We start from the raw sequence: 57671 nt of genomic DNA, 5'->3' as shown, positions 1-57671 counted from the left end.
CTATTGCATTAGCTTAAGAATCTTTCTGCTTCTAAAGCCGCCATGCACCCAGTTCCTGCAGAGGTAATGGCTTGCCTGTAATGCTTGTCTTGAACATCCCCAGCAGCAAAAACCCCAGGAATAGATGTTTGTGTTGTCCCCTTATTTGTTAGGATATAGCCCGACTCATCAATATTCACTTGTCCAGCAAGAAAATCCGTATTTGGCTTATGCCCAATTGCAAAAAACACTCCAGCTGCTTCCCGAGTCTCCACTTGCTCAGTAACGTTGTTTTTAATATCTACAGCTCGAACTAAAGAGTCTCCAGAAATTCTTATAATCTCACTATTCCATAAAAAAGTAATCTTATCATTTGCCCTAGCCTTATTCTCCATAGCTTTGGACGCTCTTAAAGAATCCCTTCTGTGAACAACGTAAACCTGCTTCCCATAGCGAGTCAAAAATAAAGCCTCTTCCAATGCTGAATCCCCTCCCCCAACAACAAATAAATCTTTATTCTTAAAAATAGGAGAAGCTCCATCACACACTGCACATGCTGTGACTCCTTTTTGCCAAAATTCGTCATCTCCAGCTCCAGGAATATCCAAGCGCTTTGCTGAAGCCCCCGTGGCTATAATGCAGGCATCACATGTATAAATCTCTTCATTAGAATATAAGACAAAAGGCCTCTTACTAAAATCTACAGAGGTAATATCCTTAGAAAGAACCTCTGTTCCATAACGCACCGCTTGAGCTTTCATTTTTTCCATTAATACAGGGCCTAAAATACCTTCTGGAAATCCAGGAAAATTTTCAACTTCTGTTGTGGTCATCAGCTGCCCACCTGCCGTCCCCGAAAAAAAACCCTCGAAAAGGCGAGGTTGGAGTAAAGCTCTTGCAGCATATACTGCTGCAGTATAGCCCGCCGGGCCTGAACCAATAATAATCACTGGAGAATGAGACATTTGTTGCTACCTTTTCATGTTTTGAAAAATAAAAGAGCTAGAATAAATAATTTTTTTTTATGCAACAAATAGAATAAAAAGTCCTGCATAAGCGAAGCCTTGCCTTTTTTAAGGTTTATATTTACACTGTCTTTTTTGACTTTGTAGTTTTTAGGAGAATAACATTAAATGCCGAAACAAGCTGAATATACTTGGAGCTCTAAAAAAATTCTGGATAACATTGAATGCTTGGCGGAAGATGTTGCCGAATTCAAAGACCTACTTTACACAGCGCATGGAATTACCTCGAGCGAAGATGAATCCAATAATGACGTACAGCCCGGCGCTATCCTAAAAGGCACAGTGGTAGATATCAATAAAGACTTTGTTGTTGTTGATGTGGGACTAAAATCTGAAGGGGTAATCCCCATGGCAGAATTTATAAACTCGTCAGAAGGCTTGGCCCTTGGAGCTGAAGTTGAGGTTTATTTAGATCAAGCTGAAGACGATGAGGGTAAGATTGTTTTATCTAGAGAAAAAGCTACAAGACAACGTCAGTGGGAGTATATTTTAGCCCATTGTGAAGAAGGATCTATCGTTAAAGGCCAAATCACACGCAAAGTCAAAGGTGGTCTCATTGTTGATATTGGAATGGAAGCATTCCTTCCTGGTTCACAAATTGATAATAAAAAAATTAAAAATCTTGATGATTATGTCGGAAAAGTTTGTGAATTCAAAATATTAAAAATTAATGTTGAAAGAAGAAATGTTGTGGTTTCTAGACGAGAGTTGCTAGAAGCTGAAAGAATTTCGAAAAAAGCAGAGCTTATTGAGCAAATCACAATTGGAGAACTGCGCAAAGGTATTGTCAAGAATATTACTGATTTCGGAGTCTTTTTAGATCTTGATGGTATCGATGGTCTTCTTCACATCACAGATATGACATGGAAGCGTATTCGACATCCCTCAGAAATGGTTGAGCTTAATCAGGAACTAGAAGTTGTAATCCTTTCTGTAGATAAAGAAAAAGGTCGTGTAGCTTTAGGGTTAAAACAAAAAGAACACAATCCTTGGGAAGATATTGAGAAAAAATATCCTCCAGGAAAGCGTGTGTCTGGGAAAATTGTTAAACTTCTTCCCTATGGAGCATTTATTGAAATTGAAGAAGGGATTGAAGGACTTATTCATATTTCAGAGATGTCTTGGGTGAAAAATGTCGTCGATCCTAGTGAGATTGTAAACAAGGGCGATGAAGTTGAGGCTATCGTATTGTCTATTCAAAAGGATGAAGGAAAGATTTCCTTGGGATTGAAACAAACAGAGCACAATCCTTGGGACAACATTGAGGAAAAATATCCTATCGGCCTTCATGTAAAAGCTGAAATTCGAAACCTGACAAACTACGGAGCTTTTGTTGAGCTAGAGCCAGGGATTGAAGGGCTTATCCATATCTCTGATATGAGTTGGATAAAAAAAGTGTCTCACCCTTCTGAGTTATTCAAAAAAGGCGATGTAGTTGAAGCTGTTATTCTTTCTGTAGATAAAGAAAGCAAAAAGATCACTCTTGGGGTGAAGCAGTTAAGTGCAAATCCTTGGGATGAAATTGAAGCGATGTTCCCTGCTGGTAGCGATATCTCTGGTGTGGTTACAAAAATTACAGCTTTTGGAGCTTTCGTTGAATTACAAAATGGAATCGAAGGATTAATTCACGTTTCAGAACTCTCAGAAAAACCTTTTGCAAAAGTCGAGGATATTATCTCAATAGGAGATACTGTACATGCAAAAGTAATTAAATTAGACCCTGATCATAAAAAGGTGTCTCTTTCGGTAAAGGAATATTTGGTCAATCAAAGTCTCAAAGATGAAGAGAACTCAAGCGAGCTAGATTCTGATTCATATACTCCTGCAGAAAAGAAAAGGAAAGGAAAATAGAAGATTAAAATTTTATAGAGGGTATTTCATTATACTCTCTCTATTTCCTTACTTATAAAAGGTGTGTAATGAACAAAGATCTTATAGCTATTTTTGACTACATGGAAAAAGAAAAGGGTATTCAACGCACAACAATTATCAGTGCTATTGAATCAGCTCTTAAAATAGCAGCCAAAAAAACTTTAAGGGATGACGCTAATATTTCTGTAAATATTAATCCTAGAACAGGTGATATTGAAGTTTTCTGTGAAAAAGAAATTGTTGATTTCTGCAACAATCCTAGCAAAGAAATTCCTTTAGATAAAGCTCGGGAATTTGATCCAGACTGTGAAATCGGACAGTATATGGATGTTCCTTTTGTTTCTGAGAATTTTGGAAGAATTGCTGCACATACAGCACGACAAATTATCGGTCAGAAACTACGCTACGCAGAAAGAGACGTTATTTATGAAGAATATCGCCATCGAGTAAACGAGATTCTTTCTGGGGTAGTTAAGCGTTTTGTTAAAGGCTCTAATTTAATCATAGATCTCGGAAAAGTTGAGGCTATCTTACCGGCACGTTTTTACCCCAAAACAGAAAAACACAAGATTGGTGATAAAATTTATGCCTTACTTTATGAGGTTCAAGAGCTAGATAATGGTGGGGCTGAGGTTATTCTCTCAAGAAGTCATCCAGAGTTTGTCAAGCAACTATTCTTACAAGAGGTTCCTGAATTAGAGGAAGGAGTTGTAAGCATTGTAAAAATTGCTCGAGAACCAGGTTACCGCACAAAGTTAGCTGTAAGCTCTTCGGATTTCAAAACAGATCCTGTAGGAGCCTTTGTAGGTATGCGAGGAGCTCGAGTAAAAAACATTATTCGAGAATTAAATGACGAGAAAATAGATATCGTTAATTATTCTAGTACGCCTACAGAGCTATTACAAAATCTTCTCTATCCTATAGAGATTCAAAAAATCGCTATTTTAGAAGATGACAAAGTCATTGCGATTGTGGTGAATGATGCAGATTATGCAACAGTTATAGGAAAGCGTGGAATTAATGCGCGTTTAATTAGCCAAATTTTAGACTATGAGCTCGAAGTTCAACGTATGAGCGAGTACAATAAATTGCTGGAAATTCAACGTCTTCAACTCGCAGAATTTGATAGTCCCCAATTAGATCAGCCTCTTCAAGAAATAGAAGGAATTAGCAAGTTAGTCATTCAAAACTTAGAGCATGCAGGATACGATACAATTAGGAAGGTATTATTAGCGAGCGCTAGCGATCTTTCCTCAGTCCCTGGGATTGGTTTAGAGCTTGCTTATAAAATCCTAGAGCAAGTCAGCAAATATGGAGAAGGTAAAGTTGACGAAAAACCTGAAACTGAAAATTAAAAACGCTCAGCTAACAAAAGCTGCTGGTTTAGACAAATTAAAACAGAAACTCGCTCAAGCAGGATCTTCAGAAACAAAGTCTTCTGTAGAAAAATCTTCAACTAAAGAAAAAAGCTCGTCTTCGGCTAGTTCTACAACAGAGGAGCTTCGGTTTTCGCCAACTGCAGAGCAAGCACCTCGTCGTATTCGAGCAAAAAATCGTTCTTCTTTTCTGTCTGCGGATGAAGAGGTATCACCTTCTCCTCAACAACCTCTTCCTAACTCTTCTGCTATAGAAGATGCTCCAGAACCTGCTGTAATAAATGAAGTTATAGAGGAAACTCCTCTTCCTTCCGGTATTTCTGACGAAGCTATAGAAATTGAAGTAAAGGAGAATACCCTCCCCTCACAGCAGGCTCCTAAGGTTCCGAGTGAAGAGCCTAAAAGCGTCGTTATGATTAAGTCCAAGTTTGGACCTACAGGGAAGCATGTCAATCATCTATTAGCAAAAACCTTTAAAGCTCCTTCTAAAGAAAGCAAAGCTCCCTCTAAAAAAGAGTTTGCAACAACAAGTAGTCCTGGCAATCAAAAAATAGCGAAATCTGATTCTGGGCAAAATCGAGACGACAAGCCTACACAACAACAGGCAAATCGTTCGGGACCTTTTCCCCGTAGGGATACAGGGAAAAAAGCTCTTTCAGATTTTAAGGATCGTGCGAGAAAAGAAGAAGGTGTCAAAGCCTTTACAGGTAGGGATCGTTATGGTCTGAATGAAGGAGGAGAAGAAGATCGTTGGAGAAAAAAACGTCCACAGAAAACAAAGAAACATTACGACGAACATACAATCCAGCGTCCTACACATATCAAGGTCCCCTTACCAATTACCATAAAGGATCTTGCTGCGGAAATGAAGTTAAAAGCTTCTGAGCTTGTCCAGAGACTCTTTATTCATGGGATGACCTATGTTGTCAATGATGTTTTAGACAATGAAACTACGGTGCAGTTTATTGGCCTTGAATTTGGTTGTACCATAGATATTGACTCTTCAGAGCAAGACAAGTTATTCCTAACTTGCAATACGGTAAAAGAAGAAATCGAAGCCACAGCTCCTGAAAAACTTATAATTCGCTCGCCTATTGTTGCCTTTATGGGGCATGTTGACCATGGGAAGACAACCATAATTGACATGCTAAGGAAAAGCAATGTTGCAGCTATCGAAGCTGGTGCTATTACTCAGCATATGGGGGCTTTCCGTTGCACTACAGCGCAAGGAAACATTACTATTTTAGACACTCCAGGTCACGAAGCGTTCTCAGCAATGCGTGCTCGAGGAGCAGAAGTTTGTGATATTGTTGTACTTGTAGTTGCAGGAGATGAAGGAATTAAAGAGCAAACTTTAGAAGCTGTAGAACATGCAAAAGCTGCGAATATCGCTATTGTTGTTGCTATCAATAAATGTGATAAGCCAAATTTCAATGCTGAGACTGTTTACAGACAACTTTCTGAAATTAACCTGCTTCCTGAAGCTTGGGGAGGCTCTATTGTTACAGTTAACACTTCAGCAAAAACTGGAGAGGGGCTTTCGGAACTTGTAGAAATGCTAGCATTGCAAGCTGAAGTCTTGGAATTAAAAGCAGATCCTAGTGCAAGGGCTCGAGGTCTTGTAATTGAGTCCAAACTACATAAGGGCTTAGGAAATATTGCCACCGTATTAGTTCAGAATGGGACTTTACGCCTTGGAGAATCTTTTGTTCTTAATGACTGCTACGGTAAAGTCAAGACCATGCATGATGAGCATAATAATCTCATGACAGAGGCAAGTCCTTCTACTCCTGTATTGATTACGGGCCTATCTAATATGCCTAAAGCAGGAGATCCTTTCCTTGTTGTGAAAAACGAGAAGACAGCTAAGGAGATTATTGAGGCAAGGCTAGCAGGTCAACAGCGTATCTCATTGCTACAAAAGAAACGTCCGAATTTTGATTCAGTATTACAGAATAAGAAGACGCTCAAGCTTATTCTTAAGGGTGATGTGCAGGGATCTATTGAGGCTCTTGCAAATTCGATTTCTAAAATTAAATCGGAAAAAGTAAATGTGGAGATTCTTTCTCATGGTGTTGGAGAAATTTCAGAATCAGACATTCGCCTTGCAGCAGCATCAAAAGCAACAATTATTGGTTTCCATATAGGAATAGAGAGTCATGCCGAACCTTTAATTAAGAGTTTAGGGGTTAAAACTCATCTCTTTACGATTATTTACCATGCTGTAGATGCTGTTAGAGAAATGATGACAGCACTTTTGGATCCTATTGCTGAAGAAAAAGACGTTGGATCTGCAGAAATTAAAGCAATCTTTAAGTCTTCTCAACTTGGGATTATTTATGGATGTTTTGTTAATGAGGGCGTAATTATTAGAAACAACAAGTTTCGAATCGTACGAAATAACGAAGTCCTTTGGAAAGGTTCTCTTTCTTCATTAAAACGAGCTAAAGAAGATGTGAAGGAAGTTAGAAAAGGTTTTGAATGTGGTTTAATTTTAGATAACTACCAACAAGCTCTTGTAGGTGACATCCTACAGTGCTATGAGATCATCTATCACCCGCAAAAATTATAGTTTGCGTATTATGAGTGGGAACAGACGGATTCAAAAGGTAAATTCCCTTTTAAGGGAAGCAATTGCAGAAGTTATTCTTAAGGATGTTCAGCACCCTAAGATTTCTAATCATTGGATTACGGTAACACGAGTATCGTTATCTAAAGATTTGCGCTTTGCCCAAGTTTACGTTTCTATTATGCCACAAGAAAAAGTCACAATACAAGAAACCCTCGAAGCATTGAAAGTTTCTGCTGGGTTTATTGCTTGTAGAACATCTAAGAAAGTCGTTCTTAAATATTTCCCTGAACTTAATTTTCATCTTGAAGATATATTTTCTCCTCAAGACCATATAGAAAGCCTACTTTGGAAAATCTGGAAAGAGTGTTGAGTGTAACGACATTCGAATAAATTATGAATGATTAAAGAATAGCTATGGAACTTGCAACGGAACTCAAAGAGGGCATTCTTCTTATAGATAAACCTCAAGGAAGAACTTCCTTTAGTCTGATTCGAGCTCTTACGAAGTTACTGGGAGAAAAAAAGGTCGGTCATGCTGGAACTTTAGACCCCTTTGCTACAGGGGTAATGGTAATTTTAGTAGGGAGACGTTTTACACGTTTATCTGATGTTCTTTTATTTGAAGATAAGGAATATGAAGCAGTAGCGCATTTAGGAACAACTACAGACTCATTTGATTGTGATGGGAAGATCGTCGGGAGATCAAAAAAGGTCCCCTCTCTAGAAGAAATCCTTATTGCTGCAAGTTACTTCCAAGGAGAAATCCAACAGATCCCTCCCATGTTTTCCGCTAAGAAGGTCCAGGGAAAAAAGCTTTATGAGTATGCTAGAAAAGGGCTTTCTATAGAGAGAAAAAGCGCTACGGTTCAAGTAAACCTGCAGATCACTAAGTATGAATACCCCCTCCTACATTTTATTGTTCAGTGTAGTAAAGGGACCTATATTCGTAGCATTGCTCATGAGCTTGGCAACATGTTAGGGTGTGGGGCGTATCTTGAGCAACTTCGTCGCTTACGTAGTGGGAACTTTTTTATAAATCAGTGTTTTGATGGTAGTCTTTTAGATCTTCCAGATTTTGATGTTCTTCCCTACTTCAGAGACGCACATGGAAATCTCCTATAAGCTCGCCTCCTCTGTCCCTATTGATTCCCTTACTGTTGGTTTTTTTGATGGGTGTCACTTGGGGCATCAAAAGCTTTTGTCCATATTGACATCCTATCCTGGCTCTTCAGGAGTGATTACCTTTGATCCTCATCCTCAAGCAGTTCTAAGTAAATCTCCCAAGCTCATTACGGAAACTCCAGAACGCTTAGAGCTGCTCCAAAAGTTCCCTATAGATTTCTTAGGGATTCTTCCTTTTTCTTTAGAGTTTGCATCTCTATCAGCAGAAGAGTTTCTTTCCGAGCTTCATTCTCAACTGCATTGTAAGCGTTTAATTTTAGGCCCTGACTCTCGCTTAGGAAAAGGTGGCTTAGGAAATATAAAAACCTTACAACCTTTAGGGAAAAGCTTAGGGATAGAGATCGTTCAAGCCCCTTCTTTTTACTTCAATAATGAGGTCATCTCAAGCCAAAAGATTCGCAAAATGCTGTCTCATGGGGACTTAGAGACTGCTCATCTTTATCTTGGGCGTCCCTATGCAATTTGCGGCACTGTAACAGCAGGAAATGGCATTGGCTCGAGGTTAGGATTTGCAACCTTGAATGTGATCAAAGAAGAATGTTTGCTTCCTTATGGGGTATATGCTTGTGAAGTGAAGCATAAACATCAAACATACTTTGCTGTGATGAACTTAGGTGAAGCTCCGACGGTCCATCGGGACTCCTTATGCTTAGAGGCGCATCTCTTTAACTTTTCTGGGAACCTTTATGGAGAAAGAATTACTTTCTTTCCAAAAAAGTTCCTTAGGGAAGAAAAAAAATTTGCTTCTAAGGAGGAACTCATATGCGCGATAAAGCACGATGTCCTTCAGGCCAAGACTCTCTTTCACCTATCTTCTTAATTATGTAAAAAGAGAAGAATATCTCCATCTTTCACTACATAATCTCTCCCTTCAGCTCGTAGTTTCCCAGCTTCTCGTACTCCATTTCTCCCTTGATACGCGATGATATCTTCCAAGGTGACTACCTCCGCGCGAATAAACCCTTTCTGAATATCAGAGTGGATTTCTCCTGCTGCCTCTACAGCTGTTGCGCCATTAGGGATTGTCCATGCACGGGTTTCCTGAGGGCCTGTAGTAAAATAGGAAATCAATTCTAATGTACTGTAGGCAGCGCTGACAAGCTTCTGTAAACACGATGATTCCAATCCCAAGCTCAATAGAAATTCCTGACGTTCTTCAACAGGAAGGGAGACAATCTCTTCCTCTATCTGTACGCAGATAGGCACTACCTGGGCGTTTTCCTTAGATGCGATTTCTCTTACCGCAGAAACATAGGCGTTGTCCATTTCTGGAAGGGCATCCTCACCAACATTTGCTACATAAAGCATTGGCTTCATAGTAAGAAAAGGGTAAGGCTTCAAGAGAGCTCGATCTTCAGGGGTCATCTCTAAAGAACGTACTGGCTCCCCTTTTTCTAAATGCACGAGAAGTCTATCTAACAAAGGTAAAACGGCTCCGATATCTTTTTTCCCTTTTGACAGTTTCTCTAGCTTTCCATAAATACTTTGCGCTGAAGCAAAATCTGCAAGGACAAGCTCAAGGTTAATTACTGCAATATCCTCAGCAGGATCTACCTTACCAGAAACATGGGTCACATTAGAGTCCTCAAAACAACGCACTACATGAGCGATAGCATGGGTCTCTCGAATATGAGAAAGAAAGCGGTTCCCCAACCCTGCTCCAGAAGAAGCCCCCATGACTAAACCCGCGATATCTATAAACTTCATATCTGCATAAAGGATCTTCTTGCTCTGGCTCATTTCAGCTAAGATCTCTAAACGCTTGTCAAGAACAGGAACAATACCTACATTAGGATCTATGGTACAAAAAGGATAGTTACAGGAAGCTACCTGCGCCCCTGTTAACGCATTAAATAACCCAGACTTCCCTACGTTAGGAAGGCCAACAATTCCACACTCTGTATGACTCATATATTATATCGAAAAAAATAGATTCTGATGTTACAGCTTTACGTCAAACTTTAGCTAAGTTGAGAAAACTATAACGTATCTAAAAATTCCTGACAAAGCTTCTCCCTAGCGAAGAAAACTAGAGAAGCAAAAGATAGTCTATTTTACCTTGTGTCGAAGACTGTCCAAACCCCTTAATTTTAAGCACTCTAGGCTTCGCTCTTGAGAAAAACCCTGGTATACGGTAAGTTGCAAGTAATTCCCAATGTAATCCTTTCGATACAATTTTGGCAGTGGCATGGGTGAAAAGACAGAAAAGGCAACGCCAAAGCGACTCAGAGACGCTAGGAAGAAAGGCCAGGTAGCAAAATCTCAAGATTTCCCCTCTGCCATCACCTTTATTGTGTCAATGTCTATGGCGTTCTATCTATCTTCCTTCTTTTACCAACACCTAGGAGGGTTTCTCGTCTCAACATTAACACAAGCCCCTATAAATCATGATCCTAGACTCGCTCTATATTACCTGAAAAACTGTCTTACATTAATCCTAGCAGCTTCTCTTCCGCTGCTGGTTTCTGTGGGGATTATTGGTCTTATTGTAGGGTTTCTTATTGTTGGTCCTGTGTTCTCTACAGAAGTATTCAAGCCCGATATAAAAAAGTTCAATCCTATTGAAAACATTAAGCAAAAATTTAAAGTCAAAACTTTAATAGAATTATTAAAATCTGTCTTTAAAATTTTTGGTGCTGCGCTGATCTTGTATGTGGTTTTGAAAAATCGGGTTCCCTTAATTATAGAGACTGCAGGTGTAGCTCCTATAGTGACAGCGCAGATTTTTAAACAGATCTTTTATAAAGCAGTTACGTCTATTGGCATTTTTTTTGTTGTTGTTGCGGTTTTGGATTTGGTCTATCAACGTCATAACTTTTCTAAAGAGCTAAAAATGGAAAAGTTTGAGGTCAAACAGGAATTTAAAGATACTGAAGGAAACCCAGAAATTAAGGGACGCCGCCGTCAAATCGCACAAGAAATTGCCTATGAAGATCCTTCTTCGCAAATCAAACATGCTAGCACGGTTGTCTCTAATCCTAAGGATATTGCCGTAGCTATTGGCTATATGCCAGAGAAATATAAAGCCCCCTGGATTATCGCTATGGGGATCAATTTAAGGGCAAAAAGAATCCTTGCAGAAGCCGAAAAGTATGGAATTCCTATTATGAGAAATGTCCCCTTGGCGCATCAGCTTTGGGACGAAGGAAAAGAATTGAAGTTTATTCCAGAGTCCACATATGAAGCTATTGGGGAAATTCTTCTATATATTACCTCTCTGCAAGCTCAAAACCCTAATATGAAAAATATTAACCCATCTGATGACTAATGAATAAGCTACTCAATTTTGTAAGTAGAACCTTTGGTGGAGAAGCCGCCCTTAACATGATCAACAGGTCTAGCGACCTACTCCTAGCGATTTGGATGATGGGCGTAGTCTTAATGATCATCTTACCGCTACCTCCAGCACTTGTTGACCTTATGATCACAATCAACTTGGCGATTTCCGTCTTTCTGTTGATGGTAGCTCTTTATATCCCTAGTGCCCTGCAGTTGTCAGTATTCCCTTCTCTACTTTTGATCACCACGATGTTTCGTTTAGGAATTAACATTTCCTCCTCAAGACAAATTCTCCTTAAAGCTTATGCCGGACATGTCATCCAAGCCTTCGGAGACTTCGTCGTTGGAGGAAATTATATCGTCGGATTCATTATCTTTCTGATCATTACGATCATTCAGTTTATTGTGGTTACCAAAGGTGCTGAAAGGGTTGCTGAGGTCGCTGCGAGATTCCGATTAGATGCGATGCCTGGTAAGCAGATGGCGATCGATGCAGACCTACGTGCCGGTATGATTGATGCGACCCAAGCTAGGGATAAACGTGCACAAATCCAAAAGGAAAGTGAGCTCTACGGAGCTATGGATGGTGCGATGAAGTTCATTAAGGGAGACGTGATCGCTGGGATCGTTATCTCCTTAATTAACATCGTCGGAGGCTTGGCCATTGGGGTCACCATGCACGGTATGGATCTCGCTCAAGCTGCCCATGTCTACACCCTCCTCTCTATTGGAGATGGTTTGGTTTCTCAGATCCCCTCTCTTTTAGTCTCTCTTACAGCTGGTATTGTCACTACCCGAGTATCTAGCGATAAAGATTCTAACTTAGGTCGTGAAATCTCTGCACAGTTAGTTAAAGAACCTCGTGCATTGCTCTTAGCAGGCTTTGCAACACTCGGAGTGGGCTTCTTTAAAGGTTTCCCTCTTTGGTCATTTTCTGTTCTTGCTTTGATCTTTTTAGTATTGGGAGTGTTGCTACTTACAAAGAAAAACGCTGCAAAAAAAATGGCAGGGGGAGGTGGGAGCTCTTCAACAACCGTAGGGGCTGCTAGTGAAGGCTCTGCATCTACTGATAGCCCCGATGATTATGCCTTAACTTTACCTGTAATTTTAGAACTAGGGAAAGATCTTTCCAAGTTAATCCACCATAGAAACAAAGCCGGACAAACTTTTATCGATGATATGATCCCAAAGATGCGCCAAGCCCTCTATCAAGATATTGGTATTCGCTATCCTGGGATTCATGTCCGCACGGACTCTCCTTCTCTTGAGGGTCATGACTATATGATTCTTCTCAATGAAGTTCCTTATGTTCGTGGGAAAATTCCTCCAAATCATGTACTAACCAATGAAGTCGAAGAAAACCTCAGCCGTTATAACTTACCATTTATTACCTATAAAAATGCTGCGGGTCTTCCTTCTGCTTGGGTAAGTGAGGATGCTAAGGCCATCTTAGATAAAGCTGCGATAAAATACTGGTCTCCCCTTGAAGTAATTATCCTTCATCTTTCCTATTTCTTTCATAAAAATTCCCAAGAGTTTCTTGGCATTCAAGAAGTTCGTTCCATGGTTGAGTTTATGGAGCGCTCCTTCCCTGATCTTGTAAAAGAAGTTACCCGACTGATTCCACTCCAAAAACTTACAGAGATTTTCAAACGTCTCGTTCAAGAGCAGATCTCTATTAAAGACCTTCGTACAATTCTAGAATCCCTAAGTGAATGGGCTCAGACTGAAAAAGATACTGTCCTGCTTACAGAATATGTTCGTTCTTCCTTAAAGCTTTACATTAGCTTTAAGTTTTCACAAGGGCAGTCTGCAATCTCCGTTTACCTTTTAGATCCAGAAATTGAAGAGATGATTCGTGGAGCAATTAAACAAACATCTGCAGGATCTTACCTTGCCTTAGATCCTGATTCTGTTAATCTGATCTTAAAATCTATGCGTAATACGATCACGCCAACCCCTCCTGGAGGGCAACCCCCAGTACTCTTGACAGCAATAGACGTCAGACGTTATGTACGAAAATTAATAGAAACTGAATTTCCAGATATTGCGGTAATTTCTTATCAAGAAGTTCTTCCAGAAATCCGTATACAACCTTTAGGAAGAATTCAGATTTTCTAAATCTTTAGTGCTGTAAAAGCTGGAGGAATATGGCAGCTGGAGGGACAGGAGGCTTAGGAGGCTCTAAAGCTGTAGATCTTTCTGCAGTTCAAGCTGCTCAAGCAAAAGCTGATGCAGCCGAAGTTATAGCATCACAAGAAAGCTCAGAAATGAGTTTCGTTAGGGATGTCCCTGATTCCTCGAATCCTGCTGCAGCGACTCGCACTAAAAAAAAAGAAGAAACCTTTAAATCTCTAGAATCACGAAGAAAAGGCGAAGCTAAGACAGATAAAAAAACAGAAACTGGGGATAAATCAGGCCAAGACCTTGCAGATAAGTATACTCAAGGAAACTCCGAAGTCTCCGGATCTGACTTAAGAGGAATTCGAGATCAATTATCTGATAATTCCTCTAGTGAAGATGTTTTAAATCTTTTAGCAAGTAAATTTAACGATCCTGCTTTACAAGCCCTTGCGTTAGATTATTTGGTTCAAACAACTCCTTCTTCCAGTGCAGATTTAAAAGAAGCCCTTGTTCAAGCGCGAAATACTCTCCTACAACAACACGGAACAAAAGTCTCTGGAGGTAGAAATGTTTTATTCGCTTCTCAACAATATGGGGAAGCTTTAGGCGTACCTCCATCAAGCTTAAGAGACATTTATAATGTAGTCACAACAACAAATCTAAACTGCCATCAATTACTTGATTTACTGAAAGGTCAGTATTCTCATGAAGAAATGGGTAAGGTAAGCTCTTTCTTATTAAATGGGATGTCTGCTGATCTTAAATCCGAAGGACCTTCTGTAGAGCCTCCTAAGCTTCAACTTTTGATGTCAGAAATTCGAAATTTACAAGCTATCCTAACCTCGTATGAATTCTTTGACTCTAGAGCTCCAACAATACTCGACAGCTTAAAAACTGAAGGCCATACTATTTCTCCTAATGTCAATTCTCGATCTCTTGCCGACGCCTTTCAAGGAATGATCAACGATAAATTCCCCTCATCATCAAAAATGGAAAGAAGTCTCCAAGAACTTGTAGGGAACGAAACTGAAGTACAAACTGCAGTAATGAATCTTTTTGTCACTGCTTTGAACAACACCTCAGCTAGACTCTATGCTTCTGCTAGCAAGCGTCAAGATTTAAAAATGATGATGTTAAACACTTTGGACTCTATCAACCGTGACAATGAAGATTACCCCAAAGCTACGGATTTCCCAAAACCTTATCCCTGGTCATAACCTATGCAAAGCCAGTTCGAGCAACTTTTAGAATCTCTGGGAACCTTGCTACATTCTAGTTTGACTCCAGATAAAAACCATGCATGTTTAATTCGCTTTAGCGAAACTGAAGTTCCAGTGCAATTAGAAGAAGACGGAACCTCGGGAGATATTGCCATAGTAACTATCCTAGGATCCCTTCCCGAAAACACCTTTAGGGAAAGGATATTTAAAGCAGCCTTATCTGTAAATGCCTCCCCCCTTTCAGGGATCAAAGGAATCTTAGGCTATGGTGAAGTTACCAAACAATTATATCTCTCTGACACCTTAAGCATGAATTACCTCAATGGAGAGAAGCTCTTCCGCTATCTGACCTTCTTCTCCCGCCATGCCTATATCTGGATGCAAGCTTTACAATCCGGGAAACTCCCAGACTTACATGTTTTAGGACTTTATCACATCTCATAAGCTCTATTGAAACTCTTCCATTCCATAGAAACATCCCCAGCAGCTTCCTCATGGAAACTCCTAGGGACCACTCCAAAACACGGCATTTGCGTTCCTTTATTTTCTCTTCATACAAAAAATAGCTGCGGCATCGGAGAATACCTAGACCTTCTTCCTCTTATCTCTTGGTGTGCCTCTTCAGGTTTCCATATCCTTCAGCTCCTTCCTCTAAACGATACAGGAGAAGATAGCAGCCCATACAATAGCATCTCCTCAATCGCTTTAAATCCCCTATTTCTTTCTCTAACAGCACTCCCCGAAGTCCACTCTCTCCCTAAGTCTAAGGAAAAACTTCAAGCCATGCATAAACTCTGTGCCTTACCTCATGTTCCCTATCCTAAAGTAAAACAGGCAAAATGGGAGTTTCTTAGGGAATATTATACCCAAATAGGAAAAGCCTCTAGTGCTGACAATCCAGAGTTCCATAAGTTTATAGATAAAGAGTCCTCCTGGCTCTCTCCCTATGCACTGTTTCGAGCAATCAAACACCATATGAATGGGACTCCAAGCACAACATGGCCCATCTCATTGACAGATCAAAAACAGTTTCCTCAATTAGCAAAAACCTTTTCCTCTGAGATACATTTTTTTTCTTATCTACAGTTTCTCTGTTACCAACAACTCTCCCAGGTACGTACCTTTGCTGATCAACACCAAGTCTTTCTTATGGGAGATCTTCCTATTTTAATCAGTAAGGATAGCTGCGATGTGTGGTATGCTAAGGAGTATTTCTCTTCATCAGGATCTGTAGGTGCCCCTCCAGATTTTTACAACGCCGAAGGGCAAAACTGGCAGCTGCCTATCTACAACATAGAAAATCTTAAAAAAGATAACTATATCTGGTGGAAGGAGCGCTTACGCTACGCAGAAAACTTTTATTCTCTATACCGTCTTGATCATATTGTAGGATTCTTTCGCTTATGGGTATGGGACTCTCAAGGAAACGGGAAGTTCTTCCCAGAATCTCCTAAAGAATACCTAAAGCAGGGAACCGAAATCCTCTCTTCTTTACTTCAAGATTCCTCCATGCTCCCTATTGGTGAGGATCTTGGAGATGTCCCTAAAGATATCAAAAAGAGGCTAAAAACTTTGGGAATTTGTGGAACACGCATTCCTAGATGGGAGAAGTACTGGGAATCTGGAGAAGGATTTATTCCCTTTGATAAGTATTGTCCTCTATCCATGACTTCCTTATCCACGCATGATTCCGATACCTTAGCACTGTGGTGGAATAACTCCCCCTCAGAAGCAAAAGAGTTTGCCTCGTTCTTAAATCTCCCCTATTCTTCCAAACTAACTGTAGAAACTCAAAAAACAATTTTAAATCTGTCTCACCAAACTGCTTCAATTTTTCATATCAACCTACTCAATGACTACTTGGCTCTCTGTCCAGAGCTAATCTCAAAGCAGCTATACCAAGAAAGAATTAACGTCCCAGGAACTCTATCCCATACTAACTGGATATATAGAGTACGCCCATCTATAGAAGAGCTTTCCTCTCACGAACGTTTTAATCACTATATAAAAGAAATACTTCCATAAGCTTCAGAGAAAATATCTAGTTTTTTCTAAAAGTTTTTATCAAAAATGTATTACTAAAATTTTTTACACAAAACCACTTTTCCATATATCGTGAAAGATCTAATATAGATTCCTCTTAATGTACTTTTATTTTCGTGATAACAACGAAATTCATAGGAAAAACATGTCAAGAAAGTGTCCACTTACAGGAAAAAGACCTCGTTGCGGTAATAGCTACACAATCCGAGGTATTGCTAAAAAGAAAAAAGGAATTGGATTAAAAACCACAGGAAAAACCAAGCGACGTTTTTATCCTAACATGGTAACTAAGCGTTTGTGGTCCACGGAAGAAAAGAGATTTTTAAAAATGAAAATTTCTGCTTCAGCACTTCGTTTAATTGATAAGCTAGGTCTTGAAACTGCTATTTTACGAGCTAAGAGTAAAGGTCTCTAGTCTTCTTCCTTTATTTTCCTAAAAAGAGGAATATTTATGTCTTTATTAAGGCGCCATGTTTCTCTTTTGCGAGCTCAGGGCCAGCTTGTTGATGTTTATGCTCCTGTAGATCCCCATTTAGAATTGGCAGAGATTCATCGTCGTGTTATCGAAAGCCAGGGGCCGGCCCTTCTTTTTCATCATGTTGTTGGTTCTAAATTTCCTGTAGTCACGAATCTTTTTGGGACGCGCCATAGAGTAGATACATTATTTTCTCGTGTTCCTGATACACTATTTTCACAAATTGCCCAGCTATTTTCCTCTCCCCTTAAAATAAAGACGCTATGGGAAGCTCGTGGCCTTCTCAAACGAGGGCTTTCTTTAGGGCTACGTAAATCCCGATGGCGACGGTTTCCTTTTCTTTCTTCCTCTTCTGTAAACCTTCATGAGCTTCCGATGCTCACAAGTTGGCCTGAAGATGGCGGAGCTTTTCTTACTCTTCCCCTAGTATATACAGAATCTTTAGAGAGTTCCTCTCCTAACTTGGGGATGTATCGCATGCAAAGGTTTGACCATCAAACTTTAGGGCTACATTTTCAGATTCAAAAAGGGGGAGGGATGCATTTCTATGAAGCTGAAAAGATCCAGAGAAATCTTCCCGTTACGGTATTTCTATCTGGAAATCCTTTTTTGATTCTATCTGCGATTGCTCCTCTTCCTGAAAATCTCTCGGAGATCTTATTTTGTACCTTCCTACAGAACTCCAAGCTCTTGTATAAAAAATGCCCTCCTCACCCACATCCTCTTCTCCTTGACACAGAGTTTATCCTTACGGGAGAGGCTATTGCAGGTGAACGTCGTCCCGAAGGGCCATTTGGAGACCACTATGGATTTTATAGTCTACAACACGACTTTCCCATATTTCGCTGCCATAAGATCTACCATAGGAAAGATGCTATCTACCCCGCAACAGTTGTAGGTAAGCCCTATCAAGAAGATTTCTATCTTGGAGAGAAACTTCAAGAGTACCTTTCTCCCCTATTTCCTTTAGTGATGCCAGGAGTACGTGCACTGAAAAGCTATGGAGAAGCAGGATTCCATGCTCTTACTGCAGCAGTAGTGAAAGAACGCTATTGGAAAGAATCTCTTGTTTCTGCTTTGAGAATCTTAGGAGAGGGACAGCTTTCCTTAACAAAGTATCTTATGCTTACAGACCAAGATGTAAATTTATCTAGGTTTTCAGAGGTTTTAGAGGCGATCTTAGAAAGGCTCCTTCCCCAGCGTGATCTGATTCTATTTTCAGAAACCGCAAATGACACCCTAGACTACTCAGGGCCAAGATTAAATCAAGGCTCTAAGGTGATCCTTATGGGAATAGGCCCAAAGAAGCGAACGCTTCCCCATATTTATCAAGGTTCAAGACTTCCTAGAGTATGTGATATAGGAGTATTCTGCCGGGGATGTTTGGTACTAGAGCTCCCAAGCGATAGAGATGTTGAGAGTCTTCTTCATCATCCTTCTCTCAGCTCTTGGCCTTTGGTAGTTCTTACGAATAACCTTCAAAGATCCCTTCGTAGTGAAAAAGACTTTCTCTGGTCCACATTTATCCATAGTGCCCCTGCAACAGATATGCACATCTACCACCAGGGAAGAGATGCTTTTCGTCCACAATATCTCTTTCCAATTATTTTAGATGCTCGAGCCAAGACCTCTCATCCTAGAGAGGTAGAAGCTAACGAAGAAATCTCTAAAAGAGTTTCTAAACGTTGGAGGGAGTTTTTCCCTAAATCATTTTAGATTAAAAAGATATTCTTTAAAAAGACTTGATAAATTAAATAATTTTCATAAACACTGCAGATCCCTGAGTGAATTAAAAACGGGGGTTTCCATGAAAAAAAAACAAGCAACCTTACGTATTATTTTCGTTGTTGTTACTACTGTCTTTTTGGGAGTACTTGCAAAAACAACGAAAGAAGAAACTTATAATACTTTCTTAAAGTCAGAAGAACCTGTGATTTTTTCAAAGCAAGCTCACGAAGATGTACGGCAAGTTCTATGCGATGCTATAGACCATGCTGATAAAGAAATCTCCCTTCGTATTTACAATCTCCAAGAACCTTCCATCATTGCGAGCCTCGCAAAGCAAGCAGAAAATCACCTTCCTCTCACTATCGACTATCAAATGTTTAAAGCTAGAGAAGCGTTTCCTAAGACGAGTAATGTTACTCTTACAGAGCATCCCAGGGAAGGCCGTAAACTTATGCATCAAAAAGCCCTCGCTATAGATAAAAAATATGCCTGGATAGGATCTGCAAATTATACTTTTGACTCTTTAATTTTAGATAGCAACCTAATCATTGGCATAAAGAGCTCTGAACTTTGCGACCATATCAGCGCAAACACCTCAGGGTCCTTCGTGATAAATAAACAACCTTTAGAATACTTTGTCCTTCCTAAAGATGGCAGTAAGGCTTTATTTTCTGTCCTGCAAATCCTTAACAAAGCAGAAAAAACTATCTGCGTAGGAATGTTTGCCCTTACCCATCCAGGAATTCTTCAAGCGCTCCATGATGCTATGCAACGTGGCGTTGCTGTAGAGGTTATCATTGATAAAGGCTTTAGAACTCCTCTACAAGGGCAGCTAGAAAAACTCCAGCTGAAAAACTTTCCTTTTTCAATCAAGACTACTCCTCATAAGCTACACCATAAATTTGGAATTATTGACAGGAAAATTCTGATTACTGGATCTACAAACTGGTCTGAAGCAGGGTTTGGCTTGAATGATGAAAGCTTAATTATCCTTCATAAGCTGACAAAAACCCAAAACCAGAAGCTCGATAAAATTTGGGGAGATTTACTGAAATCTTCTCAAAGGTATCCTCAAACAGGAAAAGATCTCCATCAAAACGAAGAAAAAAAAGCAGCATAAAACTGCTCTCTATTCATCATCTTTTTTCTGGAAGAGAGAAAAAGTCATTTCTAAGACACCTTTGTTTCTAGCAATCACCCAAGCTTCTGCAGCTGCAGCAATGGCTTGGGAGGCTGCTGTTCCCAGGTGAATTTTTTTCTTTCCTGTAATCTTCACTTTAGAACAATGCTCAGAATCTTCCTCTTTTCTTTTGCGAGGGTCCCTATCTTTATCTTTTTTATGATGGTCTTTATCTCCACGCAATTTACGGAAATCTAACTGCACATTGCGAAGCTGAGAAAGAAACACCTTTACTTGCTTTTGATTTAACAATTTAAATCGATGGCGATTTTTTTTATTTTCCTTCTCCTGTTCTCCAATAGCGATAAGCGCCATGCGTATTGCCTCGTTCTTGGCGATCTCCGCAGAGATTTTCATAGATAAGGGAAAATAGCTATTCTCTTGATGCGGATCTTTTCCTGTACCCTGACAAGGAAAAGATCCATAAGGATCAAAACAAAGTATTTTCATAGCGTTCATTAACTCCCAATATCCGTAGAGGTCTTGCCACTTTCCTCCTCTTCAGAAAACATCTCTATGAAGAAATCCTCGTCTCTTTTCCCTTGATCTGAAGCACTCCCCCCATCATCATGAACGCTAGAAGCTTCAGGTTTCCCTTGAACCACAAATCGTGATGCAGATCCCCCATATGGCTGAGGAGGACGCAAGATAATTGGAGGCTCTACAGCGACGTTTCTGTACTGATAAATCAAAGGATCTGGAGGACCTCCAGGTCCTTTATAATGCTCTAAAAGATGCTTATATTCCTGCGTACTTCTAGGCAAAGGAGCTAGCGCAGAAAACCCACTAAAAGAATCAAATTGATACGAAGAGCTCACGGCATCATTACCTAAAGCACCTCCGATTCCACTCTCCACAGCTCTCGGAATACCCTCACGAGGGATCGAGGTTAAGTTCTTGCTGCTGCTTTCTGGTAAATGAAATTCTGTAGAAGAAGGTTCTGAGTCTTTAGGAAACCAAGAAGAATCCCTAGCTATGGGAAAGCGGTATCCTCCTTCAGAAGATTGCGAAGGGGTAAAAGGTATATCCATAGATGCCTTCTGAGAGCCTCCTGATGAAGAAAATGTTCTATGAGATTCTAAACTTCCAAAAAATGAGGTTTTCTTTGCTTTACTTGATGAAGGGTGCGCAATAGTCCCAGAAATCTTCGGTGGAGGAAATCTTGTAGAGGGACTCGACCATGAAGAACTTGTTTCTGGAACATAAACTTCTCCATATTGCGACTTCATCAATAAACCCGCCATAGCTCTGGCGAGCATCTCCTGATCCTCTTGAAGCTGCTTTTGGCTCTCTTTTTTTTCTTGAGCCTTAGCGTTATCCTCAATCACTCCAGAAGAAGATACTCCCATGGCCATCCCAGGCTTATTTTCAACCACATCCGTATCTACAGATTGTGCAGAGAAATCCCCTTTAGAAGACAGCGGAGTTGCTAAGGTCTCCATAGAAGTACTCGCTAAAGCATTTTCTAAATCTGCAAGGTCGATCATCCCTTCATTTGTGGTTAGAGCTGCCCTACGCACAAGGGAGGAAGTCTCTATATTAGGATCCAGAAGTGTACTTATTGCCTCTCCCCCTAAACGCGCAACAGAACACAAATTCGAAGATTCTTCAAAAGAAGCAGCTTTCTGAAAGGAACCAAAAGAAGCTGTAGAGGAAACCTCCGATGCACTAAGATTGCCTTCTAAAAGCAAGGGAGTCCTCAAATCTGAAGATTTTAAGCTATCAAAAGATAACATGGACACATCTGAAGAGCTCTCTCCCATACTCACGGCATCCAAATAAAACCTCTGCATCTCTGGAGAAACTCGGTTTTTCTTAGGCATCATAGAAATTTCCGTAGGGATCATAGAAACTCCCTCTCCACGAGCTTCAGCATTACGCGCAGAGACACGAGAAGCCCGAGAACCAAATCCTTTTAAAAAGCCCTGCACCCCTGCTTTAACTCTAGAAAATGGGCCCTTTAAACGAGACTTAGGAGATGAGGAAGACTTCCTCTGCGTCTCACGGTACTTCGCCTCATTGATATTAGTCTCTGTTCCATAAGAAGCCGCGGCTCCTGATTGGACAAGACCTTCCTGTTTTTCTGCAGCCGTAGAAGTAGACTCCGACGTAAGGGAAGATTTTCTCCCCACTGAAGATTCTCCCGTAGTTCTTCTAAAAAGCGAAGGATCTATGTTCCCAGATCCTGGAGAGACATTGCCACTTCCAGAAACAGACATAAAGTTCTCCAAAAAATAAAAAGAAAAACACTTAACTTTTTATTTAATTTTAAAAACAAAAAATAATTAATTCAAAAAAAACGACTTAAGACAAAAGAAAAACAAAAACCTAAAACGCAAATAAATAAATAAAAAAAAACGCAGAGAGACAAACTCTCTGCGTAAAAAAACCAGAAATAGGAGAAAAGAGGAGGCGGGGAGGTGCAAGAAATGTGCACAGCTTTAAGCTAGGAGGACCTCAAGGGTCCGGCTGCTTTCATAAGAAGATTGTAGAGATCTCCATATGAAAGCAGCACCTAACTCTCAAAATTCACCCAGGCCACCTCGAAAAACCCCATTGTCGGGATAGGTCCCGCTCTGCTTGTTTTTTTATTAAAACCGTTTCTTTTTGAGCTTATAAACGTATTGAATACTTGCCAAAATTATTTTTATCGACAGAGGCAAAACCATCTTGGTAATTAAAAATCAGGATCTTTCCTGTATCGTGAATCTGATCCTCTAAGAGAGAATGTACAAGTTCATCATACTCTTTAGCTCGCATTCTCAATATCTTCTCTTCCTTAGAAATGAGAAACTTACCCTTTTTCGCTTTTTTCTTTTCTACGTTTTTCTTTAAGACTTCTACTGATTTCTTCTGGATCACTTTTGCCAAAGCTTTCCCGTTTCTCTTTCTCTTTGATTTAGTTAAGCTCATGAAAAACTAGAAATTATTAATTTATAAAATTAACTATTTTAATAATAACCCCAAACCATTTTAAGATAAAAACAAAAACAAAGATTAAAAAAATAAAAACACCTGAAATCATTTACACTGTGGAAGCTAGATAAAGGAATCCCTTCGGAATCTTCTTAAGAATAAATCCGAAAACAAGTAAAAGGTTTATAATCTCAGAAGATTGCTTTCAGCTTTAAGCTAAGGATTTCGAAGATGTTTCCTCCCCCAGCTCTCCTGATCTTATTGTTGTGTTTTTTAAGCTTTCTCTTTCTCCCTCAATATCTTCCAGAATTTCTTCCTCTATTTTTTACTCCCTATATTGTAAGACTGTTTTGGGGAATTTCTAAGAAGCAAGTACTTATATGGGCATTCTTTGTAGGACTATTTTGTGATATTAGCTCCTCATATATATTTGGGATTCATACATTACTCTATGTAAGCTCAGCAGCATGTACCTATGGGCTTAAGCGGTTTTTCCTTAAAGATAAATTCTTTTCCTTACCTCTAGTAAGTGCGATATTTTCCTTTGTATTTTCTTCTCTCGCCTACCCTTCCCTGGCAATCTTTACTCATAGATACTGTTGGGATGCCTCTTTAATTCTTCTCGATATAAGGCACGCTATTCTTATTGATTTTCCTTACAGCACACTAATATACTTGCTACCTTTTCTAATCTCTTTGGGAAGTTGCAAAATAAAAAAACTTAGAGGTTTATCATGCTATTAAAAGGTTTACCTACAGCAGAAAAAATTCTCTCTCAATTAAAAAAAGAAATTTCAGAGTCTGCTTCAAAACCAGGACTAGCAGTGATTCTTATTGGCAACGATCCTGCTTCAGAGGTCTATGTAGGAATGAAAGTAAGAAAAGCTTTAGAACTAGGCATGATTTCTAAAGCACATTATCTCCCTTCAGACTCTACTCTTTCCTCTGTTTTAAAATTAATAGATCGCCTTAACCAAGATCCAACTATCCATGGAATTTTGGTTCAACTTCCTCTTCCTAAACACCTAGATAGCACAGTCATTACACAAGCAATTTCTCCAGAAAAAGACGTCGACGGCTTACATCCTATAAATATAGGAAAGCTCCTCCTTGGCATAACAGATGGATTTGTCCCCTGCACTCCTGCAGGAATTCTTGAACTTCTTAACTTTTATGACATTTCTCTATCCGGGAAGCACGTCGCAATTGTCGGTAGAAGCAATATTGTTGGGAAACCTCTAGCAGCACTCATTATGCAAAAACATCCCCTAGCAAATGCTACAGTTACTATTTTACATAGCCATTCTCAGAATCTTCAGGAAATCCTTAAGAAAGCTGATGTGATTGTTGCTGCATTAGGGGTACCTCTGTTTATCAAAGATACCATGGTATCTTCACACGCTGTCGTTATAGATGTCGGAACTACAAGAATCCCCACAACTGACAAGAAAAGCTATACCCTTTTAGGAGATGTAGATTTTAACAATGTTGTCACAAAATGCGCAGCAATTACTCCTGTCCCTGGAGGAGTAGGGCCCATGACAGTAGCAATGCTTATGAGGAATACTTGGCAAGGATATCAAAAATCCTCTTCTTAGGAATTCTTTTGGTCTTATGTCCTTCTTGCTCTACGAAGACCACAACACTAGAAGGAATCCAAATGACGATTCCTTATCGGATTGTATTGGCCAAAAGCCTCTCCTCTAAAGAAAAAACCCAACTGCACAAACAAATTCTTGCAGTCTTTCACACTATTGATACGACCTATAACAATTGGAATCCCGACTCAGAAATCTCAAAAATTAATAGAGCTCCAGCACACCTTCCCCTACAACTCTCTATAGAGCTCTCGGAATTCTTAAAGCAGGTAGATACACTTTATACTCTATCTCATGGGCGCTTCGACCCAACTCTAGGGGCTCTGAAAACCCTCTGGCTCCTCCACCTCAAGCAACACACTACTCCCCAAGAAGAGCTCTGGAAGGCCTCCATAAAAGAAACAGGGTGGGACAAACTAAAGATTGATTTTCAAACACATACGCTAACCAAAACCTCCTCGCTCCATCTAGATCTTTGTGGGATCGTTAAAGGTTACGCAGTAGATCGCCTTTTAGAGACCTGCCAGAAATTTTGCAAAAACGCTTATGTAGAATGGGGAGGGGAGATTAAAACCTCTGGGAAGCATCCCTCAGGGAGAGTGTGGCAAGTCTTTTCTGAGGCAACATCTTCTATTATCCAGCTAGAAAACTGCGCCATTGCAACGAGCGGAAGTTCCTGTCAACACTGGTGCGTAGAAGGGAAGGTCTATACCCATATTCTCAATCCCTATACAGGAAAACCTTTAGAAGAAAGAGAGCATCCTCTTCAAGCAGTATCTGTTGTGCATCCTAACTGCGCTTATGCCGATGCTTTAGCGACAGTTCTGATGACCTTCTCTTCTAAAGAAGAAGCCCTAGCCTGGGCTAAAATCCAGGGAATTTGTGCCTATATTAACGATAGCGCTTCATAGCTGCCGCGATCTCGCGCTCTTTTTCTCTAGTAATCAATGCTTGGCGTTTATCATAAGCTTTCTTCCCGCGGCAACATCCTAAGCGGACCTTCACATAGCCGCGGCTAAAAAACATCCCTAAGGGAATTAAAGAGATGCCCTTCTGCGAGACCCTGCTCTCTAACTTGCGAATTTCATAGCGATGAAGAAGCAACTTGCGTTTCCTTCGCTCTTCATGATTGTAAATATTGCCAAAGCGATACGGGGCAATGCTCGCATTTAACAACCACGCCTCCCCTCGAGAAATACTCACATAGGCATCCCCAAGATTCCCCCCATGATCACGTAAAGATTTTATTTCCGTTCCGGTCAAGATGATCCCTGCTTCTAAGGTATCTAAAACCTCATAGTTATGCAGTGCCTTGCGGTTAGAAACAATATCTTTGGAAGCCATAGTTTGCTCAAAATAAAGACCAGAAAGCAAGTATAGCAAAAATCCCTTTTTCTTCCTTGGTTCTCCTTTAGCTTGGCCTCTTTCAGAGAAAAATATCTAGAAGACCATAAAACATCTTTGTAGTAATATCCCGCTCTTATCGCTAAAGGTACCTCCCCCAGAGAGTTCCTATTTGCGATAAAGAAATACTAGGGAAAGTCGTTTACGGACTAGGAAGTTATGAAATTTGCGATCTCTAAGAATGAGTTAGGAAGCCTGATAAAAAAAATACAGAGTGTAGTTCCTCAAAACACTCCCATTCCTGTGCTTTCTCATGTACTTATGGAAACAAACAACGACGAGCTTGTATTTACAGCTACAGATCTTACCGTAAGCACTCGTTGCGTTACTAAAGCTAAAGTCTATGAGAAGGGTGCTGTTTCTATTCCTTCGAAAAGATTTTTCCAACTTATTAAAGAACTGACGGAAAACAACATAGAAATCTCTGCGATAGCGGGAGAAATGGCTCAGATCACTTCTGGATCTTCCTGTTTCCGTCTACTTAGCATGGGGAAACAAGACTTCCCTATGCTTCCGGATATGCAAAATGCTGTCCGCTTTACTCTCCCGACAGAGCAGCTCAAAGATATGCTGCAAAGAACCTCCTTTGCAGTGTCCCGAGAAGAGAGCCGCTATGTACTTACTGGCGTGCTTCTCTCCATAACAAATGGAATCGCAACAATCGTAGGGACAGACGGAAAGCGTTTAGCAAAAATTGATGCAGAAGTTTCCTTAGATAAAAGCTTTGTAGGAGACTATATTATCCCCATCAAAGCTGTAGAGGAAATTATCAAACTGTGCTCTTCTGAAGATACTGAGACAACAATCTTTCTAGATCAGGATAAAATTGCTGTAGAGAGTGATAATACCCTGCTCATCACCAAGCTTCTCTCTGGAGAGTTCCCCGACTTCACCCCTGTAATTTCTACACAAAGTAGTGTGCAATTCGACTTGCATAGGGAAGAGCTCATTGCGCTATTGAAGCAAGTAGCTCTATTTACAAACGAAAACTCTCACTCTGTGAAGTTTACCTTTACTCCTGGAGAACTTACCCTTACGGCAAATTGCACAAAAGTAGGGGAAGGAAAAGTCAGTATGGCTGTAAATTACTCTGGAGAGCTTTTGGAAATTGCTTTTAATCCCTTTTTCTTCTTAGACATCTTAAAACATAGTAAAGATGAACTTGTCTCCTTGGGAATCTCTGACTCCTATAATCCTGGGATTATTACCGACTCTACGCGAAGCTTATTTGTAATCATGCCGATGAGGCTACACGATGATTAATGAAAATCGTATCGTTAACACTAAAAAACTTCAGAAGCTATAAAGATACTGAGGTTTCCTTTGCTCCTAGAGTAAATTACATTTCAGGAAGTAATGCTCAGGGAAAGACAAATCTCCTCGAAGCATTATATATTTTGTCTTTGGGAAGATCTTTTCGTACCCAACATCTCTCTGAAGCTATAGCATTTGGAGCTTCTTACTTCTTTTTAAAGATCGCCTTTGAGAAGTTCTCTTGCTCTCATACCCTTTCCATCTATGTAGACAAATATGGGAAAAAGCTCCTTTTTGATAACGCTCCAGTAAAAACCCTCTCTGAAATGATTGGGAAAGTCCCTATGGTTCTATTTTCTTCTAAAGATCGCTTATTGATCTCTGGGGCTCCTGCAGACCGTCGTTTATTTTTAAATCTCCTTCTCTCTCAATGCGATCCTTATTATACCCACACTCTTTCCTACTATCAACAAGCTCTTCTGCAAAGAAACGCTCTTCTTAAAACCAAAAATACTGCAACGATCTCTGTCTGGAACGAACAGCTCGCTAAACTAGGAGGATACATTACCTTTCAAAGATACACATGCTGCGACAAACTCAATGTCCTTATGCAAAGCTTATGGTCTAATCCCCTAAAGGAACACCTCCTGCTAAAGTTCAAGAGCTCCCTCATAAAAACCCCAGCCCCCAAGGAAGAAGAACTCTCCCAAGAACTCCTTAAGCAGCTCCTTCACTCCCTCCCTCGAGATCTAGAACTCAAAAGCACCTCTGTAGGGCCACATCGAGAGGACTTTACCCTCATGATGAACCAAGAACCTGCATCAACTTTCGCTAGCGAAGGACAAAAACATAGCTTCTTAACTATTCTCCGCCTAGCAGAAAGCCTTTATCTCCAACATCATCATAATCTTTCCCCCCTTGTGTGCATCGATGACCTCCATGCCAGTCTAGATTCCCAAAGAGCTTCTCAACTTCTTCAGCTCGCCCCAAATTTCGGTCAAACTCTAATCACCTCTACACAACCACTTTATACTCTCCCTGAAAATAGCAAGTCCCTCCACATCAAAAATTCTTGTATCTACTAACTTTTCATCGTTTTTATTCTATAATCAAAGGTTTTATCTATTATTAATTTCTAATAAAACATTTTTATTCTTGGAAAGAATAAAAACAGTTCTTTTTTAATAAAAAACAGATTTAAAATGATTATAGCGGTGGACAAATGAAGAATTTTTTATTAGCTCTATTCTTTTTAGTTTTTGGCTCTTCTATTTTTGCGAGCACGTCTATAATTCAAACTCTTCCTTCTAAGATCGAAGGGTTTCAAAAAACCTCTCAGCAAAAAGAATCTGTTGTATGTGTGCATGCGTTTTTAAGATCTTATAGATCTTTAAAGCCTATTGGAAAAACTCTAGAAAAAGAAAACTACGATGTTTTTATCTGGAACTATGAAACACGAAAATTTACCTTAGAAAGACACGCTGAGCATCTTATTAGGCTGCTAAAAAAAATTGCTGAGCTCAAACCTGGAGTTCCTATAAATTTCGTGACACATTCTATTGGGGGAGTGATCGTTAGAGTCGCCCTATCCCACCCGGACTGTCCCCAGGAAGCAAAGCATGGGAAAGCTATTCTCATGGCGCCTCCAAATGCTGGCTCCCATCTAGCACGACGCTACCGCAGTATTAGACTTGTACAATTTATCTTTGGAGGAAAGCTAGGACGTCAGCTCCTTACCTATTGCCCAAAGAAAATGCTTAATGTTGGAAAGCTCCCCAAAACTGTGGATGTGTTAATCCTAAGTGGGAATCGCCCTAGCCGCTTTATTCCTTTTCGTATGCCTCTTGAAAATGACGGAAAGGTCTGCATTATAGAGACTCACCTAGATACCCCACATAAATCCTACGTTATCAATACAAACCACACCTACATCATTACAGATCGTAAGTCTCTATATTTAACTAAGGAGTTTCTAAAGCACGGGAACCAAACACTAACAATCAATCAAGTTCCTGAAACCTTAGAACAGACTGTACTACAGGAAAAACAAAAGGAATCCCGATTACAAAATCAAAAAAAAGATATCTATATCATTCACTGCTTAGGATCACGCCCCTATCACCTATATGGGTTTCCCAAGAAATGGTCTTTTAACCAATAAAGCGAAGTAAATCCTGTAAAGTCAAGAAGATAAACAAAAGAATCAAGAGAATCATAAAAGGAACAATGATCTTCTCTACAACTCCCATATTTAAACGCTTACGAGTAACCATTTCCCAAAGACTCAGAAGAATATAGCCGCCATCTAATGCTGGCACAGGTAAAAGGTTTAATACTGCTAAGTTCATGCTGATCAGTCCTATCCAAAATAAGACTTCTGAAAAGCCTACAGACCAACCAGAATGGAGAACCTGAACAATACCAACAGGACCTGATAGCCATTGTGGGCTTAAACGACCGCAAACTAAAGCTTTCAACGTAGCAAAACTATCCTTTACTGTTTTGGCAATCAAAACACTAGGAGTAGGGTTGTACTTAACCGTCAAGTCCTTAAGGGGAACTCCTAACGATAACTTTTCCTTTTCAATTTCAAGGCGCTCAAGATAATAACGTTGCTTTTCTCGATTTTTGACCCTCTTAGCTAATTCCCTTTGCCGATTTAAACTCTCTTCAGAATAAACATACACCCAAGATTGTGGCTGAATTGGATCTAACAAACGATATTGTCCCAAAGAACGAATCGGAGAAGATCTACCAATACTTTGAGTAATCTTTAACAGATCTTCAGGGGGAAAAGATGAAATGAAGCGCGCATCAGCTAAAGACGCTGGCTCTTCAGTAAGCTCTTGAGGATCTAAATGCTGAATAACTAGAGACACTCTATGTGTCTGTACTAACCTTAAAATATCCGCACTACTAGAAACAGGCGTGCCATCAACAGCTAAAATCTGATCTCCCAAGTGAAGTTTTTCCTTAAGCTGAGGTAATGGAGATTCTGGATCTATAGGAGAGAGTTCTCCTTCTACATAGCCATAACTATTAATTATATAAGGAAGCGTATACAAAGACGTCCATTTTCCTTTTAAGCCAGCTTCATATTGCGTATCCATAAACTCATTGCGCACATAAGGAACGAAATATAACGTACTCGCCAATACTCGAGGCTGGCGAATAAAGAGTTCTTTCCCCTCTCGAAAGACCTTAATAAAAGCATATGCTTCATTAAGAAGCTGTGATACTTGAACAGAAGAAAATAATAGCTCCCCATCCATCCAAACCAAGCGGTCTCCTTCTTTTAAACCCGCATGGCTCAAGGGAGAGCGCTCAGACATCGGAGCATTTCCCCGGAATAAAAGGTAGCTTGCTCCAATACAAGGCACCCCTTCCCTACTAGGATCAAACTCCGCCTCCAAAGAAAGGTGTTCTTCAGGAGCAAATAAATAACTAGGGCGAAATACATCCAAAGCTAACTTTCCTTCAAGAAGAGCCTCAGCAACGATCTCTTTATCGCCCATATAAGGTTTTCCATTGCACAGGGAGATTTGATCTCCGACTTGCAATCCCTTATCTTGTAAAATAGGGTGCGCCCAACCAACAAGCTTAGTACACTCCCCAAAATTCTTACTTCTTCCTCCTGAAAGATATAATGCTCCAAAAGCCACTGCTGCTAATAAGATATTCGCTAATGGACCCGCAATAAGAACTATAATTCTTTTCCAGGGTGCTCGGGAAAAAAAACCTCGAGGAATATCATACACAGATACAGCCTGACCTTGGGCATCTTTCCCCTTACGCTCCATCCCCTTAATACGGACATAGCCTCCAAAAGGAATTGTGCCTACACGGTACTCCATCCCGCCAACCACTTTTTTAAATAAAGCAGGACCAAAACCGATACTAAAAGCTTCGACATCCATGCCGACAGCTTTTGCTGCTAATAAATGCCCTAGCTCATGAATCAACACTAGAACTCCCAAAACTAAGGCTGCAAGAATAAAATAAATTATCGTCATATACTTCCCTATATACCTTGAGCAAGAGCACGAGCTTCTTCATCTGTAGCTAAGATACTCTCTAATGTTGAACAGTCGTATACACGGTGCGCATCCATGAGTACCTCGAGTTTCTGCAAAATCTCATGCCAAAAAATCTGCTTTGAAAGAAAGCGATGCACTAAAACTTCATTCGCAGCATTAAAGAAGCTCCCTAAAGAACCTTTTTCCCTCAGCACCCGACGTGCCATGCGAATACTTGGAAACGTCTCTTCATCTACAGGATAAAATTCTAACACATGTTTTTTAGCAAAATCTATCCCCTCCTGAGGAGCTGGAAGCCTGTCTGGAACAGATAATGCATATTGGATAGGAAAGAGCATACTCGGAGGATTCATAATGGAAATTACACTCCCATCATGAAATTCCACCATACCATGAATCAAACTTTGCGGATGAACAACAGCATCTATTTCGGAATCTTTAAATCCAAATAACCAAGATGCCTCTATAAGCTCCAAAGCCTTGTTTACAAATGTTGAAGAATCTACAGTAACCTTTTTCCCCATACACCATATGGGGTGCTGCAACACATCCTGGATCGTAACTTTCATGAGCTCATCTCTAGATTTTCCAAAAAATGGCCCCCCAGAAGCTGTAAGAATTAACCTCTTCACGCTTTGAGGATCTCGAGACTCTAAACATTGAAATAACGCATTGTGCTCACTATCTATAGGCAAAATCTTCGTGTCATACTGCTTTGCTAAATTAGAAATCAGCTCTCCAGCACATACTAAAACTTCTTTGTTTGCTAACCCTAGCGTTTTCTTCTGTTTGATCGCTTCAATAATTGCAGGCAAAGCACAAATCCCTGAAGATGCTGCTACAACATAATCCACACTCTCTTCTGTAGCTACAGCTGTTAATCCCTCTTCACCTAAATGCATCTCCACATGAGGAAACTTTTGCTTTGCAAGAGCGTATACCTCCTGATCATACACAGAGGCAATCTTCGGAGAAAACTCCTCTAACTGTTGGAAAAAGATCTCTGGAGTGTTGCCATAAGAAGCCAAAGCAACAATTTTAAACTTCTCAGGAAAACGCCTGACGATATCTAATGTTTGCTTACCAATGCTCCCAGTCGAACCTAAAACAGCTAAATATTTCAAAGGGACTCAAGTGTTGATTATTAAGAAAAACGATCATACCTTGAGCATTAACGACTTGTCAATTCTCTATTCATGTGGCTTTCTTAATAATTTTTTAACAAAAATTTTTCCATGAAGCAAAGTTTGCACAAGAGCATACATTAACGACAATAAAAGCACGGCAATTCCAGAGGTAGACAACCCTACACCGAAAGAGCTCAAAATAGATCTTGAGAGTGCTGGAGAAAGAAAAGCTGTCGTTATACTAAAGACCAATGACCACCCCATCATGCCAAGTATTGATTGGGACAAGATTTTTGCAATTAAGCCTGGGATTAATAAAAATGCCAAAGCCATAAGTACACCTACTGCTTTAAACGCTCCAACAAGGCACAAGGAAAGCTGAAAGACGATAAGATAATCAACAATCTTTACAGGGATCCCTATAGTGGTAGAGAATACAGAATCAAATGAGACGCAGGTTAAGCTTCGGAGTGTGCCTAAAATAATAATGATATTCATAAAGAGAACAGCACAAACTGGAAAAATATCCTCTTTCGTTAAAGAGTCTGCATTCCCTAAAACTAACTCTGTTCCTATATGGGCATTCTTCGTCATAAAGACTAGAAGCACTAGGCTTAAAGAAAATAATAGCGAAAAAACTAAAGCAGTACTACTTTCTTCAGAAACTCTAAAAGTATTCCGAACAAAATAGATTAAAAATCCTGTTAATAATGCTGTAACAACAGCTGAAAGGGTAAGTGCACTTAACGATAACGTCATTAATTGATGAGAAAACAAACAGATGCACACCAATCCAAACAGGACCGTGTGAGAGACTGCATGGGCATACATTGCCATTTTTTTTAAGACTAAAAAAGTGCCTCCAAGAGCTCCTGAACAGGCAATTACAAGAAAGACTATCACTTGAATATCATCAATGTACAGGTGTTCCCCAAAAAGCTTTCCCGAAAACATCCTAGAAAAGAAAATGATAAAAAACTCTAAAAATGATGCTCCATAATATGGCGAAAGAGCCATAGCTACTCCTTCTCCCTTTTAAATTCAGGAATTATCTGATTATGAGGATCGTAACTAGGATCTCGCAATCTCTCTGTAAGTTCACTATCTAACTCATCTGTCAGGACATGCTCAACTTCTTCAGCAAAATTATGTACTTGTGTTTCATTAAAATCTAAGGAATGCACAAGATAGGATTCCCATAATCTATGGGCCCTAACTAACTTTGCCGCAGTAAACTTCCCTTTTTCTGTAAGCTGATAGCGGTAGTTCTTATATTCCACAAGCTTCTGAACTTGTAATAGCCATATTCTCCATTTAGGAAAGGGCTTTGGCCCAAAATACTCTTGATACTTATAACAACAGACGAAATCTCCCTCCCCAATATTCTCATGACCATCTTCAAATAAATACCAAAAAACTTTCAAAAGATGTTCTTGATGCTTAAGAAAGCGAAAGCGGATCTTTCGAAAGGAACGCACTACCCAACCAGATTTTGGAGAAAATAAAAACGCCAAACACGCAATTCCCCCAGCACAAATCACTACAAGAGGCCCCGTAGGCAAGGTAACTTCTAAGTACTTTTGTCCTATAGTTGTCGAACATGTCATTGCTACAGAAACATAACATCCTACTGCACCACATACTCCGCCAAAACAAGTAGAGAGCATAAGAATCGAGCTTAACCGATCTGAAAGCTGACGTGCTGCTAAAGAGGGTCCGACAAACATCGCTGAGATCAAAACAATCCCTACACTACGTACTCCACTAACAATTACCAAAGCTACAAATATTAAAATTACAACATCAGCTAAAAATGTATTTAATCCACAAGTCTTAGCATAATCCTTATCAAAAATGGTCACGATCACCTGATGATAAAACCACCAAAGAGTCCCCAAGGACAGAAAAAATACAAATATAGCAACTATAGCCTCAGTGAATCCTAAAGTAGCTGCCTGCCCATATAAATATGCATTTATACGATTATACAAAATTGGACTGCTATCTTTGACATAGCTTGCCAAAATGACTCCAATAGCGAAAAACACCACAAGAACAAAACATAAAGCAGCATCTTTATGCATTCTTAGGGTTTTCTCTAAAAAAAAAATCGTACTATAGCCTAAAATTGCAGCAAGACAACCGCAAATAATAATGACTAAGGTGCTATTAAAAAAGCTCGAAGCCCACTGAGAAAGTAGGGCACCAAAGAGTAGCCCTGGATAAGAAGCATGAGATAGACTCTCACTTAAAAGAAGCTGGCGGTTGACTAAAAGAATCCCTCCCCATAAAGCCGTCGTCATACAAATCCAAACGACAGCAATAAAGCTAGATAAAAAAATCGCATTAGAAAAAATACATGTTGGCATTCTAATAAGCTCCTAAATGCTTATCTCTAGATAGCTTTAAGGAGTGCTCTAACAAGTCAAGTTCACAACCATAAGCTTGAAAAATCGTTTTACTATTTAAACACTCCTGCGTAGGGCCCCAACACACTAAACGCTTGTTCAATAAAATCACATGATCAAAAAGCTGACGGATATGACTAAGATCATGATGGACAACAACAACAGTCTTCCCCTGATCTCTTAGCTCTTTTAAAATATTCACGGCGGTTTCAAAAGATGCCATATCAATAGCAGCAAATAACTCATCCATAAGATAAAGATCTGCTTTTTGCATCAACGCCCTAGCTAAAAAAGCTCTCTGTTGCTGTCCTCCAGAAAGTTTCCCAATTTGACGATCAGCAAACGTATGCAACCCGACCTTTTCTAAGATCTCCATAGCCTCTCTACGATCATCTGCTGTGATCCTTCCCCACATACCTTTGTAGCCATAACATCCCATCAAAACAAGATCTAATACTGTCATAGGGAATTCCCAATCTACACTCGCTCTTTGCGGCATGTATGCAATTCGTTGACGTACTTTAGAAAATTTTTTATCAAAAAAACGTACAGAGCCAAAAGAAGGCCGGATTAAACCCAGAGAAGCCTTTAGCAAGGTACTCTTCCCAGCTCCATTAGGTCCCAAAATCGCAGTTAAGGATCCTCCTTTCAAAGAAAAAGAGACGTGACAAAGAACATCGATATTTTCATAATTCACGCATAGATCATGTACAGACCAAAATATTCTATCTTGCTTATTCAAAAATTATTCCTCCGAGCTCTTTGGTAATCAGACTCACATTATGTTTAAACGTCGTAAAATAATCTGTATCTACATTATCACTGTATAAAGCCCCTTTAGCTAAACGCACAGTATGGCCCTTTCCTAAGCATGAAACAATTTTTTTAAGAGCATCTTGATTTAAAGTATCTTCAGGAAAAACAACTTCTACCCCATGCTTATGTATGTAATCTACCACAAGCATAATGTCACGAATGCTAATTTGCGCTTCAGGAGATAACCCCTCAGGAGAAATACAACGCTCTTTCCAAGCCCCAGAAATCCCCTCTTCAGGAGTTGCAAGATATCTTTTTGTAAAATAACTAAATGCATTATGGCCAGAAACCAAATATCTTCGATCTTCTGGAATAGATTGCAAACACTTCTCCGCCCAAACGTCTAGCTCCTGCATCTCCTGAACAAGCTTATGGGTATTTTCTATGATTTCTTTCTCCCAGTCTGGAAAGTGCATCACAAGTTTTCTAGAAATTTCCTGCACGCCTTCAATCCATAGTCCTAAATCCATCCAAATATGGGGATCATAAATTCCATCCTCTTCTAAAGGCGTAAACACTCCTTTCTCCACTAAAAGAGCACTAATATTTACAACTTTAGGATTCCCCTCTAAATGCTTTCTTAAACTTAAGGAGTGTTCTAAACCCAAGCCATTACAAAAAATTAATGAGCTTAAAGCCATTTTATCCTCATCACCTTTAACCATTTCATAAGCATGGGGGTCTAAGGATCCATCTATTAATACTATCGCATGTAGCTTATCTCCAATGATACGAGAAACACAATCATGGATCATTCTATTCATAGATAAAACATAAGGCTTGTTCTCTTGTTCTTGCTTCAAAGAAAAAGAACATCCAGAAGCAACACAACTAATAAGACAGCTCAATAAAACCTGCGAGATCATTGTTAAAACACGTCTTATTCTATTCATACAAACCTCGACTCATTTCTAAACGGATGTTCTAGCATGATTCACAAACATCTAAGGATATAAAAACATCAAAAAAAATCCCATTATTTATATAGACATGAATATAAGATGCTTCAAATACATGCTTAAAAAGCTGCTGAAGACAAATAAAATCACTTTAAGATAATTTGAGATTTAAAAAAAATATGTTGGAAAACTAAAGAATATGTATTAAAAAGCCCTTAAGAAATAAAGGATACTGTCTCAATAACACTAAAAAAAAAAAAAAAAAAAAAAAAAACCAACATAAAACTATGCCTCTCTTTAAAAGGGTTCTTTTATTTTATTTTTCTAAACATTAAATTGAAAATATGGCACATTCTTTCTTATAAAAATGTAAACATCAATTAATTCTTACGAAGATCTAGCAAGTATATAGGGTGGGTTTCATGGCCGTAGAACGAACAAGTTCAAAAGAAGAAATAGAAAAATTGATTGGGAAAGCTATTAAAAAAGTCTGCGGAAATAAAGAAAACGATCTATGCCGTTATCTTCCGGGTCCCAGCGGTGGTTACATGCACCACTTCACATTAAAGAAAATGAAAGGAACAGCTCCGGACCAGCTACTAAAAATGTTAAGAACCTTTATTTTAGATTCTGACTCTCCTCGCGTAATTCACCCGAAACCAAGAGCTCCTAGAGGATCTAAAAAACGTAGAGACCTGATTAATTTCACTAAAACAGATATTGAACGAGTTCTAGAGCTTGCTAGACAAGTTGGGGACAAAGATTTATTAGCACGTTTTAGCCCTAAAAAACCCCTTCCATCCCTAAAAAGAGAGCTTATTCGCTCTATCCGCAATGGGATTGTAAGTATCGAGTTATGGAATGCTTACGTGGAAGCTGTAAAATCAACCACTTCACCAAATCTTGAAGTTTCTCCATCCTTTGTCTAAAAAAAACTTGATAGACAGATAAAAAGTCCTGTCTATCAAGTGTTCTATTCTTATCCTACCCATTCCTCTTGTCAATGAGAACAAAATATGGCATACTAATAAGCTGCTTTAATTATAAAAACAAAGAATTTAAGTATTTCAGAGGGTAAATATGACACAAACAGCGAACAAACCTTTTGGAAAATTGCGATCCTTCTTATGGCCCATACATATGCATGAGTTGAAGAAGGTCTTGCCAATGTTCCTTATGTTCTTCTGTATCGCATTTAACTATACTGTGCTACGCGATACAAAGGATACTCTTATCGTAACAGCCCCAGGCTCTGGTGCAGAAGCGATTCCTTTTATTAAGTTTTGGCTTGTTGTTCCTTGTGCTGTTGTTTTCATGTTAATCTATGCAAAACTTAGTAATATATTGAGTAAGCAGGCATTATTTTACACCATTATCACTCCCTTCCTTGTATTTTTTGCCCTCTTTCCTACAGTAATCTATCCTCTACGAGATGTCCTACACCCAACAGTTTTTGCTGACCGTCTGCAGTCAATCTTGCCTCAAGGTTTACTCGGGGTTGTTGCGATCCTCAGAAACTGGACTTTTGCGGCCTTTTATGTTTTAGCAGAACTTTGGGGAAGCGTAATGTTATCTCTCATGTTCTGGGGATTTGCTAATGAAATCACTAAAATTAGTGAAGCCAAGCGTTTCTATGCTCTTTTCGGAGTTGGAGCTAATGTAGCTCTTTTAGCCTCTGGTCGAGCAATTATTTGGGCCTCCAGACTCCGAGCATCCGCTGGAGAAGGAGTGGATCCATGGGGACTTTCTCTCTACCTCTTAATGAGCATGACTATTGTTTCTGGCGTAGTTATTATGCTGAGCTATTGGTGGATGAATAGATTTGTTCTCACTGATCCAAGATTCTACAATCCTGAAGATCTTAAAAAAGCTAAGTCTTCCAAGCCTAAGATGAACATGAAAGATAGCTTTATGTATCTGTTAAGGTCTCCTTACATGCTTCTCTTAGCTCTCTTAGTAATTTCCTATGGCGTGTGCATTAACCTAGTTGAAGTAACTTGGAAAAGCCAATTAAAGCTTCAATATCCTAATGCTAATGATTATAGCGAGTTCATGGGGAACTTTTCTTTCTGGACTGGTGTAGTTTCTGTTTTTGTAATGGTCTTTATTGGTGGAAACGTTATCCGTAAGTTTGGCTGGCTCACAGGGGCTCTTGTCACTCCAGTAATGGTCTTGCTTACAGGCGTGGTTTTCTTTTCTTTAGTTATTTTCCGAGACAAAGCTTCAGGCTTAGTTGCAATGTTTGGAACAACTCCTTTAATGCTCGCAGTTATTGTTGGAGCGATCCAAAACATTCTTTCCAAGTCCACAAAATATGCCCTATTTGATGCGACAAAAGAAATGGCGTATATCCCCTTAGATCAAGAGCAAAAAGTTAAGGGTAAGGCTGCGATTGACGTTGTGGCTGCTCGCTTTGGAAAATCTGGAGGTGCGCTTATCCAACAAGGCCTTTTGGTTGTCTGTGGTAGCATTGGAGCAATGACTCCCCACTTAGCAATTATCTTATTCTTGATTATTGCAGTTTGGTTAGTCTCTGCGACAAAACTTAATAAACTCTTCCTTGCGGCTCTTAAAGATAAAGAATCTCAAGCTCCGGAAGAAGCCCCAGCTGCTCCTGTAGCTATAAAAGAGGCTCCAGCAGATGGAAGCGAAGGCATGGCGATGGAGAAAGCATCTTCTTAACATAGAAAGAGGAAGACTTTCTTCATAAAAAGAAAGCCCTGCTTCACAAATGTGAAGCAGGGCTTTTTCTTACGTTCTCTCTCTTACTCGAGCTAGTTATTTTCGTATTTTTTGAGTTCTTTTCCCAGTAACTTCGCTATAAGCAAATTTTGGTAATCGCTGCATTGCTTGTTGCATAGCTTTATACAAGGTAAAGTCTGTGCTTAAATAAGCTTTTGCAAAAAGAGAGTATGTTCTTGGAAGTAGCTTACCTAAAACATCTGGTAAAGCTTGCCTTTGCTTTTGAGGCTCTTTTTTCCTTTTAGCATCTATATTTTGAATCTCTTCTCTTAAAAGCAAAGCAAAGTTCAGCTTATAATCTATACTGAGGTCATCTAAAACATCATAGTTATATAAAAACCCGCCCAAGCTAGCGATTTGAAAAAATTCTCTCCTTTCTTGCCCACTAAATTCTAAAGAACAGAACCATAGCCACTCTTCATAACTTAGCATACGAATTAATTCTACCTGCTCCCAAGTCAAATTATGCAAAGAAAATAAAAGAAGATAACGATCAAAACCTACTTGCGTAGAGCAATCAAACACTCGAGACATCCTCTTAATATATAGAGGATTGTTCTCTACCTTAGCGATCCAAGAAGCCTTAACTTCATTATAAAGCCTTGCTCGAATTTCTCTTACCTCCTCCTTATCCCAATTTCCCGTCATGGCGAGCTCTTTTAAACTGCTAAGATCTTGCTGTGACATAGAAGCACAAATAGCATAAGTCAAAGGGTTGAAAACTGAAATGGAGCCAGAAGTACGTGCTATAGGTCCTAAAATACTATATGCCTTCTGTAAAATAGACTTGTGAGTTTCGTCCCAAGGGCAACTCTTACCGAGATCTACAAATCGATACAACCAGTGCATAGGACAATGCTTTAGTAACAAACTATCAAGATCTGGTAAGTGCTCATAGCCAAGTAACTTCTCTTCTCCATATTTGATGACCTTTTGGTATAGAGAACTCGGCAAGGACTCTAAGGATACACGAGAATTTAAAGCCACAATGACTGCTTTAAGTTCTTGAATAGTTAAACGTTGTTCTACAACAAAGTTATAAAACGTATACGGATATGTATTTTTTATAACTTTGAAAATGCCCTCGGGAATCTGAGGTTGCTTAACAAAAATAAGTTTTGCTATTAAAGCTGTTGCGATAATAGCTCCAGCTGCTAATACAAATATTCCACCTAAGCCATAGGCAACAGGAGAAGAACAGGTAACAAGCAAAATAAAGCCAGTAAGAATTAATATCGCTGCAGAAGCAATCGCTACAATAACACTAATGCTTCTAGGGGACTTCCTATCTAAAGACTCTAACGTATGTAAGGTTGAATGTGAAATAGCTGATGATGGATTCACTTATGTTTTAATCTAAGTTAAACACTTATACAATTATAAGAAGTTCTCTAAAAATTAGAAATTCACAATATTTTTTTCTTTGAAAGAAACTATTAAATTCAGAAAATCAAGAAATAAAACACAGTCAAATCACTCAATATTAGAAAGTTTTTGAATAAAATCATCTATAATCTGACTAATATCTTTAGATTTAACAGCTTTTCGAAGGTAAGGAGATAAAAACATCGCAAGATAGTCTATCATATTTTCCGTAACTTGAGAAGTCTGTCGCCCAAATTTCCCACTCCCAGAGGAGCTTTGTCCATAAGCATAAGCTTTCTTTATTTCATCTAATGTCATAAGCAAGACTTCAGGGCTACATGCTGCGGATGTTTCATCTAGAATGCCTTCCATGCATAATAAACCTACAACAAAGCATAGATTTTTACCCATGCGTCCCAAGCCATCAAAAAAACAAAACCACGGCCAATAGCCGAATTTATCCATATCTACAACTAATTGTAATTGCTCCCAAGAATATCCGACCCAACATAAACGATGTAATACTTTACCAATGTCCTCTTTATCCAAAGGCAAACACTGCACTCCTTGTGAGGCATTTTTGGATGTGACTTGTAGCTGCACGCCCTTACATTTATCTGCTAACTTGCTTATAATTTCTTGAACATTTTTATCTTGACTGTTCCAGGAAAGAGAGACTGAAGAGCTTGCATGTTGCTTTAAAACATCAAAATCCTTCTTGTCCAAGAGTTTCATTATATTGGGAACTCTTAAATCAAATAACCCGAGCAAATTATCTCCACCGCATAAAGCTGCAGCTCCTAACCAATAACAGCCTCGGTATTTGACATCGCAACCACGAGATCTTAATATATTTTCATCCCCCATATTGATCAGAGTTTTTAACATATAAAAGGGGCAGTGTTTTCTTAAAAAAGGCTCTAAGGGTTGGAGTTCAACTCCCTGAACTCCCTGCTCAAGATTTTTCACTCCAAATCTTAATATTTTTCGCGCAAGTCTTTCAGGAAGACCAGATAGAAGACTCTCTAAATCCCCACTTTTCTTAGTGTTCTCTAAAATATTCAGAACTGCTCTGAATTCTGAAAGCGTAAGGTGCTCTTTAACAAGTAAATTATAAACAACATCAGGATATGTACTTTTAACTACGTTTAAGAAGCCTTGGGGAAGGTTTTTCGGGGCTCTCTTTATCTCTGGCACTAGAGTAACAGCTAGAATTGCAAGAGCAGCAATTCCCAATGTTCCCCCGACAATATAAGAAATGGGAGACATCAGACAGACGACAGCAAGAATAGCAGCTAAGGCAATAGCGACAACAACTGCAATTTTTGCTAGTAGTAGACAAGAATTTTTCCTACTTAAATCATTATTTTTAAAAATAGAGCTCGATGCTATGTTAATAGATACGCTCACTAAAAATCCTCAAAATAAATGATCTGTTCATTAATTGTAAAAAATTGTACTAACAATATCAAGCCTAATTATTAGTGAAAATCTCAATAAGAAAAATAGAATGTCCTAGAGAAATAAGATATTTTAAAAATAGGAATTATTAAAAGATCTTCTTAAGAGATTGACAAGTAAAAATCTGTCTTCTAATAATATGGGCTTGTTTTGGGTTCAGACCACTTCTCATGCATCAAAAGCATAACGTGAAAAACATTCGCAATTTCTCAATTATTGCTCATATCGATCACGGGAAATCTACTATTGCGGATCGTCTACTTGAAAGTACTAGTACCGTTGAACAGAGAGAAATGCGAGAGCAACTCTTAGATTCCATGGATTTGGAGCGAGAGCGAGGTATTACCATCAAAGCACACCCCGTCACGATGACCTATGAGTATCAAGGGGAAACGTACGAGCTCAATCTAATAGACACTCCTGGGCATGTGGACTTTTCCTATGAGGTCTCTCGTTCTCTTGCTGCATGTGAGGGAGCATTGCTTATTGTGGATGCTGCTCAAGGAGTTCAAGCCCAGAGTCTTGCCAATGTATACTTAGCTTTAGAGCGTGATTTAGAGATTATTCCTATACTCAATAAAATAGATCTTCCTGCTGCGGATCCTGAAAGAATCCGTCAGCAAATAGAGGACTATATTGGGCTCGATACAACAAATGCTATTGCATGTTCCGCGAAAACAGGACAAGGAATTTCTGAAATTCTAGAAGCCATTATAAACCTTATTCCCCCTCCTAAAGAGCCAGAAGACACTGTACTAAAAGCTCTTGTCTTTGACTCTCATTATAACCCTTACGTGGGGATTATGGTATATGTACGCATTATCAGCGGAGAGCTAAAAAAGGGCGATCTCGTGATGTTTATGTCGTCACGTAAGGCTACCTTTGAAGTTTTAGGAGTAGGAGCCTTTCTTCCTGAAGCGACCTTAATAGAAGGGGCTTTGCGTCCTGGTCAGGTAGGGTATTTTATCGCCAATATTAAGAAAGTCAAAGATGTAAAAATTGGTGATACGGTAACTACAGAAAAACATCCTGCCAAAGAACCTTTAGATGGTTTTAAGGAGATTTCTCCTGTAGTCTTTGCTGGGATCTATCCTACAGATTCTTCAGACTTTGACTCTCTTAAAGATGCTTTAGGGAGGTTGCAGCTGAATGATTCCGCTCTTACTATAGAGCAAGAAAGCAGCCATTCTTTAGGGTTTGGGTTTCGTTGTGGATTTTTAGGACTATTGCATCTTGAGATTATTTTTGAGAGGATCATTCGGGAATTTGACTTAGATATTATCGCCACAGCACCGAGCGTCATTTATAAAGTTGTGATGAAAAACGGTAAGATCCTTCATATCGACAACCCTGCAGGCTATCCAGATCCTGCTAATATCGAACATGTTGAAGAGCCTTGGGTCCATGTCAATATTATCTCACCTCAAGAGTATCTTAGCAGTATTATGAACCTCTGTTTGGAAAAGCGTGGGGTTTGTCTCAAAACAGAGATGTTGGATCATCACCGCTTGGTTCTTTCCTATGATCTTCCTTTGAATGAAATTGTTTCAGATTTCAATGATAAGCTCAAATCTGTAACTAAGGGATATGGTTCTTTTGATTATCGCCTCGGAGACTATCGCAAGAGTCCTATTATTAAATTAGAAATTCTTATCAATGATGAGCCTGTAGATGCTTTTTCGTGCCTTGTACATCGAGACAAAGCTGAAGCCCAAGGAAGGAAAATTTGTGAGAAGCTTGTAGATGTCATCCCCCAGCAGCTCTTTAAGATCCCAATTCAAGCTGCTATTAATAAGAAGATTATCGCTAGAGAAACGATCCGAGCACTCTCTAAAAATGTCACAGCGAAGTGCTATGGTGGCGATATCACAAGAAAACGCAAGCTCTGGGAAAAGCAAAAGAAAGGGAAAAAACGCATGAAAGAGTTTGGGAAAGTCTCTATACCCAATACAGCTTTCATAGAAGTATTAAAGTTAGATTAACACTATTACCTTACCTGTACTGTTGTTTTATCTCCAACCCAGTTTGTATGATAAAATTCTCCTCGAGGGCGATCCTTGCGCTCATAAAAGTGCGATCCGAAGTAATCTCTAAGACCCTGAGCAAGAGCTGCAGAGGAATCCGCTGTACGATAGCCATCATAAAAACTTAATCCCGCTGCTAAGCAAGGGATAGGTACTCCTACTCCGATTCCGGCAATTACAGTTCTTCGCCATCCGGCCTCAGCATTTTTTAAGGCAGATTTAAAGAACTCCTGGAAAATTAATGAGGGGTTTTCAGGATCCTGGCAAAAACCTTTATAAATTGCGTCTAAAAAAACACTTTGGATAATACATCCCCCACGCCAAAGCAAAGCAAGTTCTCCTAAATTGAGATCCCAGGAGTACTCCCGAGATGCCTCACTTAACAACATAAACCCTTGGGCATAACTGATAATTTTGGAAGCATAGAGGGCATGAAAAACATCATGCACAAAGGCCGAAACATCTCGAGGCTTTTCAAAGATTAACGGAACTCCAGGAAACTCTTGGGAAGCTTGTTCTCGACTCTCTTTCCATGAAGAAAGGAATCTAGCCAAAACTGACTCGATAATTAAAGAGAGGGGGACACCGATATCTAAAGCATCAATAGCTACCCACTTTCCTGTTCCTTTTTGTCCTGCGGTATCTAAAATCGTATCAATTACAGGAATATTATTTTCATTTTTTAATGCTAATACCTCTGCAGTAATGCGGATAAGATAACTTTCAAGCTCCTGTTCATTCCACTCTTTGAAAATTTCGGAAATCTCTTCTGCAGAAAGCCCCAGGAAACTTTTCAACAGACCATAAGCCTCACAAATTAGCTGGATATCCCCATACTCAATCCCATTATGAACGGCTTTAACATAATGCCCAGCACCTCCTTGTCCTACCCAAACACAACATGGCTGTCCTTGTACCTTAGCCGCGATTGCCTGGAAGATCGGAGCCACCAAAGGCCATGCTTCGGGGTTTCCTCCAGGCATAATAGAAGGTCCGTGACGTGCGCCTTCTTCCCCTCCAGAAATCCCCACACCTAAAAAAAGAATCCCTGATTGCTTTAGCTCTCGATAGCGACGCTCGGAATCCTTAAAATAACTATTTCCTCCATCGATAATCACATCTCCGGGCTCTAAAAGAGGCAATAACAACTGAATCATCTGATCTACTGGAGCGCCAGCTTGAATCATAAGCATGACCTTCCTAGGTCTTTTTAAAGAAAGTACAAACTCCTTTAAAGATTCAAATCCCAATAGCTGGGAATCATTAGGACGTTCCTTTAGACAGTTTCGAGTTTTTTCTGGTGTACGATTGTAAATAGATACAGAAAATCCATGATCTCGCATATTGAAAACGAGATTTTTCCCCATAACAGCTAGGCCAATTAAGCCAATATCTGTCTGCTTCACCATGTACCCTCCAAAACTCTCAAATTAAATATAAAACAAGCTTTCGTTTCTTTCCTTGTGCCAATAAAACATAGTGGCTAAAACATATCTGTGATTCTTCCAAAGTACTCTGATTATCTCTTATAGTGAAGTTATTCACATATAGACCTTTCTGTTCAATAAGACGGCGGGCCTCCCCCTTAGAATTACAAAAACCTACAGAAACACAAAGATCAATCCAACGTTTTCCTAAAACTGCAGATTTCTTTATTTTTATTCCAAAGCCATTTGCAACAAGCTCTTGAAAGTTCTGTTCACTTAAAGATATCAAAGCTCCAGGATGAATGCTCTCCGTAACTCGCTGTGCTTCAGAAAGGCCTTGCTCTCCATGGATTGCATGGACAATATTTTCTGCAACGGTCCTCTTTACACCTATAGGATCTGAAAGGAATTGCTGATCCAAGGCAAAGATTTCTTCATTACTCAACATAGTTAATGTCCTTGCAACGACTAAAACATCGCTATCAGGAAGACGCAAAAAGTACTGATAAAGCTCATACGGACTGGTTAATTCTGGATCTAGCCATATCGTCCCTGACTCTGTCTTTCCTATTTTTTTCCCTTGACTGTCCGTTAGCAAAGGATAGGTCAGACCATGAGCCTGACCTAAATTATGCCGACGGATAAACTCTATCCCTAAGGTAATATTCCCCCACTGATCACTGCCCCCGCACTGAAGGACAACTCCATAATTCTTAAACAAATAGTAAAAATCATATGCCTGTAAGAGCATATAACTAAATTCTGTGTAGCTAAGTCCCTCTTCAGAATCTAAGCGTTGTTTCACTACATCTTTAGTAAGCATCTGCCCAAGACGAAAATGCTTTCCTACATCCCGAAGAAAATCAATCACAGAAAAATGCTGAACCCAATCGATATTATTGAGTATAGTCACCCCTGGAAGGTGCTTAGCAAGGCTCTTCGTAATTTTCTGGCTATTTTCAGAGACTTCTTTAGCACTAAGAAGAGACCTTTCAGCATTCTTCCCCGAAGGATCTCCAACCATCCCCGTTGCGCCTCCAACTAAGGCAATGGGAGTCATGCCATACTGTGCCAGTCTTTTTAAAAAACAAATCCCTATCCAATGGCCAATATGCAAGGAGGCTGCTGTAGGATCAAATCCTAAATATGCAGACACTGGTTTCTCTATACTGTCTAAACCAGCAGAGAAATTTTCAAGAATACCGCGATCTTTCAAAGAAAGTACAAATGCGTGCATAAACTTCTACGAAAAAAATGAATGCATTCATCTTAATGGGAGAACTGCTTATATGCAAGATTGACCTTCCTTCATCCCTATAAAGATTCTATATTGTAATAATATCTTCCTCATATAACATGGGCTCTACTTTGATTTTCTTTGGATTTCTTATGTTAAATTCTTCTATTTGCTCTACGAGTGTCTCCCTTAGCTTTCAGCATAACCCTGTAATACAAAAACGTTGCCGTATTCTCACGTTTCTTCTTGCTAGTGTGACATTTCTTACGGGAAGCATCTTAGCTATGGTTACCAAAGAAATTTTCTATGGTCTACTCTGTGTTTTAGGGGGAATTCTCTTTGCTATAGCACTCCTAATTCATAGGCGCCTTACAGCTACAACATCGAGTGCAGAAATTCTCTTAAAGAAAAGCAGATAATGCAACACGAAGCTTTATTAGAGCTTTAGAATGGATTTGAGAAACCCGAGATTCGCTCACTCCAAGGATTTTTCCAATTTCCTTAAGGACAAGCCCTTCATAATAATAGAGTGCCATTACCTGACGCTCTTTTTCTTCTAGCCCTTGTATAGCAAGAGCTAGAAATGAACAAAACTCTTTTTTATCAACAACATCATAACCTGTTTCTGCCCTCTCATCAGGAATACGTTCTTCGAGAGCTATGCCCTCTCCTTCACAGCTATGCGAAGGCCAATCCGTATTTAAAGAAATAATCAAAGCAGGGCGAGAAGAAGCAAACCATTGTGAAAGCTCATGAAGAGAGATATTTAAATACTCACACAGCTCCAAATCCGTAGGCTCCTTCCCTAAAGATTGTCTTAGAGTATCCATTGCTTCTGTTAACTTGTTCGCCTTTTGATATACGCTACGCGGGACCCAATCCTGTTTCCTTAAATCATCAATAATGGCAGCTTTAATTAAAAAGATCGCGAAACCTTCAAAACGACTCCTTTCCGGATTATATCTCTCTACAGCGCGCACTAGACCCTCGACCCCAGAAGCATACAGATCCTGCGTCTTAATATGCGGAGGCATTCCTACAATCAAACGATGGACAGCACTCTTCACAAGATGAAGATAGGACTCAATTAAGGAATCCCGGTACTGTATATCTTGCGTCTCCCAATAGAGATTCCACAGTTCGGAAAGGTAAGATGACTGTTCTATTTTCACAAAAAAAATCTTATACAGTTATTTACAACATGTTAATAAATATTTTTATTTTAAACAATCATCCAAATAAAACATAAGTTTGTGAATTTAGTTTTAAACATAGATCAGGGGAGCAAAACCTCATCAGAAACTGTGCCTAAGCATATAATTGGGAGCTCTTCGGGAAGTTCACTTTGCGACAAAACCAAAAGATCGGGGAAGTGTGGATCCAGGATTTTTTTTACTTCAAATCGTGTTTCACATCCTGTAACTATAGCACGAAATTCATTATGGGAAGACTGCTTTAAAATAGTTCTTACTTGATCTATAACTTTATCTTGCATGATTGGCTTAGACTTTGAGTATAAGTTGCTTATCATCTTCTCTACATGCACATCTATCGTGATTACCTTTAGAGTTTCTTCTTCTCTCCAAAGACTTCTTCCGATTTGCTTTCCTAAATACTTTCTAATTTTTTCAGCTAGAGCATCTAGATGTTCCCCATCGCTATGCTGGATCGCGATAGCTTCTAAAATTTGAGGAAATAACTTTAAAGAAATCCTTTCTTTCACGAGTAAACGAATTAAAGCAACAAGAGAGACATATGAGAGTTTTCTAGGAATTACTTCCTCTATAGCAAAGCCAAAAAGTCTCTGGGTATCTTCAATATAGTGCCGGACCAAATCACCATGAACTCCTAAGTATGCCGCCCTCCTCAATATTAAGAGCATTTCTTCAAAAGAAGCTTCTGTAAGCTCAAAACTTTGTCCAAACAGCTTTAGAAAGGCTGTTTTATGAGAACATCCACGAAACTCTAAAGGGAAAGGAACCCCCAGCTCCTGCATCAAAACTTTTCTAGCCTGAATATAGTTATCCCTTAACTCACCTATAGAAAGAGACTCAGGGAAATATACTTCAACATAATCCATTCCCTCTTTGAGGAAGGATTCTTCGGAAGAAATCTCATGCTCTTTATAGCCTATCCACAGAGCTCCCCCTAATAAAAGAATCGGAAGTTTAGGGACACTTTCTATAGCAAGTAGGGAGAATATGCCTAAGGCTACTAAACGAAAGTGTGGACGAGCTTGATGGTAATACTCTAAGAACTGAGCTAGCAAAGTGTCTTTGTTACCTATCTTCCCAATTAAAGTTGCTGCAGCACAAGAAGTAAACAACGCCGGAACTTGACTAACCAAAGCATCCCCTAAAACAGTTAGCCAAAGGGTCTGCACGTCACAACTTAACGCATAGGAGAGATAGACTGCGGCAAATGTATTCAATAGAAAAAGCACGCAGCTGATAATAGCATCTCCTTTGACAAAGCGAAATACTCCCTCCATAGACGAAAAAAAATCGCTTTCTTCTATGAGCCTTTGCTTTCTTAGTTCAACTTCGCTATGAAAAATCCTTCCCGACAAAAGATCAGCATCTAAAGACATCTGCCTTCCGGGAAGAGCATCTAGGACAAAGCGAGAGCGCACTTCTGCGACTCTTTCAGCCCCTCTAGCAATTACCAAAAAATTCACAAAAAATAGCATGAAACACGCCAGTATAGAAGAAAGAATATTCCCTAAAGAAAAAAAACTTCCCAAAGCAAAGATCAAGGGTGAAGCAGTACCTGAAGCAACAATCCATCGTGTTGAAGCTAAATTTAATCCTAAACGCAACAAGCATAGATATAAAAGCATCGAAGGGAAGCACTGGGCAGAGCTAGAAGATCGTAGAGAAAAAACCCAACATACGGTAAGCAGGGAGAACGCGAAGTTAATACATACACAAAAATCAAGGACCGCACGAGGCAAGGGGAGCAAGACAGAAAGCAATATCCCTAGAGGAATTAAAATAATTTGCCACGAGTAAGTTTTTTTCTCAGGCACAAGGGCCCTCCCTGAGAGTATTCTTCTTTTTACATACTGCCACATCCGAATATCTTCAAGAAAAACCCCTAAACATTCCTAGAGATCAATCTTTGATCTTGTCACCTAATATATTCTGTGCTAACGTTGTTTTCCTTTAAGCCTCTTATCGGAGTATAGCGCAGCCTGGTTAGCGCGGTTGCTTTGGGAGCAATAGGTCGGGGGTTCGAATCCCTCTACTCCGAGCCTTTCTAGGAATTTTCATAGGGATACGTCATTACTATGGCAAAGCTTATTATTACCTCAGAAGACGAACAACATGAGTTTGATCTAGAAAATGGAGAGCAAATTGCAGAGTCTTGTGAATCTGCAGGGATTCCTTTTGCTTGCACTGAAGGTGTTTGTGGCACTTGTGTAGTAGAAGTTCTAGAGGGAAAAGAAAATCTTTCAGAATTTACAGAAGCTGAAAGAGACTTCTTAGGAGATTCCGAGGATGAAAACGAAAGGTTAGCTTGTCAGTGCCATATTAAAGGGGGCTGCGTAAAGCTCACCTTTTAGCTTTGTTAAGAATTTTAACAAAATCACACTTATAAAGAATAGTCTGGTTATTTTTTCCTTATAACTTCTTGCCCTCCCTCTTATTTATATCTTTAAATATAGAAAAGCTTTGCCCCATCCTAAAGCAAGTTTTACCAAGCTTCTTTACATTATCAAAAATTAATAAAATCTTAATTTATAATACAATTAAAGAACGCAGCCACAAAAATAATAAACTGTTATAATTCTACTGGTTAGTAGTTGTACAATTAATTTTAAAACTCAAAAGCCTTATGCAAACTATTCCAGCATCTCTATTAACTCCTTTGCCTATCTTTCTTAAAATACAACATGAAGACTCTTTTATGTCCCCTATCAAGCGCATAGATATGGTGGTTTTTTTCCTGATTATTCTTAATGGACTTCTTGTTACTGCTGTCAGTTTAGCTCTAGGGCTTTTCTTTAATATTCCTGTAATTTACTTCCTTACAGGGCTGACTATTGCTACTATATTTACTGCAGTATTTGGCATTTATAAGCTGATTAAAAACAAGTCTCTCGCGTGCAACGACATCCCAAAAGGGTAAAAGTTTAAAATAAGAGTTATCAATACACTAAAAATATAAGAATTATGGCGAGTTTACCTTTAAATAATTTCCTTTCAGGAGGGGAACGTTTATCAAACTTTATAAAGAAACCGAATGAGAACGATGTCCCCAGTAAAGATCAAAGCACCATTCAGAAGGTTGCATTAACCATCATTGCAATTCTTGCTCTTTCCATAGCTATTGTCTCTGGAATAGTTGCATGTATTCTGTGTCAGCCATTACTCTGTATTTTAACAGGAGCTTCTGCTGGAATCGCTCTTTTATGCTTGGGGGCTCTCCTTTGCCATAAAAAGCGTGCCGTTACAAAATCAGAACCTTCTAGAACTAGTAGTCCTGAACCCAAATCCATTCCTGAATCTAGAAGTCCATCTCCTACACCTCTACCAACAGTTTCTCCTACCCCCTTGCCACAGACAACGTTTCCCAAACATAATGTCCTTCTTGGACAAAACTGGGATAGGAAACGAGATCTGAAAGAAGTTATTCCAAATGCTACTCTTGCAACTTCAAATCAGCGTTGTAATATCTGGAAGCTTTCGAGAAGCTTTGGCGGCAAATCTGATATCATTTTAATAGACACAGAAGGGGATATTACAAGACCACGTGTCATCGTACCCAACTCTTCTATAATGTTTGTAAATGCCGCAAATCCTAGTATGACACAAGGAGGGGGAGGCACAAACGCAGCCTTCACAAAAGCTGTTAGCGATCGGTGTTGGGAACAATCAAAGCATTCTATAAATACGGTCAATCCAACAGCAAACCTTAGCGTGAGTGAATGTCGCTCCAGCCAATGGGAAGGTCGTGATCAAGCTCACATCTTCACTGAGGGCCCCACACACTTTTTTGCGCAGCTTTTAGGGCCACAGGCAAGACTGTGCAATAGCAACTGGGAGGAGGCATACGAAAAATGTTATCAAGCGTATTTACAATGTTTCTGCGAGGCTAAACGGCAAAAAGCAGATCTAGTTCAGATTCCTTTACTTTCTTCTGGAATTTACGCACCGTTATCAAATGAAAATCAAGGAATAAACCGAGAGTTGTGGTTACAAGCTGTATGTTCGTCTCTAGTTAGCGCTGCTCAAAAATTTTCCGAAGTAAAAAATAATAATTTAATAATTGTTCTTACTGGAATTAACGGACCTCAGCTTGATTAAAGAAAGAACGGGGAAGAGAATCTCTAATGTTTTTTCTGTTTGTTCTAAAACACAACTTCTCTTAAAATCGCACCTTTTTTAAATTATTCAGAAAAAATAATTTATTATGGTATCTCCCTCTTCTTCCCAGATACTAAGTGCTTCTTATGTGCAAGTTATCTCTCCTCAAGAAGTTCTTTTACCGTGTTCTCCTAAACAATCTAAGGGCTCTGTTGTTACCCTTGTTAAGTTCTTTCTTGGAATTATCTGTGCTCTTTTAGCTCTTTCCAGCTATCTTACGCTTTCAGGACAATATATCTTAATTTTGCCACAACACTGCGCTATAATTGCTATTGGGCTTGCAATTGCTTTGGTTCTATTTGGCATTACCTATCTAAATTGTCTTATGGAAGATAAGGAGAGCTCCCCACAAGAAAAATGGATGGTTATGACTCTTTTACCAAAACCTCAGTTTCCTGAAGATCAGCAAGAAATACAAAGCTCTCTTAAAGCAGCAGAATGTTCAGAGCCTGTTTTTTCAGATGAACCTCCTTCCTACCAATCTATAATGGAAACAAAATCATAAAAACATAAGGCACGCTTATAATCCAACTCATGCATGCTACTATATTATCTTATTAACAGTTGAGATACCACTTAAGGACTTATCTTTCTTTCACCTTATAAAGTTATAATCACTATCTTTTAAGAAACTTTTTAACTTTACCCATAAGGTTCTTTAGCTCTAAAATCTATTCATTTTTCAGAAACAGTTAAGGCCTCATTTATGCACCCAGTACGACGTCCTACATGTTCAGTCAAAATTGGTCATCTCTATGTTGGAAGTAAGCACTCCATAAAAATCCAGTCAATGACAACAACTCCAACAGCAGATGTTGCAGCGACTCTAGAGCAAATTTATTCTTTAGCAGAATGTGGTTGTGAGATTGCTAGGGTTACTGTTCAAGGGATAAAAGAAGCTCAGGCTTGTGAAAAAATCAAAGATCAGCTTCTTTCCCGAGGGTTACGGATCCCTTTAGTTGCGGACATCCATTTCTTCCCTCAGGCTGCTATGCATGTTGTAGATTTCGTAGACAAGGTCCGTATTAACCCAGGGAATTATGTCGATAAAAGAAACATGTTTTCTGGAACCAAAACATATACAGAAACTAGCTATGCTCAGAGCCTTGTGCGTCTCAGAGATAAGTTTTCTCCCCTTGTAGAAAAGTGTAAAAAACTTGGAAAAGCAATGCGTATTGGCGTGAATCACGGTTCTCTTTCTGAAAGGGTGATGCAAAGGTATGGAGATACTATAGAGGGCATGGTTATCTCTGCGTTAGAATACGTTGCTATTTGCGAGGAGCTTGACTATCACGATGTCGTGTTCTCTATGAAATCTAGCAATCCTAAAGTCATGGTAGCTGCCTACCGCCAGCTAGCCAAAGACCTTGATCTTCGAGGCTGGAGGTATCCCCTCCATTTAGGGGTAACTGAAGCAGGCATGGGAATGGATGGGATCATAAAATCTGCAGTAGGCATTGGGACCTTACTCACAGAAGGGCTAGGAGATACTATCCGCTGTTCCTTAACAGGTTGCCCCACAACAGAAATCCCTGTGTGCCAGAAGCTTATCAATCACACTAAGGTTTATCTGAATCTCCCACATAAGCAAAATCTCTTTGCTCTGAAGGACTCGGAAAGCTTTGTCTCAGCCTCAAAAAAGATCCAAAAAAAGACCCCATGGGGAGCGATATATGGAGTGTTTTTAAAGCTTCATGAAAAACATCTCATAAATAGCTCTTCTGAAGAGCTTCTTCAAGAGCTTGGGGTGCATCCACAAACTGGGGCTAAAGATTTTACTGCTCCAGAAGGGGTTGTTGTTCCAGAAGAGCTCTTTGAGCTTCCTATTTTGAAGACATTACGCAAGCACTTCCTTGTATTTCATGAAGAACAAGCTTTACATCTTTCTTCTAGCAACATAGCGCTTTGGGAAGCTCCTGAAATAGATCAAGCGCCCTTTGTTTTTTTCCATGCCACCGATCCTTTTATTCATACAAGTAGGGATTTCTTTGAACATAGTCGTTGTGAAAACACTCCTGTAATGTTGGTCTTATCTCAAAATTTGGAAGATGAAGAGATTGCTACGATATCCCTAGCTACAGAGCTTGGAGCACTTCTTCTCGATGGTTTGGGAGAGGCTGTTCTCTTAGATCTTCCTAACATTTCCCTATCTGCTGCAAGGAATATTGCCTTTGGAACACTACAAAGCTCTGGGGTACGTCTTGTAAAAACCGAGTTTATTTCCTGCCCTGGCTGTGGAAGGACACTATTCGATCTTCCAGAAGTCGTTAAACGCATTCGGGCACGAACTCAACATCTCCCAGGGCTAAAAATTGCTGTGATGGGTTGTATCGTCAATGGCCCTGGGGAGATGGCGGATGCTGATTTTGGCTTTGTAGGATCCAAGCCTGGCATGATCGATCTCTATGTAAAACATAAGTGTGTGAAATCTCATATCCCTATGAGTGATGCTGAAGAAGAATTAGTTCGACTTCTAAAAGAGCATAACGTATGGGAAGATCCTAAATAGAACAGCGGCACCTCCATGACGTTGATATTACATCCGGGACCTTTGTATACCTTTGCAGAGCTTGAAGATCTCCCCTTAAGGCATGGGATTTTCCCTAAACAAACTAACGCCTCAGGAGAAGAATGTCCCGCTACAAATGCACAGATCGCAGATATCTTAGGGGCAGAAGTCTATTGTGATTTGCATCAGCGCCATACAACCACAGTCTACCGAGCTACAAAAACCTTCCCTCGTCAGCAACCAGGAGATGGTCTTTTTACAAACGAACTGGGACTTTCTCTACATATTCGCCATTCGGATTGCCAGGCAGCAATTTTTTATGATCGCAAGCATCATGTCGTTGCGAACGTGCATAGTGGTTGGCGAGGCCTTGTTGGAAATATTTATGCTGTTACAGTGAAGAATCTCAAAAAGGCCTTTAACTCAGTCCCCAAGGATCTTCTTGTTGCGATTGGGCCTTCATTAGGGCCAAATTACAGCATTTATCCTGATTATGATCTTCTTTTTCCGAGAAGCTTTCAAGCATTTATGGGACCAAAAGAACATATTGACTTTAGAGCGCTGGCTCATAAGCAACTTCGAGACTTAGGAATCCCTGAGCAAAATATTACAATTGCAGATATCTGTACCTATACTGAACATACGACTTTTTTCTCTTCGCGCTATGTAAGGCAAAACTCATCCCAAACACATCAAATACGAAGAAAATACAATAACGTTACTGCCGTGCTATTACTACCCAGAGAATAGTGAAATTCCTAGAGCTCTAAAAGAGCCTCGGGATGTTCTATGCTTTCTTTCACCTTAACAAGGAAACCTACGGCTTCTTTTCCATCGATAATTCGATGATCATAACTTAAGGCGACATACATCATATCTGCAATCACAATCTCTCCGTCGAGCACTACCGGACGTTTTTCTATTTTATGCATCCCTAGGATTCCTACTTGAGGAGGATTAAGGATAGGCGTAGAGAGTAAGGAGCCATAGACTCCCCCATTGGTAATTGTGAATCCTCCGCCTTCAAGTTCTGCAAGGGAAAGCTGCCCTTCTCTAGCTCTTATGGCGAGATCTGCAAGTTTTTGTTCGATCTCGCCACTAGAGAGCTGCTGGCAATCACGGATAACAGGAGCAACTAAACCTCGGTCTGTCCCAATCGCTAGGCAGATATCGTAATACTGACGATAAACAATTTCCTCTCCGCTAATATAAGCATGTAATCTAGGATAAGCCTTTAGCCCTTCCAAGACTGCTTTAACGAAAAACGACATATAGCCTAACTTTACGCCGAATTTCTCCATGAAACGCTCTTGCTTCTCTTTTCTTAGCTGAATACATGGGGTCATGTAGATTTCATTGAAAGTCGTCAACATAGCAGATTCATGCAGAGAAGAGACCAGACGCCGAGAAATCGTTTTACGGATAGAAGACATCCTCTCTCGGATCTCCCCACGCTCCGAAGTATCTCTTAGAGATTTTTTTTCCTTAAGTGGAACAAAGCGTTTCCCCTGATAGGGCGGCTTTTGATCTGAAGGGAAGCGGATAATTTCTGCTTCTACAGGTTCACGCTCAAGGATCTCGAGAGTTTCTGAACTCTCTTGTGTCTCCTCTATGGTAGCAACCAGACCTCCAACAGCAACAACGTCTCCTTCAGAGACTTTCCAGGAAATCTTCCCTGAGATAGGGGCGTAAATTAACTGGTTTAGTTTATCACTTTCGATTTCAAGAATACCTTGGTTTTCCTGAATAATGCTTCCCGAAGAGACCAGTAGTGATGCGATCGTGACTTCACTAATTGATTCTGCAATATTTGGAATGCGAACCTCTGTAATCATGCCCTACCTTAATGAGAACAATGTTTCCATACATGTTAACAATTCTTTATGACTAAGACGTGCAGACCCTGACGCTGTAGAGCTACTTCGTGCTCTAGATATGCACAACATTTTCCCCGGAAGAATATCTTTCAAAGCCATGAACATATACTCATAAGCTCCCATATTTTGAGGTTCCTCCTGAAGCCAAACGTAATGCTTAACCTTAGAATAGCGATCTAAAAGCTTCACAAGCCCATCAAAATCTAAAGGATACAAACTCTCTATTCTTAAACAAGCAAAATCCCCATGACGCTCTTCAGGGAGAGCCTCTTTATAATCATAGTAAATCTTTCCCGTGCACATGACAAGGATCTCTGCGTCATAATTGGGAGTGTCATCCTCAAGAATTGATCTAAACCCTCCTGGGAGGGTAAATTCTTTTAAGAAATTTGTACACTGTGAATGTCTTAAAAGCATTTTTGGCGTAAATACAACTAAAGGTAGGGAAAGATCTCTAAGAGTGTGCTCCCGCAAAATTCGAAAGTACTGCAAAGGTGTAGAAGGTAAGACAACTTCGAAGTTCCAATTTGCTGCAAGCTGCAAATATCTTTCTATACGTGCTGAAGAGTGTTCAGGTCCCTGCCCTTCATAGCCATGAGGAAGAAGCATGACCACATCAGAATGGAAGTCCCACTTTTGCACTCCTGAGGAGATATATTGATCAAAAATAATTTGTGCTCCGTTGGCAAAATCCCCGAACTGAGCTTCCCAAGCGACTAAAGTTTTCATTGCCTGTTGAGCATAGCCATACTCAAATCCTAAAACGGCATATTCTGATAAGGGAGAATTATAGATCTCCACAGCACCTTGTGTTGAAGATAAATGATACAAGGGAGAATGGGTATCTCCAGTAACAATATCGCTCCAGAGGAGATGTCTCTGGCTAAACGTTCCGCGAATTGAATCTTGTCCTGACAACCGAAGAGAAAAGCCTTCGACTAATAAAGAGGCAAAAGCAAGCTCTTCTGCCATTGCCCAATCACAGCCAATATCTCCTAAAACCATTTTCATTCTCTTATCCAAAAGTGCCTTCACCTTAGGATGGGGAGAGAAGTGCTCAGGAATACGACACAAACGTGCTCCGAGATTTTCTAAAGTCTCTAAGCTTAGGGAAACATCTAAATCATGAAATATCAGCTCCCCTCC

Annotated in this window: 50 protein-coding genes and 1 tRNA gene (2 of these 51 cut by a window edge); 31 read left to right on the top strand and 20 right to left on the bottom strand. The window is 39.7% G+C overall.

Features of this window, described 5'->3' with window-relative positions:
* A protein-coding gene (acpS, locus tag G5S_RS03625; RefSeq protein ID WP_013712844.1) for a holo-ACP synthase crosses the window boundary here: on the top strand, window positions 1–17 show its end. It extends 352 nt beyond the left edge of the window; 17 of the gene's 369 nt are visible here — the last part of the coding sequence; its start codon lies off the left edge, out of view; it ends in the stop codon at window positions 15–17.
* Here the strand turns inward: acpS and trxB are convergent.
* Window positions 9–944 (bottom strand): thioredoxin-disulfide reductase, encoded by a 936-nt coding sequence (trxB, locus tag G5S_RS03620; protein ID WP_013712843.1) that lies wholly within the window; start codon window positions 942–944, stop codon window positions 9–11. The two genes, acpS and trxB, sit on opposite strands and share 9 nt — an antisense overlap.
* A gap of 168 nt (window positions 945–1112) precedes the next feature.
* Between trxB and rpsA the strand changes: the two genes are divergently transcribed.
* From rpsA to G5S_RS03590, 6 genes are all read left to right on the top strand, one after another.
* Window positions 1113–2855: a 30S ribosomal protein S1 gene (rpsA, locus tag G5S_RS03615; protein WP_013712842.1), complete on the top strand. Its 1743-nt coding sequence runs from the start codon at window positions 1113–1115 to the stop codon at window positions 2853–2855.
* A 68-nt stretch (window positions 2856–2923) separates the two neighbouring features.
* Window positions 2924–4231: a transcription termination factor NusA gene (gene nusA / locus G5S_RS03610; protein ID WP_013712841.1), complete on the top strand. Its 1308-nt coding sequence runs from the start codon at window positions 2924–2926 to the stop codon at window positions 4229–4231.
* The gene (gene infB / locus G5S_RS03605; RefSeq protein WP_013712840.1) at window positions 4188–6824 is read left to right on the top strand and encodes a translation initiation factor IF-2; all 2637 of its coding nucleotides are present in this window, start codon (window positions 4188–4190) and stop codon (window positions 6822–6824) included. The genes nusA and infB overlap by 44 nt, the downstream gene beginning before the upstream one ends.
* Window positions 6825–6834: 10 nt before the next feature.
* Window positions 6835–7194 carry a 30S ribosome-binding factor RbfA gene (gene rbfA, locus G5S_RS03600; RefSeq protein WP_013712839.1) on the top strand — a complete coding sequence of 120 codons (360 nt, stop codon included), beginning with the start codon at window positions 6835–6837 and terminating at the stop codon, window positions 7192–7194.
* Window positions 7195–7238: 44 nt separating this feature from the next.
* Entirely contained in the window at window positions 7239–7946 is a 708-nt protein-coding gene (gene truB / locus G5S_RS03595; protein WP_013712838.1) for a tRNA pseudouridine(55) synthase TruB, read from the top strand.
* Window positions 7930–8826 (top strand): bifunctional riboflavin kinase/FAD synthetase, encoded by an 897-nt coding sequence (locus tag G5S_RS03590; protein WP_021756607.1) that lies wholly within the window; start codon window positions 7930–7932, stop codon window positions 8824–8826. The genes truB and G5S_RS03590 overlap by 17 nt, the downstream gene beginning before the upstream one ends.
* On the opposite strand, the gene ychF is transcribed toward G5S_RS03590, so the two are convergent.
* The gene (gene ychF / locus G5S_RS03585; RefSeq protein WP_013712836.1) at window positions 8823–9917 is read right to left on the bottom strand and encodes a redox-regulated ATPase YchF; all 1095 of its coding nucleotides are present in this window, start codon (window positions 9915–9917) and stop codon (window positions 8823–8825) included. The two genes, G5S_RS03590 and ychF, sit on opposite strands and share 4 nt — an antisense overlap.
* A gap of 277 nt (window positions 9918–10194) precedes the next feature.
* Between ychF and sctU the strand changes: the two genes are divergently transcribed.
* The 8 genes from sctU (at window position 10195) to G5S_RS03545 (ending at window position 19995) form a co-directional block, all read left to right on the top strand.
* Window positions 10195–11274: a type III secretion system export apparatus subunit SctU gene (gene sctU / locus G5S_RS03580; RefSeq protein ID WP_013712835.1), complete on the top strand. Its 1080-nt coding sequence runs from the start codon at window positions 10195–10197 to the stop codon at window positions 11272–11274.
* Window positions 11274–13406, top strand: a complete 2133-nt coding sequence (gene sctV, locus G5S_RS03575; RefSeq protein ID WP_013712834.1) for a type III secretion system export apparatus subunit SctV — start codon at window positions 11274–11276, stop codon at window positions 13404–13406. Before sctU ends, sctV begins: the two co-directional genes overlap by 1 nt.
* 29 nt (window positions 13407–13435) lie before the next feature.
* Complete coding sequence (sctW, locus tag G5S_RS03570; RefSeq protein WP_013712833.1) at window positions 13436–14626, top strand: type III secretion system gatekeeper subunit SctW; 1191 nt, start codon at window positions 13436–13438, stop codon at window positions 14624–14626.
* A gap of 3 nt (window positions 14627–14629) precedes the next feature.
* Window positions 14630–15073, top strand: a complete 444-nt coding sequence (locus tag G5S_RS03565; protein WP_013712832.1) for a CesT family type III secretion system chaperone — start codon at window positions 14630–14632, stop codon at window positions 15071–15073.
* Window positions 15074–15079: 6 nt separating this feature from the next.
* The gene (locus G5S_RS03560; RefSeq protein ID WP_041467028.1) at window positions 15080–16654 is read left to right on the top strand and encodes a 4-alpha-glucanotransferase; all 1575 of its coding nucleotides are present in this window, start codon (window positions 15080–15082) and stop codon (window positions 16652–16654) included.
* Window positions 16655–16817: 163 nt separating this feature from the next.
* Window positions 16818–17087, top strand: a complete 270-nt coding sequence (gene rpmB / locus G5S_RS03555) for a 50S ribosomal protein L28 (RefSeq protein WP_013712828.1) — start codon at window positions 16818–16820, stop codon at window positions 17085–17087.
* A gap of 36 nt (window positions 17088–17123) precedes the next feature.
* Window positions 17124–18863: a menaquinone biosynthesis decarboxylase gene (locus G5S_RS03550; protein ID WP_013712827.1), complete on the top strand. Its 1740-nt coding sequence runs from the start codon at window positions 17124–17126 to the stop codon at window positions 18861–18863.
* A 91-nt stretch (window positions 18864–18954) separates the two neighbouring features.
* The gene (locus G5S_RS03545; RefSeq protein WP_013712826.1) at window positions 18955–19995 is read left to right on the top strand and encodes a phospholipase D-like domain-containing protein; all 1041 of its coding nucleotides are present in this window, start codon (window positions 18955–18957) and stop codon (window positions 19993–19995) included.
* Window positions 19996–20004: 9 nt separating this feature from the next.
* On the opposite strand, the gene G5S_RS03540 is transcribed toward G5S_RS03545, so the two are convergent.
* The 3 genes from G5S_RS03540 to ltuB form a co-directional block, all read right to left on the bottom strand.
* The gene (locus tag G5S_RS03540; RefSeq protein WP_013712825.1) at window positions 20005–20505 is read right to left on the bottom strand and encodes a hypothetical protein; all 501 of its coding nucleotides are present in this window, start codon (window positions 20503–20505) and stop codon (window positions 20005–20007) included.
* A gap of 8 nt (window positions 20506–20513) precedes the next feature.
* Complete coding sequence (locus G5S_RS03535; protein WP_013712824.1) at window positions 20514–22274, bottom strand: hypothetical protein; 1761 nt, start codon at window positions 22272–22274, stop codon at window positions 20514–20516.
* Window positions 22275–22668: 394 nt separating this feature from the next.
* The gene (gene ltuB, locus G5S_RS03530) at window positions 22669–22968 is read right to left on the bottom strand and encodes a late transcription unit protein LtuB (protein WP_013712822.1); all 300 of its coding nucleotides are present in this window, start codon (window positions 22966–22968) and stop codon (window positions 22669–22671) included.
* A 737-nt stretch (window positions 22969–23705) separates the two neighbouring features.
* On the opposite strand from ltuB, the gene folD reads away from it, so the two are divergent.
* Window positions 23706–24569: a bifunctional methylenetetrahydrofolate dehydrogenase/methenyltetrahydrofolate cyclohydrolase FolD gene (folD, locus tag G5S_RS03520; protein ID WP_013712820.1), complete on the top strand. Its 864-nt coding sequence runs from the start codon at window positions 23706–23708 to the stop codon at window positions 24567–24569.
* Window positions 24570–24631: 62 nt separating this feature from the next.
* Window positions 24632–25480, top strand: a complete 849-nt coding sequence (locus tag G5S_RS03515; RefSeq protein ID WP_230672925.1) for an FAD:protein FMN transferase — start codon at window positions 24632–24634, stop codon at window positions 25478–25480.
* Here G5S_RS03515 and smpB read toward each other — a convergent pair.
* On the bottom strand, window positions 25461–25913 hold the full coding sequence (smpB, locus tag G5S_RS03510) for an SsrA-binding protein SmpB (protein ID WP_013712818.1): 453 nt from the start codon (window positions 25911–25913) through the stop codon (window positions 25461–25463). The two genes, G5S_RS03515 and smpB, sit on opposite strands and share 20 nt — an antisense overlap.
* Window positions 25914–26132: 219 nt before the next feature.
* Here smpB and dnaN point away from each other — a divergent pair, with 219 nt between their 5' ends.
* The 3 genes from dnaN to G5S_RS03495 all read left to right on the top strand — a co-directional run bounded on the left by dnaN (window position 26133) and on the right by G5S_RS03495 (window position 29388).
* Entirely contained in the window at window positions 26133–27236 is a 1104-nt protein-coding gene (dnaN, locus tag G5S_RS03505) for a DNA polymerase III subunit beta (RefSeq protein WP_013712817.1), read from the top strand.
* A complete protein-coding gene (gene recF, locus G5S_RS03500) occupies window positions 27236–28312 on the top strand; it encodes a DNA replication/repair protein RecF (protein WP_013712816.1) in 1077 nt (358 codons plus the stop codon). The genes dnaN and recF overlap by 1 nt, the downstream gene beginning before the upstream one ends.
* A gap of 137 nt (window positions 28313–28449) precedes the next feature.
* Window positions 28450–29388, top strand: coding sequence for an esterase/lipase family protein (locus tag G5S_RS03495; protein ID WP_013712815.1), 939 nt, complete (start codon window positions 28450–28452; stop codon window positions 29386–29388).
* On the opposite strand, the gene G5S_RS03490 is transcribed toward G5S_RS03495, so the two are convergent.
* The 6 genes from G5S_RS03490 to G5S_RS03465 form a co-directional block, all read right to left on the bottom strand.
* The gene (locus G5S_RS03490; protein WP_013712814.1) at window positions 29378–31240 is read right to left on the bottom strand and encodes a site-2 protease family protein; all 1863 of its coding nucleotides are present in this window, start codon (window positions 31238–31240) and stop codon (window positions 29378–29380) included. The genes G5S_RS03495 and G5S_RS03490 overlap by 11 nt on opposite strands.
* 8 nt (window positions 31241–31248) lie before the next feature.
* Window positions 31249–32388 (bottom strand): 1-deoxy-D-xylulose-5-phosphate reductoisomerase, encoded by a 1140-nt coding sequence (dxr, locus tag G5S_RS03485; protein ID WP_013712813.1) that lies wholly within the window; start codon window positions 32386–32388, stop codon window positions 31249–31251.
* Window positions 32389–32454: 66 nt separating this feature from the next.
* On the bottom strand, window positions 32455–33408 hold the full coding sequence (locus G5S_RS03480; RefSeq protein WP_013712812.1) for a metal ABC transporter permease: 954 nt from the start codon (window positions 33406–33408) through the stop codon (window positions 32455–32457).
* A gap of 2 nt (window positions 33409–33410) precedes the next feature.
* On the bottom strand, window positions 33411–34760 hold the full coding sequence (locus G5S_RS03475; RefSeq protein ID WP_013712811.1) for a metal ABC transporter permease: 1350 nt from the start codon (window positions 34758–34760) through the stop codon (window positions 33411–33413).
* 1 nt (window position 34761) lies between these two features.
* Complete coding sequence (locus G5S_RS03470; RefSeq protein ID WP_013712810.1) at window positions 34762–35541, bottom strand: metal ABC transporter ATP-binding protein; 780 nt, start codon at window positions 35539–35541, stop codon at window positions 34762–34764.
* Entirely contained in the window at window positions 35534–36508 is a 975-nt protein-coding gene (locus G5S_RS03465) for a metal ABC transporter solute-binding protein, Zn/Mn family (RefSeq protein WP_013712809.1), read from the bottom strand. The genes G5S_RS03470 and G5S_RS03465 overlap by 8 nt, the downstream gene beginning before the upstream one ends.
* 428 nt (window positions 36509–36936) lie before the next feature.
* On the opposite strand from G5S_RS03465, the gene ddbA reads away from it, so the two are divergent.
* Both ddbA and npt1 read left to right on the top strand, forming a co-directional pair.
* On the top strand, window positions 36937–37443 hold the full coding sequence (ddbA, locus tag G5S_RS03460; protein WP_013712808.1) for a DNA binding protein DdbA: 507 nt from the start codon (window positions 36937–36939) through the stop codon (window positions 37441–37443).
* Between the two features lie 151 nt (window positions 37444–37594).
* Window positions 37595–39196, top strand: a complete 1602-nt coding sequence (npt1, locus tag G5S_RS03455) for an NTP/NDP exchange transporter Npt1 (protein ID WP_013712807.1) — start codon at window positions 37595–37597, stop codon at window positions 39194–39196.
* Between the two features lie 96 nt (window positions 39197–39292).
* On the opposite strand, the gene G5S_RS03450 is transcribed toward npt1, so the two are convergent.
* Window positions 39293–40600 (bottom strand): DUF1389 domain-containing protein, encoded by a 1308-nt coding sequence (locus G5S_RS03450; protein ID WP_013712806.1) that lies wholly within the window; start codon window positions 40598–40600, stop codon window positions 39293–39295.
* Between the two features lie 129 nt (window positions 40601–40729).
* Complete coding sequence (locus G5S_RS03445; RefSeq protein ID WP_013712804.1) at window positions 40730–42031, bottom strand: DUF1389 domain-containing protein; 1302 nt, start codon at window positions 42029–42031, stop codon at window positions 40730–40732.
* 221 nt (window positions 42032–42252) lie between these two features.
* On the opposite strand from G5S_RS03445, the gene lepA reads away from it, so the two are divergent.
* Entirely contained in the window at window positions 42253–44064 is a 1812-nt protein-coding gene (lepA, locus tag G5S_RS03440; protein WP_013712802.1) for a translation elongation factor 4, read from the top strand.
* Between the two features lie 5 nt (window positions 44065–44069).
* Here lepA and gnd read toward each other — a convergent pair whose 3' ends face one another.
* On the bottom strand, window positions 44070–45515 hold the full coding sequence (gene gnd / locus G5S_RS03435; protein WP_041467026.1) for a decarboxylating NADP(+)-dependent phosphogluconate dehydrogenase: 1446 nt from the start codon (window positions 45513–45515) through the stop codon (window positions 44070–44072).
* Window positions 45516–45531: 16 nt separating this feature from the next.
* The gene (tyrS, locus tag G5S_RS03430) at window positions 45532–46770 is read right to left on the bottom strand and encodes a tyrosine--tRNA ligase (protein WP_013712800.1); all 1239 of its coding nucleotides are present in this window, start codon (window positions 46768–46770) and stop codon (window positions 45532–45534) included.
* A 152-nt stretch (window positions 46771–46922) separates the two neighbouring features.
* On the opposite strand from tyrS, the gene G5S_RS03425 reads away from it, so the two are divergent.
* On the top strand, window positions 46923–47189 hold the full coding sequence (locus G5S_RS03425; RefSeq protein WP_155244067.1) for a hypothetical protein: 267 nt from the start codon (window positions 46923–46925) through the stop codon (window positions 47187–47189).
* On the opposite strand, the gene G5S_RS03420 is transcribed toward G5S_RS03425, so the two are convergent.
* Window positions 47172–47942 (bottom strand): FliA/WhiG family RNA polymerase sigma factor, encoded by a 771-nt coding sequence (locus G5S_RS03420; RefSeq protein WP_013712798.1) that lies wholly within the window; start codon window positions 47940–47942, stop codon window positions 47172–47174. The two genes, G5S_RS03425 and G5S_RS03420, sit on opposite strands and share 18 nt — an antisense overlap.
* Before the next feature lie 104 nt (window positions 47943–48046).
* Window positions 48047–49843: an FHIPEP family type III secretion protein gene (locus G5S_RS03415; RefSeq protein WP_013712796.1), complete on the bottom strand. Its 1797-nt coding sequence runs from the start codon at window positions 49841–49843 to the stop codon at window positions 48047–48049.
* 104 nt (window positions 49844–49947) lie between these two features.
* Here G5S_RS03415 and G5S_RS03410 point away from each other — a divergent pair.
* The 7 genes from G5S_RS03410 (at window position 49948) to pgeF (ending at window position 55398) form a co-directional block, all read left to right on the top strand.
* Window positions 49948–50022, top strand: a tRNA-Pro gene (locus tag G5S_RS03410).
* Between the two features lie 37 nt (window positions 50023–50059).
* On the top strand, window positions 50060–50335 hold the full coding sequence (locus G5S_RS03405) for a 2Fe-2S iron-sulfur cluster-binding protein (RefSeq protein ID WP_013712795.1): 276 nt from the start codon (window positions 50060–50062) through the stop codon (window positions 50333–50335).
* 272 nt (window positions 50336–50607) lie between these two features.
* On the top strand, window positions 50608–50901 hold the full coding sequence (locus G5S_RS03400) for a hypothetical protein (protein ID WP_013712793.1): 294 nt from the start codon (window positions 50608–50610) through the stop codon (window positions 50899–50901).
* 44 nt (window positions 50902–50945) lie between these two features.
* Window positions 50946–52079: a macro domain-containing protein gene (locus G5S_RS04920; RefSeq protein ID WP_013712792.1), complete on the top strand. Its 1134-nt coding sequence runs from the start codon at window positions 50946–50948 to the stop codon at window positions 52077–52079.
* A gap of 106 nt (window positions 52080–52185) precedes the next feature.
* Window positions 52186–52644, top strand: a complete 459-nt coding sequence (locus G5S_RS03390) for a hypothetical protein (protein ID WP_013712791.1) — start codon at window positions 52186–52188, stop codon at window positions 52642–52644.
* A 201-nt stretch (window positions 52645–52845) separates the two neighbouring features.
* Window positions 52846–54648 (top strand): 4-hydroxy-3-methylbut-2-en-1-yl diphosphate synthase, encoded by a 1803-nt coding sequence (locus G5S_RS03385; protein ID WP_013712790.1) that lies wholly within the window; start codon window positions 52846–52848, stop codon window positions 54646–54648.
* Window positions 54649–54663: 15 nt separating this feature from the next.
* On the top strand, window positions 54664–55398 hold the full coding sequence (gene pgeF, locus G5S_RS03380) for a peptidoglycan editing factor PgeF (RefSeq protein WP_013712789.1): 735 nt from the start codon (window positions 54664–54666) through the stop codon (window positions 55396–55398).
* An 8-nt stretch (window positions 55399–55406) separates the two neighbouring features.
* Here pgeF and G5S_RS03375 read toward each other — a convergent pair whose 3' ends face one another.
* Entirely contained in the window at window positions 55407–56483 is a 1077-nt protein-coding gene (locus tag G5S_RS03375; RefSeq protein ID WP_013712788.1) for a 2-oxo acid dehydrogenase subunit E2, read from the bottom strand.
* 3 nt (window positions 56484–56486) lie between these two features.
* Window positions 56487–57671 carry the 3' portion of a 2-oxoglutarate dehydrogenase E1 component gene (locus G5S_RS03370; protein WP_041467025.1) on the bottom strand. The gene runs 1530 nt beyond the window's last position, so 1185 of the gene's 2715 nt are visible here — the last part of the coding sequence; the start codon falls outside the window, past its right edge — the gene reads right to left on this strand; the stop codon is at window positions 56487–56489.

Origin of the sequence: Chlamydia pecorum E58, assembly GCF_000204135.1 — a bacterium.
Classification (GTDB): domain Bacteria; phylum Chlamydiota; class Chlamydiia; order Chlamydiales; family Chlamydiaceae; genus Chlamydia; species Chlamydia pecorum.
This window is presented reverse-complemented; position numbering and strand designations above follow the sequence as displayed.

Excerpts from the sequence above, each read along its gene's own strand:
- trxB (WP_013712843.1), bottom strand. The coding sequence starts at position 944 with ATGTCTCATTCTCCAGTGATTATTATTGGTTCAGGCCCGGCGGGCTAT.
- rpsA (WP_013712842.1), top strand. The coding sequence starts at position 1,113 with ATGCCGAAACAAGCTGAATATACTTGGAGCTCTAAAAAAATTCTGGAT.
- nusA (WP_013712841.1), top strand. The coding sequence starts at position 2,924 with ATGAACAAAGATCTTATAGCTATTTTTGACTACATGGAAAAAGAAAAG.
- infB (WP_013712840.1), top strand. The coding sequence starts at position 4,188 with ATGGAGAAGGTAAAGTTGACGAAAAACCTGAAACTGAAAATTAAAAAC.
- rbfA (WP_013712839.1), top strand. The coding sequence starts at position 6,835 with ATGAGTGGGAACAGACGGATTCAAAAGGTAAATTCCCTTTTAAGGGAA.
- truB (WP_013712838.1), top strand. The coding sequence starts at position 7,239 with ATGGAACTTGCAACGGAACTCAAAGAGGGCATTCTTCTTATAGATAAA.
- G5S_RS03590 (WP_021756607.1), top strand. The coding sequence starts at position 7,930 with ATGGAAATCTCCTATAAGCTCGCCTCCTCTGTCCCTATTGATTCCCTT.
- ychF (WP_013712836.1), bottom strand. The coding sequence starts at position 9,917 with ATGAGTCATACAGAGTGTGGAATTGTTGGCCTTCCTAACGTAGGGAAG.
- sctU (WP_013712835.1), top strand. The coding sequence starts at position 10,195 with ATGGGTGAAAAGACAGAAAAGGCAACGCCAAAGCGACTCAGAGACGCT.
- sctV (WP_013712834.1), top strand. The coding sequence starts at position 11,274 with ATGAATAAGCTACTCAATTTTGTAAGTAGAACCTTTGGTGGAGAAGCC.
- sctW (WP_013712833.1), top strand. The coding sequence starts at position 13,436 with ATGGCAGCTGGAGGGACAGGAGGCTTAGGAGGCTCTAAAGCTGTAGAT.
- G5S_RS03565 (WP_013712832.1), top strand. The coding sequence starts at position 14,630 with ATGCAAAGCCAGTTCGAGCAACTTTTAGAATCTCTGGGAACCTTGCTA.
- rpmB (WP_013712828.1), top strand. The coding sequence starts at position 16,818 with ATGTCAAGAAAGTGTCCACTTACAGGAAAAAGACCTCGTTGCGGTAAT.
- G5S_RS03550 (WP_013712827.1), top strand. The coding sequence starts at position 17,124 with ATGTCTTTATTAAGGCGCCATGTTTCTCTTTTGCGAGCTCAGGGCCAG.
- G5S_RS03545 (WP_013712826.1), top strand. The coding sequence starts at position 18,955 with ATGAAAAAAAAACAAGCAACCTTACGTATTATTTTCGTTGTTGTTACT.
- G5S_RS03540 (WP_013712825.1), bottom strand. The coding sequence starts at position 20,505 with ATGAAAATACTTTGTTTTGATCCTTATGGATCTTTTCCTTGTCAGGGT.
- G5S_RS03535 (WP_013712824.1), bottom strand. The coding sequence starts at position 22,274 with ATGTCTGTTTCTGGAAGTGGCAATGTCTCTCCAGGATCTGGGAACATA.
- ltuB (WP_013712822.1), bottom strand. The coding sequence starts at position 22,968 with ATGAGCTTAACTAAATCAAAGAGAAAGAGAAACGGGAAAGCTTTGGCA.
- folD (WP_013712820.1), top strand. The coding sequence starts at position 23,706 with ATGCTATTAAAAGGTTTACCTACAGCAGAAAAAATTCTCTCTCAATTA.
- G5S_RS03515 (WP_230672925.1), top strand. The coding sequence starts at position 24,632 with ATGACGATTCCTTATCGGATTGTATTGGCCAAAAGCCTCTCCTCTAAA.
- smpB (WP_013712818.1), bottom strand. The coding sequence starts at position 25,913 with ATGGCTTCCAAAGATATTGTTTCTAACCGCAAGGCACTGCATAACTAT.
- dnaN (WP_013712817.1), top strand. The coding sequence starts at position 26,133 with ATGAAATTTGCGATCTCTAAGAATGAGTTAGGAAGCCTGATAAAAAAA.
- recF (WP_013712816.1), top strand. The coding sequence starts at position 27,236 with ATGAAAATCGTATCGTTAACACTAAAAAACTTCAGAAGCTATAAAGAT.
- G5S_RS03495 (WP_013712815.1), top strand. The coding sequence starts at position 28,450 with ATGAAGAATTTTTTATTAGCTCTATTCTTTTTAGTTTTTGGCTCTTCT.
- G5S_RS03490 (WP_013712814.1), bottom strand. The coding sequence starts at position 31,240 with ATGACGATAATTTATTTTATTCTTGCAGCCTTAGTTTTGGGAGTTCTA.
- G5S_RS03480 (WP_013712812.1), bottom strand. The coding sequence starts at position 33,408 with ATGGCTCTTTCGCCATATTATGGAGCATCATTTTTAGAGTTTTTTATC.
- G5S_RS03475 (WP_013712811.1), bottom strand. The coding sequence starts at position 34,760 with ATGCCAACATGTATTTTTTCTAATGCGATTTTTTTATCTAGCTTTATT.
- G5S_RS03465 (WP_013712809.1), bottom strand. The coding sequence starts at position 36,508 with ATGAATAGAATAAGACGTGTTTTAACAATGATCTCGCAGGTTTTATTG.
- ddbA (WP_013712808.1), top strand. The coding sequence starts at position 36,937 with ATGGCCGTAGAACGAACAAGTTCAAAAGAAGAAATAGAAAAATTGATT.
- npt1 (WP_013712807.1), top strand. The coding sequence starts at position 37,595 with ATGACACAAACAGCGAACAAACCTTTTGGAAAATTGCGATCCTTCTTA.
- lepA (WP_013712802.1), top strand. The coding sequence starts at position 42,253 with ATGCATCAAAAGCATAACGTGAAAAACATTCGCAATTTCTCAATTATT.
- gnd (WP_041467026.1), bottom strand. The coding sequence starts at position 45,515 with ATGGTGAAGCAGACAGATATTGGCTTAATTGGCCTAGCTGTTATGGGG.
- tyrS (WP_013712800.1), bottom strand. The coding sequence starts at position 46,770 with ATGCACGCATTTGTACTTTCTTTGAAAGATCGCGGTATTCTTGAAAAT.
- G5S_RS03425 (WP_155244067.1), top strand. The coding sequence starts at position 46,923 with ATGTTAAATTCTTCTATTTGCTCTACGAGTGTCTCCCTTAGCTTTCAG.
- G5S_RS03415 (WP_013712796.1), bottom strand. The coding sequence starts at position 49,843 with ATGTGGCAGTATGTAAAAAGAAGAATACTCTCAGGGAGGGCCCTTGTG.
- G5S_RS03405 (WP_013712795.1), top strand. The coding sequence starts at position 50,060 with ATGGCAAAGCTTATTATTACCTCAGAAGACGAACAACATGAGTTTGAT.
- G5S_RS03400 (WP_013712793.1), top strand. The coding sequence starts at position 50,608 with ATGCAAACTATTCCAGCATCTCTATTAACTCCTTTGCCTATCTTTCTT.
- G5S_RS04920 (WP_013712792.1), top strand. The coding sequence starts at position 50,946 with ATGGCGAGTTTACCTTTAAATAATTTCCTTTCAGGAGGGGAACGTTTA.
- G5S_RS03390 (WP_013712791.1), top strand. The coding sequence starts at position 52,186 with ATGGTATCTCCCTCTTCTTCCCAGATACTAAGTGCTTCTTATGTGCAA.
- G5S_RS03385 (WP_013712790.1), top strand. The coding sequence starts at position 52,846 with ATGCACCCAGTACGACGTCCTACATGTTCAGTCAAAATTGGTCATCTC.
- pgeF (WP_013712789.1), top strand. The coding sequence starts at position 54,664 with ATGACGTTGATATTACATCCGGGACCTTTGTATACCTTTGCAGAGCTT.
- G5S_RS03375 (WP_013712788.1), bottom strand. The coding sequence starts at position 56,483 with ATGATTACAGAGGTTCGCATTCCAAATATTGCAGAATCAATTAGTGAA.